Annotated in this window: 46 protein-coding genes and 1 pseudogene; 17 read left to right on the plus strand and 30 right to left on the minus strand. The window is 52.1% G+C overall.

The window, feature by feature from the left end:
• Positions 1–378 precede the first annotated feature (378 nt).
• From WNY38_RS16740 to WNY38_RS16750, 3 genes are all read right to left on the minus strand, one after another.
• Positions 379–1,464 carry a glycine betaine/L-proline ABC transporter ATP-binding protein gene (locus WNY38_RS16740; RefSeq protein ID WP_342858508.1) on the minus strand — a complete coding sequence of 362 codons (1,086 nt, stop codon included), beginning with the start codon at positions 1,462–1,464 and terminating at the stop codon, positions 379–381.
• The gene (locus WNY38_RS16745) at positions 1,457–2,344 is read right to left on the minus strand and encodes a proline/glycine betaine ABC transporter permease (RefSeq protein WP_342858509.1); all 888 of its coding nucleotides are present in this window, start codon (positions 2,342–2,344) and stop codon (positions 1,457–1,459) included. Before WNY38_RS16745 ends, WNY38_RS16740 begins: the two co-directional genes overlap by 8 nt.
• Positions 2,345–2,434: 90 nt before the next feature.
• Positions 2,435–3,442, minus strand: a complete 1,008-nt coding sequence (locus tag WNY38_RS16750; protein WP_342858510.1) for a glycine betaine ABC transporter substrate-binding protein — start codon at positions 3,440–3,442, stop codon at positions 2,435–2,437.
• A gap of 404 nt (positions 3,443–3,846) precedes the next feature.
• On the opposite strand from WNY38_RS16750, the gene WNY38_RS16755 reads away from it, so the two are divergent.
• Positions 3,847–5,631: an ABC transporter transmembrane domain-containing protein gene (locus WNY38_RS16755; RefSeq protein ID WP_342858511.1), complete on the plus strand. Its 1,785-nt coding sequence runs from the start codon at positions 3,847–3,849 to the stop codon at positions 5,629–5,631.
• 89 nt (positions 5,632–5,720) lie between these two features.
• Entirely contained in the window at positions 5,721–6,149 is a 429-nt protein-coding gene (gene lysM / locus WNY38_RS16760; protein ID WP_342858512.1) for a peptidoglycan-binding protein LysM, read from the plus strand.
• Positions 6,150–6,226: 77 nt separating this feature from the next.
• Here the strand turns inward: lysM and WNY38_RS16765 are convergent, their stop codons facing one another.
• The gene (locus tag WNY38_RS16765; protein WP_342858513.1) at positions 6,227–7,345 is read right to left on the minus strand and encodes a beta-ketoacyl-ACP synthase III; all 1,119 of its coding nucleotides are present in this window, start codon (positions 7,343–7,345) and stop codon (positions 6,227–6,229) included.
• 226 nt (positions 7,346–7,571) lie between these two features.
• On the opposite strand from WNY38_RS16765, the gene WNY38_RS16770 reads away from it, so the two are divergent.
• Both WNY38_RS16770 and WNY38_RS16775 read left to right on the plus strand, forming a co-directional pair.
• On the plus strand, positions 7,572–9,476 hold the full coding sequence (locus WNY38_RS16770; RefSeq protein ID WP_342858514.1) for an acyl-CoA synthetase: 1,905 nt from the start codon (positions 7,572–7,574) through the stop codon (positions 9,474–9,476).
• A 224-nt stretch (positions 9,477–9,700) separates the two neighbouring features.
• Entirely contained in the window at positions 9,701–9,910 is a 210-nt protein-coding gene (locus tag WNY38_RS16775; RefSeq protein ID WP_342858515.1) for a hypothetical protein, read from the plus strand.
• On the opposite strand, the gene WNY38_RS16780 is transcribed toward WNY38_RS16775, so the two are convergent.
• From WNY38_RS16780 to WNY38_RS16830, 11 genes are all read right to left on the minus strand, one after another.
• A complete protein-coding gene (locus WNY38_RS16780; RefSeq protein WP_342858516.1) occupies positions 9,907–10,167 on the minus strand; it encodes a hypothetical protein in 261 nt (86 codons plus the stop codon). The genes WNY38_RS16775 and WNY38_RS16780 overlap by 4 nt on opposite strands.
• Positions 10,168–11,082, minus strand: a complete 915-nt coding sequence (locus WNY38_RS16785) for a glyoxylate/hydroxypyruvate reductase A (protein ID WP_342858517.1) — start codon at positions 11,080–11,082, stop codon at positions 10,168–10,170.
• Between the two features lie 9 nt (positions 11,083–11,091).
• A complete protein-coding gene (locus WNY38_RS16790; RefSeq protein ID WP_342858518.1) occupies positions 11,092–12,444 on the minus strand; it encodes an FAD-binding oxidoreductase in 1,353 nt (450 codons plus the stop codon).
• Positions 12,445–12,459: 15 nt separating this feature from the next.
• On the minus strand, positions 12,460–13,782 hold the full coding sequence (locus WNY38_RS16795) for an FAD-binding oxidoreductase (protein WP_342858519.1): 1,323 nt from the start codon (positions 13,780–13,782) through the stop codon (positions 12,460–12,462).
• Between the two features lie 9 nt (positions 13,783–13,791).
• Positions 13,792–14,667 (minus strand): ABC transporter permease, encoded by an 876-nt coding sequence (locus tag WNY38_RS16800; protein WP_342858520.1) that lies wholly within the window; start codon positions 14,665–14,667, stop codon positions 13,792–13,794.
• 12 nt (positions 14,668–14,679) lie between these two features.
• A complete protein-coding gene (locus WNY38_RS16805; RefSeq protein ID WP_342858521.1) occupies positions 14,680–15,630 on the minus strand; it encodes an ABC transporter permease in 951 nt (316 codons plus the stop codon).
• A 103-nt stretch (positions 15,631–15,733) separates the two neighbouring features.
• Complete coding sequence (locus WNY38_RS16810) at positions 15,734–17,395, minus strand: peptide ABC transporter substrate-binding protein (RefSeq protein ID WP_342858522.1); 1,662 nt, start codon at positions 17,393–17,395, stop codon at positions 15,734–15,736.
• Positions 17,396–17,500: 105 nt separating this feature from the next.
• Positions 17,501–18,832 (minus strand): FAD-binding oxidoreductase, encoded by a 1,332-nt coding sequence (locus tag WNY38_RS16815; RefSeq protein ID WP_342858523.1) that lies wholly within the window; start codon positions 18,830–18,832, stop codon positions 17,501–17,503.
• The gene (locus WNY38_RS16820) at positions 18,832–19,536 is read right to left on the minus strand and encodes an SDR family NAD(P)-dependent oxidoreductase (RefSeq protein WP_342858524.1); all 705 of its coding nucleotides are present in this window, start codon (positions 19,534–19,536) and stop codon (positions 18,832–18,834) included. Before WNY38_RS16820 ends, WNY38_RS16815 begins: the two co-directional genes overlap by 1 nt.
• On the minus strand, positions 19,533–20,054 hold the full coding sequence (locus tag WNY38_RS16825; RefSeq protein ID WP_342858525.1) for a MarR family transcriptional regulator: 522 nt from the start codon (positions 20,052–20,054) through the stop codon (positions 19,533–19,535). The genes WNY38_RS16820 and WNY38_RS16825 overlap by 4 nt, the downstream gene beginning before the upstream one ends.
• 203 nt (positions 20,055–20,257) lie before the next feature.
• Positions 20,258–21,883 carry an ABC transporter ATP-binding protein gene (locus WNY38_RS16830; RefSeq protein WP_342858526.1) on the minus strand — a complete coding sequence of 542 codons (1,626 nt, stop codon included), beginning with the start codon at positions 21,881–21,883 and terminating at the stop codon, positions 20,258–20,260.
• A 495-nt stretch (positions 21,884–22,378) separates the two neighbouring features.
• Here WNY38_RS16830 and WNY38_RS16835 point away from each other — a divergent pair, with 495 nt between their 5' ends.
• The 5 genes from WNY38_RS16835 (at position 22,379) to WNY38_RS16855 (ending at position 28,391) form a co-directional block, all read left to right on the plus strand.
• Complete coding sequence (locus tag WNY38_RS16835; RefSeq protein WP_342858553.1) at positions 22,379–23,122, plus strand: FoF1 ATP synthase subunit gamma; 744 nt, start codon at positions 22,379–22,381, stop codon at positions 23,120–23,122.
• A gap of 143 nt (positions 23,123–23,265) precedes the next feature.
• The gene (locus WNY38_RS16840; protein WP_342858527.1) at positions 23,266–25,035 is read left to right on the plus strand and encodes an alpha/beta fold hydrolase; all 1,770 of its coding nucleotides are present in this window, start codon (positions 23,266–23,268) and stop codon (positions 25,033–25,035) included.
• A complete protein-coding gene (gene fabI, locus WNY38_RS16845; RefSeq protein WP_342858528.1) occupies positions 25,032–25,796 on the plus strand; it encodes an enoyl-ACP reductase FabI in 765 nt (254 codons plus the stop codon). Before WNY38_RS16840 ends, fabI begins: the two co-directional genes overlap by 4 nt.
• The gene (locus tag WNY38_RS16850; RefSeq protein WP_342858529.1) at positions 25,783–27,207 is read left to right on the plus strand and encodes a bifunctional enoyl-CoA hydratase/phosphate acetyltransferase; all 1,425 of its coding nucleotides are present in this window, start codon (positions 25,783–25,785) and stop codon (positions 27,205–27,207) included. The genes fabI and WNY38_RS16850 overlap by 14 nt, the downstream gene beginning before the upstream one ends.
• The gene (locus WNY38_RS16855) at positions 27,204–28,391 is read left to right on the plus strand and encodes an acetate/propionate family kinase (RefSeq protein ID WP_342858530.1); all 1,188 of its coding nucleotides are present in this window, start codon (positions 27,204–27,206) and stop codon (positions 28,389–28,391) included. Before WNY38_RS16850 ends, WNY38_RS16855 begins: the two co-directional genes overlap by 4 nt.
• Before the next feature lie 22 nt (positions 28,392–28,413).
• Here the strand turns inward: WNY38_RS16855 and WNY38_RS16860 are convergent, their stop codons facing one another.
• The 4 genes and pseudogenes from WNY38_RS16860 to WNY38_RS16875 form a co-directional block, all read right to left on the minus strand.
• Positions 28,414–28,632: a DUF1127 domain-containing protein gene (locus WNY38_RS16860; RefSeq protein ID WP_342858531.1), complete on the minus strand. Its 219-nt coding sequence runs from the start codon at positions 28,630–28,632 to the stop codon at positions 28,414–28,416.
• Between the two features lie 10 nt (positions 28,633–28,642).
• Positions 28,643–28,846 (minus strand): hypothetical protein, encoded by a 204-nt coding sequence (locus WNY38_RS16865; protein WP_342858532.1) that lies wholly within the window; start codon positions 28,844–28,846, stop codon positions 28,643–28,645.
• Positions 28,847–29,099: 253 nt separating this feature from the next.
• A pseudogene (locus WNY38_RS16870) lies at positions 29,100–29,294 on the minus strand (IS3 family transposase); the annotation flags it as partial.
• A 227-nt stretch (positions 29,295–29,521) separates the two neighbouring features.
• Positions 29,522–30,403 (minus strand): LysR family transcriptional regulator, encoded by an 882-nt coding sequence (locus WNY38_RS16875; RefSeq protein WP_342858533.1) that lies wholly within the window; start codon positions 30,401–30,403, stop codon positions 29,522–29,524.
• 89 nt (positions 30,404–30,492) lie between these two features.
• Between WNY38_RS16875 and WNY38_RS16880 the strand changes: the two genes are divergently transcribed.
• A complete protein-coding gene (locus tag WNY38_RS16880) occupies positions 30,493–31,749 on the plus strand; it encodes a Xaa-Pro peptidase family protein (RefSeq protein WP_342858534.1) in 1,257 nt (418 codons plus the stop codon).
• A 202-nt stretch (positions 31,750–31,951) separates the two neighbouring features.
• Here WNY38_RS16880 and WNY38_RS16885 read toward each other — a convergent pair whose 3' ends face one another.
• Positions 31,952–33,067, minus strand: a complete 1,116-nt coding sequence (locus WNY38_RS16885; RefSeq protein ID WP_342858535.1) for an ROK family protein — start codon at positions 33,065–33,067, stop codon at positions 31,952–31,954.
• Between the two features lie 152 nt (positions 33,068–33,219).
• On the opposite strand from WNY38_RS16885, the gene WNY38_RS16890 reads away from it, so the two are divergent.
• From WNY38_RS16890 to WNY38_RS16910, 5 genes are all read left to right on the plus strand, one after another.
• On the plus strand, positions 33,220–34,233 hold the full coding sequence (locus WNY38_RS16890) for an extracellular solute-binding protein (protein ID WP_342858536.1): 1,014 nt from the start codon (positions 33,220–33,222) through the stop codon (positions 34,231–34,233).
• An 81-nt stretch (positions 34,234–34,314) separates the two neighbouring features.
• Positions 34,315–35,313, plus strand: coding sequence for an ABC transporter ATP-binding protein (locus WNY38_RS16895; RefSeq protein ID WP_342858537.1), 999 nt, complete (start codon positions 34,315–34,317; stop codon positions 35,311–35,313).
• Positions 35,310–37,004, plus strand: coding sequence for an iron ABC transporter permease (locus WNY38_RS16900; protein ID WP_342858538.1), 1,695 nt, complete (start codon positions 35,310–35,312; stop codon positions 37,002–37,004). The genes WNY38_RS16895 and WNY38_RS16900 overlap by 4 nt, the downstream gene beginning before the upstream one ends.
• Before the next feature lie 10 nt (positions 37,005–37,014).
• Positions 37,015–37,968 (plus strand): glycerophosphodiester phosphodiesterase family protein, encoded by a 954-nt coding sequence (locus WNY38_RS16905; protein WP_342858539.1) that lies wholly within the window; start codon positions 37,015–37,017, stop codon positions 37,966–37,968.
• Positions 37,965–38,771, plus strand: a complete 807-nt coding sequence (locus tag WNY38_RS16910; RefSeq protein ID WP_342858540.1) for an inositol monophosphatase — start codon at positions 37,965–37,967, stop codon at positions 38,769–38,771. The genes WNY38_RS16905 and WNY38_RS16910 overlap by 4 nt, the downstream gene beginning before the upstream one ends.
• A 201-nt stretch (positions 38,772–38,972) precedes the next feature.
• On the opposite strand, the gene WNY38_RS16915 is transcribed toward WNY38_RS16910, so the two are convergent.
• From WNY38_RS16915 to WNY38_RS16950, 8 genes are read right to left on the minus strand one after another with little or no spacing between them, the layout of a single operon-like run.
• Complete coding sequence (locus tag WNY38_RS16915) at positions 38,973–39,740, minus strand: hypothetical protein (protein ID WP_342858541.1); 768 nt, start codon at positions 39,738–39,740, stop codon at positions 38,973–38,975.
• On the minus strand, positions 39,737–41,104 hold the full coding sequence (locus tag WNY38_RS16920; protein WP_342858542.1) for a DUF3131 domain-containing protein: 1,368 nt from the start codon (positions 41,102–41,104) through the stop codon (positions 39,737–39,739). Before WNY38_RS16920 ends, WNY38_RS16915 begins: the two co-directional genes overlap by 4 nt.
• On the minus strand, positions 41,101–42,933 hold the full coding sequence (locus WNY38_RS16925) for a glycosyltransferase (protein ID WP_342858543.1): 1,833 nt from the start codon (positions 42,931–42,933) through the stop codon (positions 41,101–41,103). Before WNY38_RS16925 ends, WNY38_RS16920 begins: the two co-directional genes overlap by 4 nt.
• Positions 42,930–44,078: an acyltransferase gene (locus WNY38_RS16930; RefSeq protein ID WP_342858544.1), complete on the minus strand. Its 1,149-nt coding sequence runs from the start codon at positions 44,076–44,078 to the stop codon at positions 42,930–42,932. Before WNY38_RS16930 ends, WNY38_RS16925 begins: the two co-directional genes overlap by 4 nt.
• 2 nt (positions 44,079–44,080) lie before the next feature.
• Positions 44,081–45,808: a DUF3131 domain-containing protein gene (locus tag WNY38_RS16935; protein WP_342858545.1), complete on the minus strand. Its 1,728-nt coding sequence runs from the start codon at positions 45,806–45,808 to the stop codon at positions 44,081–44,083.
• Between the two features lie 55 nt (positions 45,809–45,863).
• A complete protein-coding gene (locus tag WNY38_RS16940; protein WP_342858546.1) occupies positions 45,864–46,277 on the minus strand; it encodes an ATP-binding protein in 414 nt (137 codons plus the stop codon).
• A complete protein-coding gene (locus WNY38_RS16945) occupies positions 46,274–46,618 on the minus strand; it encodes an STAS domain-containing protein (RefSeq protein WP_342858547.1) in 345 nt (114 codons plus the stop codon). Before WNY38_RS16945 ends, WNY38_RS16940 begins: the two co-directional genes overlap by 4 nt.
• Positions 46,615–47,796, minus strand: a complete 1,182-nt coding sequence (locus WNY38_RS16950) for a SpoIIE family protein phosphatase (protein ID WP_342858548.1) — start codon at positions 47,794–47,796, stop codon at positions 46,615–46,617. Before WNY38_RS16950 ends, WNY38_RS16945 begins: the two co-directional genes overlap by 4 nt.
• Before the next feature lie 495 nt (positions 47,797–48,291).
• Here WNY38_RS16950 and WNY38_RS16955 point away from each other — a divergent pair, with 495 nt between their 5' ends.
• Positions 48,292–48,834 carry a heme NO-binding domain-containing protein gene (locus WNY38_RS16955; RefSeq protein ID WP_342858549.1) on the plus strand — a complete coding sequence of 181 codons (543 nt, stop codon included), beginning with the start codon at positions 48,292–48,294 and terminating at the stop codon, positions 48,832–48,834.
• Between the two features lie 91 nt (positions 48,835–48,925).
• The gene (locus WNY38_RS16960; protein WP_342858550.1) at positions 48,926–50,590 is read left to right on the plus strand and encodes an ATP-binding protein; all 1,665 of its coding nucleotides are present in this window, start codon (positions 48,926–48,928) and stop codon (positions 50,588–50,590) included.
• A 7-nt stretch (positions 50,591–50,597) separates the two neighbouring features.
• Here the strand turns inward: WNY38_RS16960 and WNY38_RS16965 are convergent, their stop codons facing one another.
• On the minus strand, positions 50,598–52,175 hold the full coding sequence (locus tag WNY38_RS16965) for a hypothetical protein (protein WP_342858551.1): 1,578 nt from the start codon (positions 52,173–52,175) through the stop codon (positions 50,598–50,600).
• Between the two features lie 162 nt (positions 52,176–52,337).
• The gene (locus WNY38_RS16970; protein WP_342858552.1) at positions 52,338–52,478 is read right to left on the minus strand and encodes a hypothetical protein; all 141 of its coding nucleotides are present in this window, start codon (positions 52,476–52,478) and stop codon (positions 52,338–52,340) included.
• Positions 52,479–52,729 lie beyond the last annotated feature (251 nt).

Here is a 52,729-nt window from a genome sequence, read left to right on the forward strand (position 1 = left end):
AAGGGGGGTTCTAAGGCTAACAAACAAAGCCCGCAAGCCCTTTTTAGAAAGTTTGTGAACTTTTCTTGAAAAAGAACCGCAAGATATTGAAATTAATATATATATGGTGAATATTTTTTCATCATTTTGGATGAAATGCGCCTGAACTGCTGAGCCGCTTCAGGGGCGCAAGTAAGAAATATAGGTTATCCACACCCTGCAGCGCAACAAATGCAAAAGGGGCCTACTGCCCCGTTCCAAAGTTGCGACTCGCTGCGATCCAAAAGAACGAAGCCCACATAGAATCAAAGTGGAAAGAACCTCCATCAGTCTGATTTAGGCACAAAAAAGGGCGAGGTTTCCCCCGCCCGTCTTCTCTTACATATATAATGTATAAGCTTAAGCGTAGCGTACGTCGTCATCGCCGTCTGTTTCAGGGGCTTTGAGCGCATCGATTAAACCATCAAGGGTCACTGCCCCCAACGCTTTGCCATTGCGATCCACCACAGGACAGCATCCATCGGGTGCCGCGTGCAGTTTGGGCAAGGCCTGCTCCAAGGACATAGTGCCCTTGATGGCCTCCCCTGCCCCTGACTCGCCCTTTTTGACGATAGAGCGCACACGCACGACTTTGGCGCGATTGATGTCGCGGATAAAGTCTGTGATGTAATCATCGGCTGGGTTCATCACGATGTCTTGCGGGTCGCCGGACTGGATGATCTCGCCATCGCGCAGGATTGCGATGTTATCGCCAATGTTCAAAGCTTCATCCAAATCATGAGTGATAAAGATGATGGTCTTGTGCAGCTCCTCTTGGAGTTCCAAGAGAATAGACTGCATATCGGTGCGGATGAGCGGATCAAGGGCCGAGAAGGCTTCGTCCATCAACAGGATTTCAGCATCAGTCGCCAAAGCCCGCGCCAGACCGACACGTTGTTGTTGACCACCTGAGAGCTGTGAAGGGTATTGATCTTCAAACCCAGCCAAGCCCACACGTTCCAGCCATTTGACAGCGCGTTCGCCAGCTTCCTTGTCAGAGACGCCCTGAATTTCCAAACCGTATTTGGCATTGTCTAACACCGTGCGATGCGGCAAGAGGCCAAACTTTTGGAACACCATGGACATCTTAAACCGACGCAGATCGCGCAGTTGCTTGTCGTCCATGGCCAAAACGTCTTCGCCATCAACCCAAATTTCGCCCGCTGTGGGTTCGATCAAGCGATTGAGGTGACGGATCAAAGTAGACTTACCAGAGCCTGACAAACCCATGATCACCTGAATTTTGCGCGCAGGAATATCAAGGTTGATATTGTTGAGGCCCAGCGCGTGGCCGGTTTGGTCCATCAGCTCAGGTTTCCCCATGCCGCCTCGAACAGCTTCCATTTGCGCTTCAGGGTTGTCACCAAAAATCTTGTACAAATTTTTGATGCTCACCTTTGGTTCGTCAACAGTGTCGTCTTGAGGTAGAATATCGTGCTTACCCATGTCCGTTCTCCCTGTAGGCCTGCAAACGTTTGCCGTAAGTTTGGCTGACGCGGTCGAAGATGATCGCAAGAACAACAATTGCAAGACCGTTCATGAGACCCAATGCGAGATACTGGTTCGAGATTGCGCGCAATACAGGCACGCCCAAACCGTTGACCCCGATCATTGAGGCTACAACGACCATAGACAAGGCCATCATGATGGTTTGGTTCACGCCCGCAAAGATGTTGGGCAAGGCCAGTGGGATCTGAACCCCAAAGAGTTTCTCTTTGGTTGACGCACCGAAGGCATCGGCCGCCTCCATAACATCGCGGTCCACCAGTCGAATGCCCAAATTGGTCAAACGCACAATCGGCGGCAAAGCGTAAATACACACGGCCAAAAGGCCCGGCACTTTACCAATGCCCAAAAGCATCACCACAGGGATCAAGTAAACGAACGACGGGATGGTTTGCATAACATCCAAAACCGGCGTGATGAACGTTTGCGCTCGGTTAAAGCGCGCCATCAAAATGCCCAGCGGAATACCAATAGATATACACAGGAACGTGGCAACAGAGATGATCGCCAGTGTGGCCATCGTGTCTTCCCACATGTCCAAATATCCAATGGCCAAGAACGACACAATGGACCCCAATGTGATCTTCCAAGACCGCGCCCCAAACCATGTCAGCAAGGCCACGCATAAAATGATCAACGGCCAAGGCGCGTTGGTCAACAGTTTTTCAAACCAGACCATAAACTTGAGCAGAGGATTGAAGAATGCTTCTAGGTCTTCACCATATGCACGTGAGAACGTGCGAAAGCCCTCGTCAATCCCTTGTTTAAAACCTGCCAGCTCATGTCGACCCAGCGACGGAAATTCAGTAAAAAAGCTCATTAGCTTCCCCCTATATGTGTGCAGAAAATAATAAAAGGGGTCCGCGAATTGGGTAAAACCCGTTCGCGAACCCCATACAATCAAGCAGCCTTAGAGGGCGGATTTGATCTTTTCTGCAACTTCAGCGGAAACCCAAGGCATCCAAATGTCAGATTTGGTTTCCAAGAACTCAAATGCTGCATCTTCGCCAGTGGCTTGGTTTTCGTTCATGTAAACCAACATGCTGTTCATCACTTCACCAGGCCAAATGCGTGTTGAGAGATAATCCAGCGCTTCGCCGCCTTTTTCTTTGAAATCGTCGGTGACAACAGTTTGAACTTCGGAGGCGATCCAGCTTGTTTTCTGAGGATCTGCACAGTCGTCAGGCGCAAGACCTACACAGTTTTCCCAGTTGTCATCGCCAGCCCATTCCGCTTCGAACGGCAATGGGAACAATTCGTATTTGCCGATGATCGCTGTTGGGGACCAGTAGTAGCCAAACCAGTTTTCGTCACGCTCAACCGCTTTGGCGATAGAACCGTCAAGACCAGCAGCGGAACCAGGGTTCACATTGACCCAGCCTTTGGCTTCCATGTCGAAGGCACGGAACATGTTGTCGTTAGACAACTGACAGCTCCAACCTGATGGACAGCCCATGAACGCGCCCTTGCTTTCGTCTTCCACGTAGGGGAAGAGCTCAGGGTGCTCGATGACTTTCTCAACTGTGTTCAGCTCAGGGTGCATTTCGATGAAGTGCTTGGGCACCCACCAACCTTCGCCAAGACCTGTGATAGGTCCGGACAGTGCTGTGTGCACACGGCCTTCTTCTTTGGCAGTCGTCAAAACATTTTTGATACCATTGACCCAAAGTTCAGGTGCGATATCAGGCTGGCCTTTTTCGCTCATAGACGTAAAGGTCGTTTGTGTGGCGCCTGGGATCAGGTCCACGCTGCAATCATAGCCTTCTTCAAGGATGATCGCGTCAACATTGGCCATCAACTCGGCAGAGGCCCAGTTCATTTCGGCAATTGAGATAGAACCACAATCAGATGCCATTGCAGCACCCGCAGATGCGATCAAACCAAGTGCACTAACAGTGACAAGTTTAGTAAATTTCATCGTGGGAAGCTCCCGCTTTTTCTTCGTGTGTTTGCCAGTCAGACCTCCCCCGAACGCATCGGTTCGCTGTCTCTTCAACTGGTCACCACCCCGAACTGGGCGATTTCTCCGCGGCGTCCTAGTCTCAAGACTGGGTGACCCAAAAGACAGGGCCAGCGCGGCGGAGCGTGGGTACAAAGCACCATATAAAGCCTTAAGATGCAACCCGATAGAAAACTTGTCACAATTTTCGCCCCCCCTTACGTCCTATTGTCACTATATTAGGCAGCTACACACCATTCACCATATTAGCATTCCCCGTCTCACTAAGCGCGTCACACTGCCCCAAGCAGCGGTGGTCTCAAAGGTTGCTCTTGGGTCCGCGCGTGAGTATCTGTGAGGTTCATGTCGTATAAGGACTTAAAATGGCTGACCGCACACTCCAAGACGCAGCAGAGCGCGAAAAATCGAAAAAAATCGGCGCCTTGTCGCAGCTATGGCCATTTTTGAAGCCCTACCGCACCATGATGTTCATGGCCTTCGTTGCCTTGGTCGTCACAGCGTGCATTTCTTTGATATTGCCCCTTGCGGTGCGCCGCGTTGTCGATGGATTCCAAAGTTCAAGCGCTGTGCTGTTGGATGGGTATTTTTCTGCTGCGCTGGCCATCGCTTTGCTTTTGGCTATTGGCACGGGCCTGAGGTACTATTTGGTAACAAAACTTGGCGAACGGGTTGTGGCCGACATCCGCAAAGCTGTTTTCGACCGCATGATCCGCATGTCGCCTGCCTTTTTTGAAAAAATTATGACTGGTGAGGTTTTGTCGCGCATCACCACAGACACCACTCTTTTGTTGTCGGTGATCAGCTCGTCCATCTCAGTTGCCTTGCGCAACACGATGATCCTGTTCGGCGGTTTGATATTGATGCTGTTCACCTCCGGCAAGCTCACGGGTTTGGTTCTTTTGCTCGTGCCCGTCGTGATCGTGCCTATCGTCGTTTTAGGCCGCCGCCTGCGTAAACTGTCTCGCGAAAACCAAGAATGGATCGCCTCAAGTTCCGGCAGCGCCTCAGAGGCTTTGCTCTCTGCGCAAACCATTCAGGCCTTCACCGCAGAAGCCGCGCAATCAGAGCGCTTCTCGGATGTCACTGACAAAAGCTATGCCTCCGCTCACACCCGCATCAAAACCCGCGCCATGATGACCGTGATCGTGATCACGTTGATTTTCTTTGGCGTTGTTGGCGTTTTGTGGATCGGCGCGCGCGATGTGCGCACCGGCGGCATGTCCATTGGTGAGCTGGTCCAATTCGTAATTTACGCCATTATGGTGGCCGGAGCCGCTGGTGCTTTGTCCGAAATTTGGGGCGAGTTGCAACGCGCCGCTGGCGCCACCGAGCGCCTAATCGATCTTTTGGGTGCGACAGATCCTGTCAACGATCCGGCTGAGCCTCGCCGCTTGGCAGAACCTGTCGCCGGAGAAATCACCTTTGACAATGTGCAGTTTGCCTACCCGTCTCGCCTCAACACATCAGCTTTGGATGGCGTATCGTTCACTGTGAAAGCGGGCGAAACCATCGCTTTGGTTGGACCTTCTGGCGCGGGTAAATCTACGATCATCCAATTGCTGCAACGCTTCTACGACCCGCAATCTGGACGAATCTTGATCGACGGCGTGCCGATCGACACATTGAACCGCGCTGAATTTCGGACCCACATCGCACTGGTGCCACAAGATCCTGTTATCTTTGCCGCCTCTGCCGCAGACAACATTCGTTTCGGACGCCCTGAAGCCACCGACGCGCAAGTCATTAAAGCTGCAAAAGCAGCCGCGGCACATGATTTCTTGAACAAACTGCCCGAAGGCTATGACAGCTATGTCGGCGAACGTGGGATCATGTTGTCCGGCGGACAAAAACAGCGCGTGGCCATCGCCCGTGCGATTTTACGTGACGCACCGATCTTGTTGCTGGACGAAGCGACTTCGGCCCTGGATTCTGAAAGCGAAAAGCTTGTGCAAGAAGCCGTAGAAGACATGGCCAAAACCCGCACAACCTTGATCGTGGCGCATCGGCTGGCGACAGTCAAAAAGGCAGACCGCATTTTTGTTTTTGAAGATGGGAAAATCGTCGCCACAGGTACACATGATGCGCTTGTCGCAGATGGCGGCCTGTATGCCCGTTTGGCACGTCTCCAATTCACCGAAGGGGAATAGGATGTTTCAACTCCCCTTAACTTTGCCAAGGCAAAAGCGTTTTGGTGAAAACAGTCAAACAAACGCACTCTTAAAGGTAGCAACGCACTATGGGTATCTGGAACTTCGTAAAAGGCGCGGGAAAATCCGTTTTCGGTAAAAAAGACGCCGAGCCAAACAAAGACGACCTTTTGGCTGAAATCGCAGCCCTTGGCCTTGAAGCTGAAGCGCTCGAGCTTTCCGTTGAAGGCGACAAAGTCAAAGTGGCGGGGACTGCCAGCCAAGAGATGAAAGAAAAAGTCATCTTGGCCGTCGGCAACGTCGAAGGCATCGCCTCTGTGGAAGACGACATCGCAGGCGCAGACCCTGTGTTTCACGAAGTGAAAAAGGGCGAAACGCTCTGGGGCATTTCCAAAGACGCTCTTGGCAAAGGCAACCGCTATATGGAAATCTTTGACGCCAACAAGCCAATGCTGTCACACCCTGACAAAATTTATCCAGGTCAAAACCTGCGTATCCCGCAAGATCTTGAAGCGTAAACGCTGTTTTATACAGAGTTCAAAAGGCGTCCCTTGGGGCGCCTTTTTGGTATTGTCGAGACTGACTTAAAGAACCATCAAAGGCGCTCAACTAAGACTGATCCAACCGAATACCCCGCCCCAAAAGAACAAATCAATCCCTTGTCACCCCGCTTCAATCCATCTGAGTGTTTTGAAAACGCGATGATCGAGCCTGCGGACGATGTATTGGCATAATCTTGCAAGACATTCGGCTGTTCAACGGCATCAGGCACACGGCCCAAAACCTTTTTCCCGATGTAATCGTTCATCGTCTTATTAGCCTGATGCAACCAAAGCCTTTTTAAATCAGATGCTTGAACATCACAGCCATTCAGATGATCTGCGATATGCCCACTGACCAAAGGCAGAACCTCTTTGAACACCTTGCGCCCATTTTGCATGAACAGCATATCGCGATGATCGCCAAGTTGATCTTGTGCACGACGCAAAAAGCCATTGTTATTGCGAATGTTGTTTGAAAATTGTGACGCGCAACGGGTCGACACAATGCGAAATTTTGGCGACAAGGCCACATCTTCGGCCTCAAGCACAACAGCTGTCGCAACATCACCGAAAATAAAGTGGCAATCGCGATCCCGCCATTCCAAATGTCCAGACGTGATCTCAGGCGACACAATAAGTGCGCGTTTAGCAGAACCGCATTTGATCATATCTGCAGCGGCCTGAATGCCAAAGGTCGCCGACGAACAAGCAACATTCATATCAAAGGCAAAACCGCCCGCCCCCAAAAGCGCCTGAATTTCAACAGCCACAGCTGGATAAGCCCGTTCATGATTAGAGGCAGCACAGATCACCAGATCAATATCAGAGCCTGTAAGCCCAGCTTCGCCCAGCGCAGACTGGGCCGCATCTAACGCAATTTCAGCCATCATCGATGGGTCATCATCAGCGCGCGGTGCGAACTGCGGCCCCATACGCGTAGGATCTAAGATGCCGGATTTTTCCATCACATAGCGACGTTCAATGCCAGAGGCATTGAAAATAAAGTCCGCAGATGAATCAACTTTTGCCTCAATTCGCCCGGCGGCTATGTCACCTGAATGTTGCGCGTTGTACAGAGCCACATAGGCGTTGAAGCTGTCCACCAACTCTTGATTGCTAATACTATACGCGGGCGTGAAAACACCTGTTCCGCTGACAACCACATCGACCATAATTCCCCCAAAACCCCTAGCAAGCTTACTTTTTAACCTAAGACTGCGGCCCCAGTTGGTCTAGTCGCCCATACCGACTTGACGCAGCGTTCCTTCTGCGCGATGCGATGTAACGCAGCGTAGAGCGCCTCTCGCACGGGCTTGTGCGAAGCCGTCTTTGTGCCCATCATAAGGATAGGGAGACATGGACTGTTCACACGATCCATCTACGGGAGGACCAAAACACATGGCATCAGATTTTACATCTCTAGAAGCACGTAATGTCATCGACAGCGAAATGGCGTTTGACGACCGTGACATCGGCAGCACGATCTATGAACGCTTGACCCGCACAAAAGACGCCTTTGGCACGCGGCCTGCTTTTTCGTATCAGATCACCTCAGGTCCCACCGATAAAGCCGAGACGCTGACATGGGACGACATCCATGGACAAGTCACCCAAGCCGCCAATATGTTTCGCGCTTTGGGTGTCAGCGAGACCGATGTCATCGCCTATGTGTTGCCCAACACAAATGAGACAGCAGTGACCTTTTTGGGCGGCATGGTGGCTGGCATCGTCAATCCGATCAATCCGCTTTTGGACGCCACGCAAATCGCGTCGATTTTACGCGAAAGTGGCGCTAAAGTGGTTGTCACGCTGCGCCCCTTCCCCAAGACGGACATCGCACAAAAGGTCGCCGAAGCAGTCAAAGACGCCCCCAGTGTTACAACTGTGCTTGAGATCGATTTGCTGCGGTATCTCACGCCCCCCAAAAGCTGGATCGTCCCGCTCATTCGCCCTAAAAACCCAAGCGCTACACAGCATAACGCCAAGGTGCTAAGCTTTAAGCAAGAGCTTTCCAAGTACCCACAGACCCTAACGTTCACCGACACAGCTAACGACCGCGTTGCTGCCTATTTTCACACGGGTGGCACCACTGGCACGCCCAAGGTCGCACAGCACAAGGCCTCAGGGATGCTCTACAACGGTTGGCTTGGGGCGCGACTGTTGTTTCGCGAAACCGACAACATCATGTGCCCCTTGCCTATGTTCCATGTCTTTGCCTGTCACGTGATTATCATGTCGATGATCACCTCCGGCGCGCATGGCGTGTTTCCGACCCCTGCGGGCTATCGTGGCGAGGGCGTGTTTGATAATTTTTGGAAACTCATCGAACGATGGAAAATCAGTTTTGTCATCACAGTACCCACCGCGATTTCAGCCCTGATGCAGCGGCCTATTGATGCGGATATTTCCAGCATCAAAACCGCGTTCTCTGGTTCATCGCCCTTGCCAATTGAGCTGTTCAAACGCTTTGAGAGTGCAACAAACGTTGAAATCATCGAAGGGTACGGTCTGACTGAAGCGACGTGCCTTGTGGCCTGCAATCCGATTGGGGGCATTAAAAAAATTGGCTCTGTCGGCATTCCTTTTCCGCATACGGACGTCAAAATTTTGATCCATACCGCAGACGGCCCAGTTGAATGTGCGACGGACACGGTGGGCGAAATTTGCATCGACAGCCCTGGCATTTTTGCAGGCTCGACATACACCGAGGTCGATAAAAACCGGAACTTATTCCACCATGACCGTTACCTGCGCACAGGCGATCTCGGGAGGATCGACGAAGATGGCTACCTGTGGATCACAGGGCGCGCCAAAGATCTGATTATTCGCGGCGGACATAATATTGATCCAGCTGAGATCGAAGAGGCCTTGGCAGGGCATGAAGCCGTCGCTTTTGTCGGTGCGATTGGTCAACCCTGTGCCTACTCTGGCGAATTGCCATGCGCCTATGTCGAACTTGTAGATGGCGCGACGGTCACAACGGACGAGCTCATGAGTTTTGCGCGGGCTCATATCCATGAACGTGCTGCCTTTCCAAAATACATCGAGATACTGGATGAACTGCCCAAAACCGCAGTGGGTAAGGTGTTCAAGCCAGACCTGCGCAAAAGTGCGATCACGCGTGTGTTCAATGAGGCTTTAGACAAAGCAGGGTTGCCCCAGCGCGTGTCAGCTGTGATTGACGACAAAAAGCTCGGATTGGTGGCTTACATAAGTCCACGAGACGTCGATGCTACAGATGACCTTGCTGCCTGTTTGGGTGAATTCTCAAGCCCTTGGGCGTTTGAAAAGCCTCAACCTTAACCAATTGAAACTTAATAAAACTTGATAGGGCCTCGTTTTTTCGCGGCCCTATTTTCGTTATGAGACAGGCCGAAAGTGATTAAAATTTACCAAAAAACCTGAGGTCTTAACCCGTTTTTAACCCGAAACGTGCCATGTTTGTGCCGCATTACAACACTCTATTCATCACCAGAAAATAACGCCATTGGATATCTGATGTGCAACCTTGTGGGAGGAAAACCGTTATGATTATTGCACTACTCTTTTTTGCCCTTACCTCAGCATTTGCGGCGGCGGCAATCGTCAGCTTGATGGGCTTTTCGTTCTGGATCGCACTTGCCGCGTATCCCTTGGTTGGAACGCTCGCGCTGCTCGTCGGCGCCATTCTGGTCGCAGCTCACAAAACGACTCAAATCCAACCTGTAGAAGAGTATCGTGAGCCAGCTCACGCCTAAACTCGCGCAAAGGGATCGAAAAACTGGTTAACCATCAGGACATGAGGCCCCATTCGATAAGGGCGGAAACCAAACTTTCGCTGCGTTTGTATCAATGTCCAGTTCCACCACTTCTTGTCCAGCTTTGCGTGGCGAGCCTGTTGCGACATTTGGCGCATAAAAGCACCTTGAGGCCATTCGCAACGGTACTCGGTACCGTGAGTGCTGGCACCTTTCTTGCGCCAAACGCTTTTGCCTGTGGTGCCAAGTAACATCATTCAGTACCCTTTTTGACGATCCACTTGCCATAAAAGGTCCTGGCCCTGAATGTGTCGCATGAGGTTTTCGACCACATTGCTGACGGCTGTCTTCGTATCCGTGCGACCGGCCACATGCGGTGTTACGAGGCAATTCGGATAGTCCCAGATGGCGCTCGCGTCTGGCAAAGGTTCCGTATCGAACACATCTAAAACCGCCGCGCCAATCTGACCAGAATTGAGTGCCGCACCAAGGTCCTCAGACACGCAATGCGCCCCACGCCCCGCCTGCACCAAGGCGGCACCTTGTTTCATTTGCGCGAAAAACGACGCGGACAAAAGATCGCGTGTTTCTGGTGTTAAAGGCAGCAGACAAACCACGATGTCGGCGTCTGGTAGAAGTGACAGATAGCCCTTATTGCCGCTGACACTTTTTACCCCCGTAATATCGCGCGGGTTGCGGGACCAACCGCTGACCTGAAAACCAACAGTCGCAAGCGTCAGCGCTGTTTGCGTGCCAATGTCACCCAGACCCAGAATAGCCACCTGCGTCTGCGCAAGCGGCACGTTGGGGTGTTGTTCCCAAACTTTGCGCTTTTGTTGCTCGGCGTAAATCGGAAAGCCCCGCGTGATCGCAAGGCAGGCGGTCAGCACGTAATCCACCACGCTTTGGGTGTTGTGCGGGTCGACCATTTTGATCAAGGCGATATGATCTGGAAGGCCCTTGAGTTGATCCACTCCGGCAGAGACGGAGAACACCACCTCAAGATTAGGGAACCGAGACCAATCCTCAAGTGGTTGCCATGTAAACACATAGCGAATTTCGTTCGGGTCATATGCGGCATCTATGTGCTTTAGCGCAACAGGCAGATCGGCAAAAGCAGCTTCAAAGGCTGCAATGCGATCTGGGTCTTGTTCATTGAATAAAAACGCCATGGTCACCTTTCAACGTTGTAGAATGCCCCCCATGGGGATGATTTTAGAGCCATTTGAGAAGCGGTGCAAACGGAAGGGCGTCGGATCAACACAAGGCCCCTGCCCTGTGATCAGGTCCGCGGCCAGTCGCCCTGCACCGGTGCCAAGCCCGAACCCGTGTCCCGAAAATCCCGTCGCGACATAAAGACCAGGCACGCCATTTTTGACGCCTATGGTCTCAGAAATCACAGGGACCACATCGGGCATGACATCGATGTATCCCGCCCAACGTTGCGCGACTTTGGCCTCCTTGAAGGGTTTAAATGATGCCTTGACCGCGGAAAGTGCTTTGTCCAACCCTTTTGTGTCGGGTTCTGGGTCTAAAATACGGTTTTTTTCAAAGGGCGTGATGTCCGTCGCCTTCCAGTGGCGCGGGCTGCGTAAAGCATCGAAAAACGCAGGGCCGATGCCCAAGCTCACGTTGCGCCATTCTTTCATAAGAGTCGGTAGGAATTTGGTGAAAAGTCGGAAACTGTCAGGCGTTAATTGATACCGACTGGGTCTGGCGGACGCGATGGTATAGCCCCCATCCGCGCGTTTGCGCATGGTAAATTCAGGGTGTTTCAACGTGCCTTCGGGCCCGCCAACCACAGGCGCTATGCGCTGTACATTGCCTTTTGTACGCAAGAGCGGCAACTCGATCCCAAGGTTGCCCAAAAACAACCGTGACCATACGCCACCTGCAACCAGCACTGCGCCACAGTCGATACGCCCGTGTTCCGTGACAACCGCCGACACTTTGCCATCCGTGGTCTCGACCGTGCGCACGGCACAGTTTTGATGCAGGCTGCCGCCTTTGTCTTTTACGGCGCGCGCGATCGCAGGCGCTGCCATTTGGGGTTCAGCCCTGCCGTCCTGTGGATTATGAAGCGCGCCTTTGACGCCCAGTGAGGGGTCAGGAAAATGCTCTAAAGCCTCGTCTTGACTTAAAATACGGGCTGGAACTTGATAGGATTGTAAGACTTGTGCCGACCGTTCCTCTGCTTCAAGCGCCGCATCTGATGTGGCCGCATAGGTCACGCCGCATTGGTCATAACCGGTCTTATGTCCTGTGCGCTGATCCAGCTCTTTCCACAGGCGTACGGATTCGATCATCAAGGGCATTTCGCGCGGATCACGGTGGCTTAGGCGCACCCACCCCCAATTGCGGCTGGATTGTTCGGCGCCGATTTGGCCTTTTTCGCAGATCGCGACACTCTTGCCGCGCTCAACAAGTTCAAGCGCGGCCGAGACACCAACAATGCCACCACCGATGATGACAACATCCACATGGGACGGCAACTCAGCGCTATTTTCAACCAGTTCCAATGTGGGACCAGGCATGGGTATTCTCCTGTTTCATGCAAATGGGGGCAAAGGGGCTTTTTGGATTTTCGCACGCAAATTGTCGCGCAGGCGGTAACTGCGCAACGCGGCTTGCGGCGCGAGGCTCATGTAAAGGGGCTGACAGCTGAGCGGTTCAAGTTTGAGATCAAGATCTTGCTCTGCCACGCCCATCGCCCAATCCGACAGAATGCCGCCAATCATCGACCCCGTGGGCACACCGCGCCCTGACAGGCCTGTCATCGCCACAACACCTGGGGCCAGCCCGTAAAGACGTGGCACAGTGCGGCGTTGCATGTCCAAATCGCCATACCAGAAATAGTCCCACCGCAACTCTTCGCGCAGTTCCGGATGCAGCCATTTCAGCCGCGCAGACAGGATTTTCCGCGTCAGATTTGGATCGCGCCCGCGTGCGCCCATAGGAAACATAGAAGCGACGATCCGGTTTTCGCGATTGTATTTATAGACATAGATGTCGCCGCGCCCGTCTTGAATGGTGGTGCGTTTGGGCAAGACCACTGCTTGCGAAGCGGCAGATAGGGGCTGGGTCGCGGCCACAAAGACCCGCATGATACGGTAAGTTTGATCCAGCTTCGGCCAGCCTGCGACCGTGTAGGCGCCAGTGGTGTAGATCACCTTTTCGGCGCGCACAGAGCCGCGCGCAGATTTCACCACCCAAGCGCGCCCCTCGCGGTCGCATCCTGTCACGGATGTGCCAGTGTAAATTACGCCGCCCTCTTGTTGCACCGCACGCCCAAGGCCGCGCGCATAGGCCAGCGCGTTCAGCCCGCCGGCTTCTTCGTGCAGCCAACCACCGTAGAACCGCGACGATCCTGTCACCGCGTGGACTTCGTCGCGATCCAGCATCCGCGTGCGCGCGCCGACCGCATTGTAACTGTCCATCTGGCCGCGTAGGGTTTTAAGATGCGAGGGAAATAACGCGCCTTGGACATAGCCGTTTTGTTCCCATTCACAATCGATCCCATAGCGGCTGATCATCTCGGTCACTTTGTCATTGGCGCGAGTTTGGCGCGGGATCAATCGATCCGCCCAAGGCGCGCCCATGTGTTTGCGCAGTTCGGGCAGGCTGAAATGGGTGAAGGTCGGCGTGCAGTGGCCAGCATTGCGACCAGAGCCGCCAAATCCGATCTCTTCGCGATCAAGCACCACCACAGACACGCCCTTGCGCGCCAATTCCAGAGCTGTGGTCAGGCCAGAATAGCCCGCGCCGACGATGCAGACATCGGCCTTAACCACGCCCTCAAGAGGTACGGTTTTGGGCGCATCGGGTGCTGTCGCATACCAAAGCGTGTCTTCGAACTTAGAGAACTTGCGCATGGTTTCGCCTTACTGATGGTCGCTGCGGCTGTCGAAAGCATCGCGCAGCCCGTCACCGATAAAATTGAAGCCAGACACAGCGATGGTGATCGCCACACCCGGCACAATCGCAAGCCAAGGCGCAGAGGTCAGATATTGTTGCGCACCGTTGAGCATATTGCCCCAGCTTGGCAAAGGCGGCTGAATGCCGTAGCCTAAAAATGAAATGTAGGCCTCTAACAAAATCGCGCGGGCCACGGTGAGTGTTGCCGCCACGATGATTGGACCGATGGCGTTGGGCAGAAGTTCGCGGAACATGATCCAGCGATTCGACAGGCCCAACATATGTGCGGCTTGGACAAAGTCTTGGTTGCGCAGAGACTTCACCTCAGCCTCAACAATCCGTGCCACTTCCATCCAACTGGTGGCCGAAATGATCAGCGCGATCATCACAGGGCCGGGCTGGATAAAGGCGGCCAAAGCCAAGAGCAAAAAGACCGACGGGAAAGACAAAAACGCATCAACAATCCGCATCAAAACGGCTGATACAGTGCCGCCATAATAGCCAGAAACCACCCCCACGACAGAGCCGATACAGGTGGCAATGATCATCACGGCAAAGCCCACAGCCATGGAAATTTGCCCCGCATGAAACAGGCGCGCGGCGATATCACGCCCCAAAGGATCGGTGCCAAAGATATGCCCCCCTGTGCCAGGTGGCGCGAAACGAGACATCAGGTCGATATGCAATTCATCATAAGCCAACAGGTATGGCCCGATGAAACAGGCGGCTGTCAGGCTAAGCACCATGATCAAGCCAATAAGCGCCAATTTATGACTGAGAAACCGGCGCAGCGCGCGGGATTTGATCAGGGGTTTCGAGACATACGTCGAAAGCGTGGTCATAACCAAAACTCCTTAATCTAAGCGAATGCGCGGATCGATCAGCGCAACTGTGAGATCGGCGATCAGATTGCCGATCAGAACCAACATGGCAGAGGCCATCAGCAGTCCCATCACCACGGGGTAGTCGGAGTATCCAAGACTGTCCAAAAACAGCCGTCCCATGCCGGGCCAAGTGAACACGGTTTCCGTGACCAAAGCCCCGCCCAGAACCATCGGCAATTGCAAACCGGCCAGTGTGATCATCGGCACCAATGAGTTGCCCACGACATGTTTGAACAAAACACGGCGGCGGGTGAGACCTTTAGCCTTGGCTGTGCGCACAAAATCTTGATTGACCACATTCAGGGTCGAGGTGCGCATATAGCGACTCCAGATTGCCACATCGACCAATGCCAAAACCGTAGCGGGCAAGATCAAATGGCGGATATAATCAAGAACAGAGGCGTCCCCGACCGTGTACATATTGCCCGCAGGTAGCCAGCCTAAGTTCAGAGAAAAGATGTAAATGGCGATCAAGCCAAACCAAAAGGTTGGGATAGACAAGGCGACCATGGCCAGAACGGTCATGGTGTAATCGAAGGTGCCGCCGCGTCTAAGAGCACTGTAAATACCGATACTGCTGCCCAGAGTGATGGAAATCGACGTGGCCGTACCCATCAAAAGCAGCGTGGCAAACAGATGGCTTCCGATCACGTGCAACACAGATTGCCCGTCACGATAAGACGTGCCCCAATCCCCGATCACCAGATGGGTCAGCCAATCGAAATATTGCACAACAATAGGACGGTCCAACCCCATTTGCGCAGATATTTTGTCGATTTGCTCTTGGGTCATGCCTGGACTGAGTGCGAATTGCGACAGGGGGCCACCTGGGGCAAGTGTCAGAACGGCAAAGCCAATAAAGGACACGATCAACAATAGGATAAAGCTTTGACCGAGCCGTGACAAAAGATAGCGGAGCATGGATGCGTCCTCTCATGTGCGTGAGGTCTTGAAAACGGTCAGCCGCCCGTGTGAGACGGCTGACCCAGATCAGCGATGTGAAACGCCAATCCAACGAGGTCTTTTAGCTGTGCGACCAATCGCGGACGTTCCAGCTATCGATCCGGTTGTTGACGTTCGGCGCAGGGCCAGACACTTCTTCAGTCCAGCCTTTGACCACCGCGTATTGGAACAACGGCAAGAAGGGCAGATCATCGCGCATGACCGCCTGCATTTCCTGATAGATCTCTTTGCGGTCTTCAGGGACAAAGCTTTGCGCGCCTTTCACCAACAGCTCGTCCACTTTGGTGTTTTGGTAGGCAAAGGTGTTTTGACCTGAACCGCCCAAAGTTGGAGACATGCTGGACATGAAATAATCCGATGTATCTGGGTCCGCGCCTGCGAGTGTGTTGAGCCCCACGACCACAGTGTCAAACTCAGAATTCATCCAGTAATCGCCCCACATGACAGCTGGCGGCAGGTTCTTGATCGTCATTTCAACGCCGATCATAGAAAAGGTCTGCTGAATGAACTGTTGTGCCTGTTCGCGCAGGTGGTTGCCTGCCGTGGTAGAGTTGGAAAACGCCAACCGCACGCCGTCTTTGGCGCGAATGCCGTCGCTGCCTTTTGCCCATCCTGCGTCATCCAAAAGCGCGTTGGCTTTTTCGATATTGAATTCATGGATCGGCAGGCTGTCGTTATAGTAGTAAGACTGGCGCGGCATAAAGGTTTCGGTCGATGACGGCACACCATAGTAAAGCGCGTCGATGATCGAGGTTTTATCGATCGCCATGTACAGCGCTTGGCGCACGGCTTTGTCCTGAAACTGCGGACGCGTCATGTTCAAACCGATGGATTCGAACGTTGCAGAGCCCGCCACGTTGACAACCTTGCCCTCGAGTGTCTGTGCTTCTGCAAGATGGTCAGGCGTGATCCATTGCAGACCCACAACATCGATGTCGCCCGATTTAAATTGCGTGTACATCACGTTGAGATCAGGCACGTATTTGATGATCAATGTCTTCACGAACGGACCATCCAAGTGGTAGCCCGTGTTGGCTTCCAATTCGATGTGATCGCCGGCCATACGGTTTTTGAACTTAAACGGTCCCGTGCCGATTGGCGCTGTGTTTAGGATCGTGGCGTTTTTGTCTTCGACGCCGTCAAACACATGCATGGGCACGATAAAGGTCGAGGCCAAAATCGCAGCCATCGGCGCGAAGGGCTCGCTCATGGTCCATGTCAGTTCAGTGTCGGACACAACTGTGATGTCATTCATGAATTTGTAGCCGGTTGAGCGGAAAGAGCGGAAATCCGGATCAACAGTCAATTCAAGCGAGAACTTAACATCGGCGGCTGTGAAAGGTGTACCATCGTGCCATGTGACACCGTCTTTGAGCTTCAGAACCCATGACAGACCATCCGCAGAAATCCCGCCATTGGCCACGGTGGGCACTTCGGCTGCGAGGTTGGCAAAAAATTCACCATCAGGATTGAAATCAAACAGCGTGTCGTAAACCGCGTAGTAAACGCCTTCATCCACTTCGATATGTGGCATCAACGGGTTGAACACAGTCGGTTCTTGTGAAAAGCCCAAAACAAGTTGGCCAGCCGCATCTGCATTGGCCGCAAAAGCACGGTCACGACCAAATGCCATTGGCGCCATAACGCTGGCACCCGCGGCGCCCATCATCATCAAAGCCTGTCGGCGGTTGAGATGTGCGGAAATTTTTTTCTCGTCAGTCATCTTAGTTTCCCTGTTGTGCGCTTTTGGGAGGAAAAAGACCCCAGCCAGCGCTTTGCGCAGGGTCCCTAAAGCACGACACCTAAGCGCCGCACAAAATATCAAAACTTAGAATCCGCTGATGATCTCGATTTTCGATCCATCGGAAAAACGTGAGAACCTGAACGGCGTGGGATCAACCACAGGCGTCACGCCCCGCACCAGATCACTCGCCAACCGCCCTGCCGCAGGCCCGATCCCGAACCCATGCCCCGAAAACCCAGTGGCGATGTAGAAACCAGTGATCTCATCGATGCCAGAGATCACTGGGATCGCATCCGGCGTAACGTCAATTGCGCCCGCCCAACGTTGAGCGACTTCGGCTTTTTCAAACACTGGAAAGGCTTTGCGCAGATTGGCCAAGTATTTGTCTTGCAAGTGAAAAGACGGTTTTGGGTCCAACACACGGTTGTATTCAAACGGGCTGGCCTCATCCAAAGACCACGAATTTGGCAAACGGGCTTCATCGAAAAACCGCCCCCCTGCCCGCAGCATCAAGGCTTTCCACTGCGACCCAAGGGCAGGCATGAAATCACGCATATAACGGAAACTGTCAGGCACGATATCCACGACATTGCGGAACCCATCCGCGATGGTGTAGCCGCCGTCTTGGCGTTTGCGGATCGAGAAATTATCCGACCAAATCGCATGTTCAGGCCCGCCTTCAAGCGGCTTTGTGCGAATGACAGAATTTTTGACCTTCAACTGCGGCAAGCGCAGACCTGTGTTGCGCGCAAAAAGACTGGACCACGCGCCACCGGCAAGCACCACCTGTTCGCAGGCAATTTCACCGCGCTCGGTGACAACACCGCAGACCGCGCCAGCCTTGGTTTCGATCCCGCGCACAGCGCATTCGGTCAAAATATATGCGCCACGGTCGCGTGCGGCTTCAGCAATTGCAGGGGCGGCTTTTTGCGGCTCAGCCCGTCCATCCGCTGATGTGTAAAGCGCGCCTTCGATGGGCATTTTCGTGCCTGGCGTCATGGCGTCAAATTCGCTCGCAGACAGCATTTTGCTATCGATTTGCAGATCTTTAAGATGCTCCAACCAGCGCTCATGTTCGGCAAATTCTTTTGGCGTGGCGCACATAAAGGCAATCCCTGAGCGTTTGTAACCCAAGTCACGACCCGTGCGTTCCGCCAGTGTCGGCCAGATACGCAAGGCCTCGGCCATCAAAGCGACTTCGCGCGGATCACGACGGGTGATGCGCACCCAACCCCAGTTGCGGCTGGACTGTTCATGCGCGATCCCACCTTTTTCGCACAGCGCGACTTTTAGGCCTTTATCAGCAAGCTCCATCGCCGTTGAGGCCCCGATAATGCCGCCTCCGATGACCACAACATCGACTTTTTTAGGAAGTTCCAAATCGCCATGCACAGGCGTTACAAAGGGACCAGGCATTAAAAGCTCTCCTCTAATTGACAATTCACTGTAAATTCCGCGACGCTGGCCTCATTGGGCAACTCGATAAGCATCTGTATGACACGGGCCAAATCTTCGGGCTGTGTCATCATCTGCGCATCGCGATCTGTGATCGACATCGCCATATCTGTGGCCACAAAACCGGGGCAGACCGCGGTGCAACGGATGCCTTGGTCAAACCCTGCATGGCGCAGGGCGTGGGCCAAGCCAATGGCGGCGAATTTGGACACGGCGTAAGATCCAGCGCGGGCTGACTTGACCCGTTTGCCAGACAAAGACCCCAACAGAATGATCCGCCCGTGACCTGATGCGCCAAGCGCGGCCCAACAGGCGGCGGCAAGGCGACGCGGGGCTTGGACATTGATGTCCAGCATTTTGGCCATATCGTCATTGCTGATATCAACAGGGGTTTGGGGGATCATGATGCCTGCACTGGCGATCACCGCGTCGATCGCACCAAACCGCGCCATGACGGTGCGCGCCCAAAGACAAGGGGCCTCAACGTCAGCCGCATCATAAACAAAAAGATGCACGCGTTCCGGATAGGTCTGCGCCCAATCCGGCATCACAGGCGCGCGCATTCCCAAAGAGACCGCCCAGCCTGCCTCGAACAAGGTTTGCGCGGTGGCCGCTCCGATGCCACGGCTGGCGCCGGAAATCAGGGCAATCTTACCTAAGGTCATTTGAGCTTCTTCCTCACATTGAGATAGGCGCTTTTGAGCATGCGCATAAAGTCTTGCCGGTCTTCTGGCGCGATAAAATCAAAGAATTCTTCTTCTTGGTCGCGAATGATTTGGCGCACTTCTTGGGCCAGTTCGTGACCTTTTTGCGTGATAAAAAGCCCGTGTGCCCTTTGGTCTTCGGCACTTATTTCGCGGCGAATGTGTCCCGCTTTAACAAGGGGGTCGATGATGCGTCCGGTTGCAGGGCGATCGCGCATAAGCACTTCGGCGATCTGCGACGGGCGGATGCCCGGATAGTCATCGACCAGCAGCATGGTTGTGATTTTACCCTTGCCCTTGGCCACATCTAAATGCGCGATCCGGCGCTCCAAATCTTGCGACACAACAGAGTCCAAGGATCGGATATACCAACTGAAAGCTCCTTCGAGCACATCGATATGCAAGCCCGCAATCGTGATTTGGGCGTCCTCGTCTGGTTTATGCATTTTAAGAACTTGGGGCACGCGATCTTGGTCCATTCTGAATTTCCTTATTGTCTTGCGAGAATTCGTTTTATCGCAATGTTTTAATTGTGAGTCACAACTATATAGTTGCGCAAAGCAACTACTGGTGATTTTTGAGGCATTTCTCACGGGAACCTATAGGAAAAGCCCATCTTACAGGCAAACTTAAGGGCGGCCAAAAGCCGCCCTATCGTCAGTTTTCATGATATAGCGTCGCGTCAGGCTGAGGCAAATCCGGGAATCGCTGCAATCAAAGAGCGTGTGTACTCATGTTCTGGAGCATGGAAAATCTGGCTTGGCGGGCCATATTCCACCATTTTGCCACGATGCATAACAATAATCTCGTCACTGATCTGACTGGCGACGCGTAAATCATGAGTGATAAAAACCATCGCAAGCCGCCGCTCGCGTCGAATGTGGTCCAACAGTTCTAGCACCTGCGCTTGAATGGACACATCCAATGCGGACACCGCTTCATCTGCAACGATCACTTCTGGATCAAACATCAGCGCGCGCGCGATCCCGACCCGTTGGCGTTGGCCGCCTGAAAACTCATGTGGGTAACGATCAAACGCAGCGCCGCCTAGGCCCACCAATTCCAACAGGCCCTCGGCTTTTTTGCGGGCGTCTTCGCGGGTCAAAAGATTATGGGCAATCGGCCCAACAGTCAGCGCCTGTCCGATGGTAAAACGCGGGTTCAGTGACGCATAAGGGTCTTGGAAAATCATCTGGATGCGCGGACGGAGATGGCGAAAATTTTCCTCATCCATGGCCAACATGTTTGCGCCCTGAAAGCGGATTTCGCCACTGTCCGCAGGGATCAGCTTCATCAAGACCTTGCCCATGGACGATTTGCCCGACCCAGATTCCCCCACGATGCCAATCGTCTCACCGCGGTGCAGGGTAAAGCTGATGTCATCGACGGCTTTAACCTCACGCATCCGACCCAGAAAGCCGCTGCGGGTGCGGTAGGTCTTGTGAAGGTTGCGCACTTCCAACGCCACAGGCGGTTTTTCATCCCGCGTACGATCTGATTCACGCATTTTCGGCACCGCCGCCAAAAGCTTTTTCGTGTAAGGATGTTGCGGCTTGCTTAGCACATCTTTCGCAACGCCCTGTTCAACCAGATCGCCCTTTTCCATCACGATCACCCGATCCGCGATCTCGGCGACCACGCCAAAATCATGGGTAATGAACATCACGCTCATGCCTTTGCGTTTTTGGATACGCGCGATCAAATCCAGAATTTGCGCCTGAGTTGTCACATCAAGGGCTGTCGTCGGCTCATCCGCGATCAAAACATCAGGATTGAGAGCCAGCGCCATCGCGATCATCACGCGTTGGCGTTGCCCGCCCGACAGGCGAAACGGATATTGATGCTGGATCAGCACAGGATCGGGCAGGCCGACTTCTGTGAGCATCTCGACCACCTTTTGGGCACGGCTGTCTTTGGTGCCAATGCTGTGCGCGTCCAAGACTTCACGGATTTGATCGCCCACAGTCATCAACGGGTTCAAGGCAGACAAGGGATCTTGGAAGATGATCGACACAGCGCGTCCGCGCAGTTTGCGCAACTCATGTTCCGGCATTTCCAATAAAGCGCGACCTTTGAAATCGATAGACCCGCTCTCGATAGTCATCACGTCGGGCAAGAGTCCCATGATTGTGTTGGCCGTGACGGATTTACCCGAACCAGACTCGCCGATGATACAGAGGATTTCCCCCGCCATCAGGTCGAAATTCATATCTTTCACCGCATAGGCGCGATCATGTTTTCCAGGCAAAGCGACCGAAAGATCGCGCACCGAAAGGACGGGGCTGGACCCCGATTGTGTTTTTGTCATCTGTTTTCTCATCGTTTGTTATTATTATGCCCGTTCAGAAAAAACCAATTGGCCAATGCGTCAAAGACATCGCCTCGCGAATACCATCAGATTGGTGCCTCACGGCTCAGTTGCCTAATTTCTGAACGGTTGCGATGCGTTTGCGGGCTTTATGTGCAACCGCATCTCAAAGGTTTTGTCCGATGATTGAGAGTGCTATGAGGTGATCCATGCTGCGCTGATGCGCTTGGGTGACCAGAAAGATCCACGACAAAGTCGTGCCAAAACACTTAGCGATCAATTTGGTTCATGCTGTACAAATAAGCAATCGTTGCTGCACAGGTGGACACTATGCGTCGTCAGAGTTTCAGGCACCAATGGCAACTCAAATTTGTCTGACGTCATCGCCTCCAATGCTCAAGCCGCTCTGATTGTCCCTCTTTATGTCTGAGCTCAGCGCTTGTGGGTCCAAATGGCTGCGAGACAAAGGGATGAAGCACTCTCGCGGTGCGCCGTATCATCCTCAGACACAGGGCAAGATCGAGCGTCGACAGCTATGCGCACATCATTGCCACAGCGATGGTGCGCGTCGTTGAACCCAATAAGACCCCCACCGCAGATAAGGATCATGGCAAATTGGGGCTTTTGGTGTTTTGCGCCGAGCAAGGTTTTGCAGGCGCTTTCAGCGAACGTGTGCTCGACAGTTTTAGCGCGATTGATGCCCCCGAAACCCTGTTTTTGATCGGAACGCGCGGGTTGTCCATCGCCACTGCGCGCGGTATCACGCCGCATTGGGCGGAACCTTTACCCTCCCACACCCCCAACATTCCCAAGCTTGCAGATAAGATCACAACCTCGATTTTTCGCGCTTTGGGGCAAGGTCATTTCGCGCGCCTTGATGTGATTTTTACAGGATGGAAATCGGGTCGACCCAGTCTTGTTAGGCAGCGCTTATTCCCCGTTGATCTGCCAGATCTTGAGCTGAAATCGCAAGAGCGCCCCTTGGTGCAACTGCCTGCCGCGCCTCTACTCACAACGCTGGGCCAAGACTATTTTAACGCTCAGGTGTGCAAGGCCGCGCTGCATGCCTTTGCCGCTGAGAACGAGGCGCGGATGGAAGCGATGACCTCAGCAGGTAATCAAATTGCACGCGAGATGGACGAATTTCAAGCCAAATTGCGCCGCGTTAGACAAGACGCAATAACGGCTGAGATCATCGAACTCAACACCGGCGCGGCCTCAACCGGCAAAGCCAGATGATAATCTCTACACCTCGCTATCACTCGAAATCACATGCTTCAGAATTGACGCCAGACTGACCTACATCAATGCAGCGTCGCAGCGGAGGGATTAGTTTCTCCTTAAAGGCAGGCATACTTGTGCCTGCCAGCGAAGGAGACATCATGTTGGACGATAAAAAGACATCGAAATCTGATCCGCAAAGCGCGCCGAATTCCACGACACAGACGTCTGCACCACAAACGCTTTATGAAAAGCTCGACCACTTGGCCCATGAGCATGTCGCCAAGGCGACGTCTGGACTGTCGCCGTCAGTACTCGTTGAGGCATGGATGGACTGGGCAACTCACTTGGCAGTTTCGCCGGGCAAACAATTGCATTTGATGGAACAAGCGTTTCGCAACGCGTCAGCATTAGGGACGGCAAGCTTTAACGAGAACAAGCCTGATCTGACAGCGGATCGTCGGTTTGCGAGTGAACATTGGCAAAAATACCCGTTCAACGTTTGGGCACAAGCCCATCAACAATCTTGGCAGTGGTGGCAACATGCAACGACGGACGTCCACGGCGTAACGCCCCCTCATGAGAACCTGATGGCCTTTGTCACGGGAATGATGGTTGATGCTGCTTCGCCCTCAAATTTCGCGACGACCAACGCCGATGTGATTTCTGCGACTGTTGCCCAAAAGGGGCAAAATTTAGTGCGCGGCGTCAAACATTTATCCGAAGATATCGCGCGCAAGACCGGAAACCCTCAGCCAAGTGGTCCACAACCTTTTGAGGTAGGTATCAATCTTGCGACTGCCTCTGGCAAGGTCGTGTACCGCAACGATTTGATCGAACTGATCCAGTACAGCCCCGAAACCGGAACGGTGCGGCCTGAACCTATCTTGATCGTGCCAGCATGGATCATGAAGTACTACATCCTTGACCTATCCTCACACAATTCTCTTGTCCGTTTTCTGGTGTCACAAGGCTTTACCGTCTTCATGGTCTCGTGGAAAAATCCGAGCGCAGAGGATCGTAATCTAAGCATGGAAGATTACCGCAAACTTGGCGTGATGGATGCCATAGACGCAGCACTTGCGATCACGCATGCACCAAAGCTGCACGCTGTCGGCTATTGTCTGGGTGGCACGCTGCTTTCACTCGCGGCGGCAACTATGGGGCGCGATGGGGACGACCGACTGGCCACGACCTCATTCCTTGCGGCACAGGTTGATTTTACTGAGGCAGGGCAATTGCGGCTGTTCATCAACGACAGCGAAGTCACGTTGATCGAAGATATGATGGCCGAAAAAGGATATTTATCGTCTGATCAGATGGCAGGTGCCTTCGCCATGCTACGTGCCCGTGATTTGATCTGGGGGCCTGCGATCCGTGACTATCTTATGGGGGACCGCGGCGAAGGCTTTGACCTGATGGCATGGAACGCCGACGGCACGCGCATGCCAGAACGGATGCACTCGGAATATTTACGCAAGTTGATCTTAAAGAACGATTTGGCTGAGGGACGATACCGTGTCGGCGACAAGGCTATCGCTGTGTCTGATATCCGCGCGCCAATCTTTGCGGTTGGCACCGAAGACGACCATGTCGCGCCTTGGACGTCAGTCTACAAGTTGCATCTGTTTTCAGATACTGATGTGACGTTTGTTCTGACCAGTGGCGGGCACAACGCAGGGATCGTGTCTGAACCCGGTCACAAGGGTCGCCATTTCCGGATAGCTGAGACAAAAGCGACGGCACCTTACCGTGATCCAGATGAATGGCGTGCTGCGATTGCACCTGAGGACGGCACATGGTGGAAAGATTTTGTCAGCTGGCTGTCCGTGCGATCCAGCGAACCTGTGGTGCCACCGACAATGGGCAAGCATTCCGGTATTTACAAAGCCCGATGCGATGCCCCCGGTACGTATGTGATGCAGAAATGAGACCGCTAGACGGAAAGATCGCGTTGGTCGTTGGAGTTGCGAATGCCCATTCGATCGCTGCAGGATGCGCGCAGGCCTTCGCTGATGCAGGGGCACAAGTTGTGATGACCTATGTGAATGAAACCGCCAAGCCTTTTGTCCAACCCGTTGCCGATGCTGTGGGGGCAAAGATGCTGCTGCCCCTTGATGTTGAAATCGACGGCCAGATGGACGCGGTCTTTGGGGCGATCAAAGACAGGTTTGGACATCTCGACGTTGTGGTTCATTCCATCGCTTTTTGCCCAAAAGGTGACCTTCACGGCCGGGTTGTTGATTGCAGCCGCGCGGGGTTCGCGCAAGCCATGGACATATCGGTCCACTCGTTGATCCGTATGGTACGGCTGGCGGAACCATTGATGGCAACGGGCGGGGCGATTCTGACGATGACCTATTATGGCGGGGAAAAAGTTGTTGATCATTACAACATAATGGGCCCAGTCAAAGCCGCCCTTGAGGGCACCATGCGCGCGCTTGCGGTTGAACTTGGCCCGAAAAAGATCCGTGTGAATGCGATATCTCCGGGGCCGCTTGAAACACGCGCTGGTTCTGGCATCGCGCATTTTGATGAACTGATCGATGCCGCGCGACGTCGCTCACCTGATCAAACCCTTGTGACAATCGAGGACGTGGGAAATGTCGCGGTCATGCTGGCAAGTGATTGCATGAGCAGCGTTTCTGGTGATGTAACTTATGTTGACGGAGGCCTCCATGTCCGCGCCTAAAACGCCCCCTACCACAACACTGCAATACATTGAAAACAAGACCTATGACGAAATCGCAGTCGGCGACAGCGCCGAACTGACCCGAACATTGAAGCCGCAGGATATAGAACTGTTCGCCGTCATGTCTGGCGATGTGAATCCCGCGCATGTCGATGCTGAATATGCTAAATCAGACATGTTCCACGGCGTGATTGCCCACGGCATGTGGGGCGGCGCGCTGATATCGGCCGTATTGGGCACTGAGTTGCCCGGCCCTGGTACGATTTTTCTGGATCAAAGTCTCAAATTCGAGGCACCGGTGGGCTTGGGCGATACCGTAACTGTGCGCATCGAGGTCACTGAAAAACTTGAAAAGGGTCGCTTGCTGCTTGCCTGCACCTGCCTGAACCAACATGGGAAGATGGTCATCGAAGGTGTCGCACGGGTCATTGCGCCGCGCGAAAAAGTGCGTCGTCCGCGTGTTATCTTGCCCGAGGTCCACTTACATGTCCAAGGCGCTCAATATGCGCGGCTGATCGCAACGACCACAGGCCTAGAGCCTGTTCGGACCGCCGTTGTGCATCCCTGTGATGCGTTATCTTTGAGCGGTGCGCTGGACGCGGCACGCCAAGGTATCATCATACCGGTTCTCGTAGGGCCGCGGATAAAAATTGAAGCGGCAGCAAAAGAAGCTGGGTGCGACTTTGATGCGTTTGAGGTGATCGACGCCCCTCATAGTCACGCCGCAGCCGAGGCCGCAGTTGCGCTTGTGCGGGCTGGAAAAGTCGATGCCCTGATGAAAGGGGCGTTGCACACCGACGAGTTGATGCAAGCCGTTGTCGATTCCGCCCTTGGCCTGCGGACTGAGCGACGGATGAGCCATGTCTACGTGTTGGATGTGCCGACCTACCCTAAGCCCCTGATGATCACAGATGCAGCGATCAACATATCGCCTGATCTTGCGACCAAGCGGGACATTGTTCAAAATGCGATCGACCTCGCGCGCGCCCTTAAAATCGACCAACCGAAGGTGGCAATCCTGTCCGCCGTTGAGACGGTGAATCCTCGGATGGCTTCAACGCTTGATGCTGCAGCTTTGTGCAAGATGGCTGATCGAGGTCAAATCACTGGCGGGCTGCTGGACGGGCCTCTGGCCTTTGACAATGCCATCTCACCGGCAGCTGTTGCCGCAAAGGGCATCGTCTCGGACGTCGCTGGCATTGCCGATATTCTTGTTGCGCCCGATCTTGAGGCCGCAAACATGATGGCCAAACAGTTGATTTATTTGGCTGGTGCCGATGCGGCAGGCATTGTTTTAGGGGCGCGCGTACCGATCATCCTGACCAGCCGAGCCGACAGCGCGACATCAAGACTGGCCTCTTGCGCATTGGCGCAACTTTTCATCAACCTTGAGGTTTTAACACTGTCATGACCGATGCAATCCTTGTGATAAACGCTGGGTCTTCCAGTCTTAAATTCGCTATTTATCCAGACGCGGTAGGCCCACCCGTTGCCATATTACGCGGCAAAATCGCAGGCATTGGGTCAGCCCCCGTCTTCACTGTCAAAAATGGTGCAGGCCGAGCGCTGCCACAAGATGACTTCCCGCAGCTCGAAAAATCGATAGGGTTGAATGACCTTGTCCCAATTCTGTTGGATTGGATAAAGGCCCACAGTGAGGGTATCACCATCACAGCCGCTGGACATCGGGTCGTGCATGGGGGGCCTCATCGTGACGGACCTGCGCGGGTAACACAAGCGCTGCTGGCGGATCTTGAAGCCCTTGTCCCGCTCGCGCCCATGCACCAACCGCATAACCTTGCGGCAATCAGATGTGTCGCAGCCACGGCCCCTGACCTTGCGCAAGTCGCTTGCTTTGACACCAGTTTTCACCGCACACAAAACAGGCTTGGGCAGATTTTCGCCCTGCCCCGCAAGCTGACCGACGAGGGTATCCTGCGCTATGGCTTCCACGGACTTTCCTATGAATATATCGCCAGCATCCTTCCCCAATATCTTGGCCATATGGCAACGGGCCGCGTCATTGTGGCCCACTTAGGCAATGGTGCGAGCATGTGCGCCATGAAAAACCTGCGCAGTGTCGCGACCAGCATGGGGTTCACGGCACTTGACGGGCTGATGATGGGGCGCCGTTGCGGCACACTTGATCCTGGTGTTGTACTGTTCTTGATGCAACACAAAGGCCTGACCGCACAGGAAATAGAAACATTGCTCTACGAACAGTCGGGTTTGTTTGGGGTGTCTGGCGTCAGCAATGACATGGTTGTTTTGGAGGCCAGTGATGATGCCTGTGCGAAAGAGGCAATAGAGCTGTTTTGCTATCGTGCCGCGCGCGAACTCGCCGCCCTTGCAACGGATATGGGCGGCGTCGACGCGATCGTATTTACAGCTGGAATTGGCGAAAATTCTGCACGGGTGCGGCGTATGATTTGCGAACGCCTTGAGTGGCTGGGCGTTGATCTTGATCTGGCGGCAAATGAGCTGGGCGCAAGCCGCATTGCTTCTGAGGCGTCCAGCGTAGACATATTGGTCATTGCGACCAATGAAGAGGCCGTCATCGCCAGCGCAACAAGGTCGCTGACACAGAAGTTATGACGATATCCGGCTTGATCTAGTATTACGTCATTGAGGCTGCTTCGGCTGCGATTTTTGGGATATCAGCCCGATCGATGCCAATATCAGTCAAGTCGCGTGTCGACATCGCAGATAATTCACTATGGGTTTTAGCATAGACCGCTCTGGTTTGCCGTTTCACTGCCATATGTGACCTTATGTGATCAATCGCACCCACAAAATCGTGCAGCGGATGCCTGTGTAAGATATTTTGCATAGTCATATTTTCTCTCCTACGAATTCACGGGGTAAGATTTGACAGCCATTTTTGCAGTCGCAGACTTGTTGGAAAACAAACTGCGCAACAAAGACGCGCCAGATGCCAAGGCTTTTGCAATGTAGTCAGCGCGCATTTTGTGCGCCTGCGCGATGTAGCTATCTATTTCAGCTTGGGTTGGAACCTGCTTTGTCGACAGGGATAATGTAAGCGTATTCATGGTCTCCACTTTCTTTTGCGCGGCATCATTGCCACTCTCGATACATGTGGTCCCAATGCGGAAGTTCCTAACCATAGACGCTATGCGCCTTGCTCATGGCTCGATTTCAAACACCATCATCCTCCTGATTGACACACGTACTGCCGCGCGACCATGTCCTGCAGTTTGCCGCGCCATTCGATGATTTAGTTCAGACTGCGCAGCGAGACCTTGTCCGCTACCGGTCCGAGGACAATGGTCGAGCGCGTTCGACGGGCAGTGAAAAATCGACATCAATACACAAACCTTCCCGATTGAAGTCATCGAGCACGTTCAGTGTTCAGATCGACCGACCATCCGCGAGTTGATCCGCCATGAAGTCCATCGACCACGTCTCATTCGGCCTCGCTGGCACCACCAACGGTTCAGGTTTGTCCCGCTTCAACCGCTTTTTGGGTTTGATTGTCACCCCGCAGGGCATTGCAAAGCAATGTCCCGAGAACCGTGCCTGAAATCGGACCAACGGTATTTGCGTTTGATCGATCTAGTGGAACGGAGTTGAAACGATAGCCGTACCGCGGCATTTAGACAGACATCGGACGTCCGCTAATGGGATAAATCCGTTCTGGAAGAGGTGCGGCTCCCATTCTTAATGAGGTCGCGGTGTAGAATTTAAATTGCAATTGAGGCTTGAAATTAGTCTGCGCCCAAAAGGAAGCCAGCCAATTCTTCCACATCGTTTCGCTCAATGCAGCTTGAATTTTGGACCAAGAAATATCCTTTACGGGTTTGGAATGCCCCCTCATCAAGCCGTTGCAGAGCGTTGGACGCCAATTCATTGCGCAGTAAGGTACAGCTCACCAGAGCAATCCCCTCTCCCGCAATCGCGCGGCCAATAGATTGACCATAGGTTTGGCAAACCACCTTTGGAAGCTCCAGCAGCGCCGATGTACTATGCCGTTTTGCCCAAACATCCCAATTGATCCAATCAGGTGCATATCGTTCATATTCAAGCAGTGGCATCGACTGCGGGTCTTGACGATATTTTTGCACGCCACGGGGCGAAGACATTGGGGCAAGTTCTTCGTCCATCAACTTTTGCCCCACCCAACCGGTCGGGGGCGCGTCAGCGTAAACAATCGCAAGATCATTATCAGGCGACAGCAAGTCAGTGGGATCATTCGTGACAATCGTCTCAACTGGGCATGACCCTTGGCTGAGAGTGAAAGCTTTCAATCTAGGAAACAGCCAAAACATCGACACCGCGTTGTTGGCCGCGATCCGCACCGAGGCGCGCGGGGGCGATTTGATGCCTTCAAGTGAGGTGCGCAAGTAATCCAGCGCCATAGCCACAGGTTCTGCCAATGCCTTCCCTGCTGGTGTGGGCGTCAAGCTGCGAGTGCCGCGCTCAAACAGGTCGGTCGCCAACCAGTCTTCAAGTTGACGGATTCGTTTGCTCACGGCTGCTTGCGAGACATAAAGCTCAGCCGAGGCCGCCGTGAATCCGCCATTGCGTATCACAGCTTCGAAAAAGATCAATGTGTCCAGTGGCGGCAGTTGGGTTCTAAGGTTTTTCATTCCTTATGGTTATGGCAAAGGCCGAAAATTTCAACCCTTTACACAAATACCTCATGCCATCAGTTATCCATAAAACAGGAGACGACCCCATGGCAAATTTCGATTGGCACGCAGAACGCAGTGATTTAACAGGCATCGCCCTTTTGGACCGCGCGCCGGAAAGTGAAGGCATCGATCTAAAGGCAGTGCGTCTTTACCGGTTGAACCGTGTCCGCCAAGAAATGGTCAGGTACGGTGTGGATGCGGTGATCTTGTCAGATCCGATCAACATTCGATACGCAACAGGCGCGCGCAACATGCAGGTGTTTTGCCAGCGCAACGCGCCGTCCCGCTATTTGCTGCTGACGGCGAATAAGTCGATCCTGTTCGAATTCACGGGGTGCCTGCACCTTGGCGAAGGCTACGAGACCATTGACGAAGTACGCCCATCCAAAACCGCAAGTTTTGTGGCAGCGGGGCCTGACATCGCCAACCGCGAAAAAACTTGGGCCGTTGAGATGACGGACCTGATCACAGAGCTGGTTGGCACTGGCGCCACTGTCGGTCTTGAGCGATTGAACGCGGGCACGGCCATCGCGTTGAAAGACTGCGGATTGAACATCGTTGACGCGCAGCAACCGGTCGAAATGGCTCGCGCCGTCAAATCAAGCGAAGAAATGAAATGTATCAACGCCTCATTGCGTGCCACTGAAAACGGCGTTGAAAAATTGCGCGCCTCAATCCGCCCCGGCATGACCGAAAATGAACTATGGTCGGTGTTGCATCAATCGGTGATCGCGCAGAATGCTGATTATTGCGAAACACGGTTGTTGAATGCAGGGCAGCGCTCGAATCCTTGGTTCCAAGAAACATCCAGCAGTGTGATTGGTGAAAGCGAACTCATCGCGCTGGATACAGATGTTGTTGGCTGTCACGGGTACTATTCTGACTTTTCACGTACATTCCATTCGGGTCCAAACAAGCCAAGCGAGGCGCAGCGTGATCTATATAAAGTCGCCCACGAGCAAGTTCTCAGCAATATGGGCATTTTGCATGCGGGCATGAGCTTTCGCGATTACGCAGATCGCGCTTGGGATATTCCTGAGAAATATTATGACAACCGTTATTACCTTTCCGCGCATGGATGCGGCATGACGGGTGAATACCCTTACCTATACCACAAAGGCGACTTTCCGGACGCAGGGTACGACGGAGAGATTGTAGCAGGTATGACGCTCTGCGTTGAAAGCTACATCGGCCTCAAAGGTGGCGCTGAGGGTGTGAAGTTAGAGCAGCAGGTTCTTGTGACAGACACAGGCATTGAGCTGCTATCGCGTTTCCCCTTCGAGGACGATCTGCTGATCTAAGGTCTGCGACCTCAGTTGAAATATGAGAAGTTTCGGACATATACAAAATTGGAACGCGACCTCCAACCGGCCATACGCGGCAAGATGGTTCAAGGTCCGGTTTGGGCGGTGGGCTCAATAGGTGGGCTCAACACTTTAGTCTTTAGGCAAAGATGAAGTGTTCAAAATGAAGTTTCGTCCTGTTGTTTGCCAAGGACGAAACTTACGAAGCCCCGGGGAAAAATGCTCTAAAAAACGGTATGCTCGCCGCACCGATTGGACCATTCAACTCACCCAAGCGCGTTGCCACCACGTGTGCGGATTCAAGGCCGCGGGACGGTGGCAGCAAAGGGGTGCAATTGATTTTGGCCACAAGCTCGGCCGTGATTACAGCCGGCAATGCGCCGCCCAATACAATAATCTTAGGGTCAAACATGCCACTAATCACCTGAACCGCGAAACGCATTTGGTCGGATGCTCGTGCGATCCAAGCCACAACAGGATCTTTTTGACGGAGGTCTTGTGTCGAGAGCTCTTTGATATCGCCCAGTGTAATTCCGACCTTATTCATTTCGTCCTGAAAATCTTGGAGCGTTGGTCTGGGCCCGCCATAGGGGAAAAGGGCCCCAGGCAAGCAGGCGTTGCCGTTGTGTCCCCGGTAGGGGCGCCCGTCCAACACTGCACCACCTCCCAATCCGTATCCGATATGCACGAGGAAAAGTGGGTCACGAAGCTCGCGGCTACCGAACAAATATTCACCCAAAGCAGCAGCGGTTCCGTCATTTTCGATATGGATTTGCGCGCCCTCATATTCCGAAATGCCGTTTTGAGACGGATAGCCCTCTAATTCTTTGAATGTCTCATGGGCCTTCAATGACTGACCGTGAGTGCCAAAATTGCCGGGAAGCGAAAGTCCAATACCAATAAAATTCGCCGCTTCAGTTTTGGTTGATGCGATCAGCTCGTTCGCCATATCGACAGCAAGGCGCATTGCCTCCTGTGCAGTTTTGTCTTCGGTCAGGCGAGACGTTTCAGCCAAGACCTGTCCGGAAAAATCGATGATCACGGCAACCATCCGATCAAGATATAGATAGACACCCACCGACCGAAAAGCATTGCGTCGGATGGAAAGCATTTTTTTAGGCTGACCGCGCGCACCCGATTTTTTGACCGCCTCTTCAAACAGGCCAAAATCCTCAAGATCCGCCGTCAGCCGCGTGACGCTTGCTCCTGTCATCTGTGTAGAGCGCACCAGATCGATTCTGGCCATTCCTTCGTTGCGGAACACCAACTCGACCAGTCTGCGTTGATTTAAGGACAAAATATTATCTTTTAGCATCAATCTCTTACAGCTCTGTCTTCTGTTTCGTCAAATATGTCATAATTGCATTACATTACACGGTGTAATTTAATAAGCGTAACAAGAAAACGATGCCATGCAAGCGATCGACGCTTTGTCACGCTGGATAAACAAATCGGAGGAAACCATCAATGATGAATACCAAATTCAGGGTACTCGCGTTCACCGCTCTGGCGGCGTTGAGTGCAACAACAGCTGCATTCGCTGAACCAATCACTGTTTACACGCCACAAGGCGAAGAACGGGGGATATGGATCACAGAGCAAGCCGCCGCCGCGGGCCATGAGATCGAAATTCTATCCGCAGGCGGGGGAGAATTGTTTGACCGCATTTTAGCGGAAAAAGCCAACCCGCAAGCCGATGTCGTTTTTGGTCTGATTGATGCCGCCATGGCGTCGCTTAAGACTGAAAGTATGTTCCAGGCCTATGAACCCGCGTGGGCAAAGGGCCTGCCCGCAGTCTACCGCGATGATGCGGATAAGATGGTCTACAAGTTTTGGCAGACACCGATTGTCATCGCCTACAACGCAGACGCGATGGACGCAGCAGACGCCCCCACAAGTTGGCTCGATCTGACCAAACCTGAATATTCTGGAAAATACGTCATCGGGTCTTCTGCGTGGCAGACGACGAAATCCTATCTGGTCGGAATCCTCGTCCGCTTTGCCGATGAGAACGGCGATATCTCTGACGAGGGCTGGACGTTCATGCAGGATCTGTATGACAACGCGATTGTTGTAGAAAGCGGTGACGCCAAAACGGCTGCTTTCGTCAATGGCGACGCTGTGATTGACCTCAATTGGTTTGGTGGCGTTGGCCGTCAAGCGGCAGATGTCGGCTACACTGCGACGATCGTGGATACAGAAGGCGGCACGCCCTTTATCTCGGAAGGGATTGCGATCATGGATGGCACAGACCAACTGGACGCGGCCAAGGCCTTTGTTGACTGGTTCGGCTCACCGGAATTCATGATCGCCTACGCTCAAGAATTCGGGCAGGTTCCGGTTCATCCAGAGGCCGTTGCAGGCTCACCCATGGAAGTACAAGCGAACGCAACTCTTGTCTCACCCCAAGATATCGATTGGGATGACGTCGCACCAAAAATCGACGGTTGGATGCAACGCATTGAACTTGATATAAAGTAGCAACACTGCTCGCTGTCTTTGGCCGATCGCATCATTTTTCCGGTGCGGTCGGCCTTTTTCTCACATGAAACGGGGTGTCTCATGATTTCCATCCGAAACCTAAATATCTGTTACGGACAAACCGAGGTCGTGCCCGATCTGAATGTCGATATCGCACGCGGGGAATTCTTTACCCTGCTCGGTCCATCGGGCTGTGGTAAGACGACCGTTCTACGCGCAATCGCAGGGTTTGTGCCTGTCACATCGGGACAGATTTTACTGGATGGCGCGGACGTCACCCGCCAACCCGCAGAGCAACGCAACGTGGGCATCGTGTTTCAGAATTACGCCCTGTTTGCGCACATGAGCGTGCGGGAAAATGTGTCATTCGGCTTGAAGGTCGCCAAGAAGAAAGGTGCCGAGATTAAGACCAGTGTTGATCGCATGCTTGAGGCAACCGATATTTTAGAGCACGCTGACAAAAAGCCAGAAGCGCTTTCGGGCGGGCAACAGCAACGTGTCGCCATCGCACGGTCTTTGGTCATGGGCCCTCAAGTGCTTTTGTTTGACGAACCGCTGTCAAACCTCGACGCGCGTGTGCGCGACGATATGCGCAAAGAGATAAAACGTCTGCAAAGAGAACTGGGTTTTACGGCCGTCTTCGTCACCCACGATCAAGAAGAAGCCCTATCCATGTCCGACCGTTTGTTGGTGTTCAACAAAGGCGTTGCCGATCAGATTGGGACATCCAGAGACCTCTATTCAAAACCGGCCACGCCATTTGTCTGTGAGTTCATCGGCGCGTCGAACAAATTGGAAATCAAAACGAAAGCGGCCCTAGGGATTGATGCTGCAACACTCGCTTATATCCGCCCCGAAGAGATCGCTCTGGCCAAAGATGGAGAGCACGCCGCCACGATCACAGACATCGATTTCCTTGGGCCGATCAGCGCCATCGAAGTTCGGTTTCAAGATGAACTGCTGCACTTCTCGGCCGTTGGCTCTGATGCCCTCCATGGCCTCGCGCTCGGTCAAGAGGTGAGGCTGAATATCGACCGTAAAAAAATCCTCTGCTTTGAAAAAGGAGTGCTTGTACAATGACAGGTCTGCGGTTTCAAAAGGGTCTTTATTACATCGGGATCGCCCTGATCCTCTGGGTCGCGGTGAGCTTTATCGTCGCGCCGATCTATTCGGTCCTGACACAAGCCTTTGTCGATGGCAGCAGGCTTGATTTCAGCGCGGCGCAGGAATTGGCCGCCTCTGGCAGGGTCCGTAGTGCCATTCGCAATACGTTGATCGTCAGCGCTCTGAGCGTTGTAACCGTCAACATTATTGGGATTTTTGAAGTCGCCGCATTGGAATACTTGGACATAAAAGGGCGGAGGTTCCTCAAATTTGCCTATGCGATGCCGCTCATTTTTGGCTCTGTCGTGGCTGCGGCGGGATATAATTTCACCTATGGTCAAACTGGTGTCGTGACCCGCGCAATTCAGGCCATCTTTCCCGCGCTGCCCAATGATTGGTTCAGTGGCATCTTTGCAATTGTTGTCGCCCACACGTTTCTATTGACCAGCTTTCACTACCTTTTCTTGCGCGCAGCGATCCGGCGCGTGGATTATTCGGTGATCGAGGCTGCACGAAGCCTTGGAGCCAGCAACCTGCGGGCTTTCAGAAGTGTTGTCCTGCCATTGTTGTTGCCCACGATCTTCGCGGCATCGCTTCTCGTAACTTATGAATCGTTGGGGTCTTTTGCAATTCCCGCAGTCGTGGGCGGCCAACGGTTTGACATGATTGCCGAGCTTATCCTGACGTTGAATAGTCTGCGCCGGCCGGACATGGCAGCGATGCTGTCTGTCCTTTTGGGCGTTGCGGTTATTTTGTGTGTCCTTTTACTGCAACGCATTGAAAAACGCGGCAGCTATAGTGGAGGGGCAAAAACACCTGTCGCGATCCAGCGGATCAAACTGAGCAATCCTGTCACGAACATACTCGCCCATGGCTTTGCCTATCTGATCGCGGTGTTGCAACTTTTGCCCGTCGCTCTCGTACTCTTGTTCTCTTTCGCGCCAGCAAAATCGATCATGTCTGAAGTGATCCCCACTAGCCTGTCATTGAGAAATTATGCAGCAGTCTTGTCCGGGGGCGAAGCGTTCACGCCTTTGAAAAACAGTTTGTTCATGGGGGTAACCGCGGTTGCTATGGCATTGCTCGTTAGCCTGTTTGTTGTCATCCTCGCCAACCGCCACCGCAACAAATTGACAACGGTGCTGGATCTGACGTTCATGCTGCCTTGGACATTGCCGGCGCCCTTTATCGCAATCGGGCTGATCGTCACCTTTGCGACGCCAAACCTTCTTGTCGGCAACCAAACCCTTTTGGGCAGCTATTGGATATTGCCCATCGGCTACGCGATCGTCGTAATTCCATTGATGATCCGCTTTTTGCGTGCGGCGTTTTATGCGTTGGATCCGTTTCAGCTGGAGGCCGCACAAGCACTTGGCGCACCGCCGCTCTATCGGTTTATGCGGGTCACATTGCCCGCAATCGCCCCTGTCATCGTTTTGATTGCAGGTCTGAACATCAATACGATCCTCAGCGAATATACGATGTCCGCCTTTCTGTTCAATGTGAACAATAAGCCGCTATCTATCGCCCTGTTCGAGGGCGCGCGCTCAGCAAACCCAGAGCAGGCCGCCATCAATCTCGTCTACATGACACTGATTATGGTCTTTTCATATTTCATCATTTCGATTGCCGACCGTTATGGTCTTGGCAAATCCTCAAGCCGTTAAGGGTTAAACAATGGTATCTACGTCTACTCGGTTTCGCGATCTCGCAGGATTTCGTGGCGAAATTTTTGTCACGGCCCATCGAGGCGCCTTCATCAAAGACAATCATGTCATCGAAGCGGAGAATTCCCTGCCTGCGATCGAACGCGCACGCCGCTTGGGCTGCGACATGGTCGAGGTCGATGTCCACTTCACAGCGGACGGAACGGCTGTGGTCATACATGATGACACGCTGAACAGAACGACAACTGGGCGCGGTGCGGTCGCGAATCACACCTATGCCGATCTGCGGACACTTAGCTTGATCCATCCCGGCACAGGTGAGCCGTTCGAAACTCACGTACCCACCTTGGAGGAGGCATTTTTGACCCTTGGGCCCCAGATGATGATCAACGTTGAATGCAAAACGGGTATCGAAGCCATTCCCGATATCGCCAAGATTGCGCATAACGCGGGCGTAATCGAGCAAGTCACCGTCAAAACCAATGCGCGGGGCGCTGCACAGATTGGTAAAGTGGGCGATATTCTCGCGGGTTTGACACATCCAGTAGATTTCATCCCCATCCTGATAGATCAGATCGACGGAATTGAGACGCTGCAAACGGTCTGCGAAGATCTGCCGATTTCTTGCGTCGAATGTGTGGTTGAACTGCCCCGTGGGCCCAAAGGCTTTGTCGCCTTGGATCGGTTAGGCATCACGCCGGACGGTGGCCCTCTGTTTTCAATCGAGGCCCGCCGCATTGCCGAGGCGCACAATGTAAGACAGTTCATCAACACACTCTATGTCGACCCCGCGATACCGGGAACGCAATGGAATGGTGGACGAAATTGCCAACTTGCGCGGATTGCCCCCGACAGTGTCTATGCGTTCTGGATCGCCCATGGTGCCAGCATCATCCAAACGGATGAACCTGAATTCCTTTTGGCATGGCTGCGTCAAAACGGCTTTCGATTGGACCATACATGATGCTGCTTGCGGATCTTTCGACGCCACTGCAAGAACACCAGAAGCGCTTTGATACCTTGGTCGAAATCGCCGCACAGGCAGAGATCGTCGCGCGCGACTTCTTTGCGCGCCGGGACGTATTGATCCTCGAACAGAAATCACCGACTGATTTTGTCACCGACGCAGACCGTGCCGTTGAACGCTGCATAAGATTGGAAATTGCCAAGAGTTTCCCCAATGATTTTGTTGTCGGTGAAGAATTGGGTGGCCAAGAAGGGCAGTCCTATTGGCTTGTTGATCCGATTGATGGAACCAGCAACTTCTTGTCAGGCCTGCCACTTTGGGCAATCTCCATTGCCTATATTGAAAACGGTCACCCAATCTTTGGGTTGGTCTCGATCCCTATGTTGAACCGTTGTCTTCTTGGTGGTCAGGCGTTTGGTTTACAAGATTTAGGGCGACGTCGGGGCGCTGCTTGCGGTGCATCGAAAGTCTTTGGAATTGGCTACAATGAACACTGGCCTCCAAACCGAAGAGAGTTGATTGAGGCGCAACTGCGCTCACATGGCTTAAGCAGTCTAACGCTTGGTTCTTGTGCGACGTCCCTTGCTCTCGTGGCCTCTGGTGAATTGGCAGGCTATGCCGAAGGAAACGTAGGATATTGGGATGTCGCGGGCGGCATCGCGCTTTGCGAAGCCGCCAATGTGTCAGTGTCGTATGCAGCCACCTCTGGAAAAAAGAGCACCTTCATCGCCGCCGGCTCCGCATCCATCCAGCCCCTGATCTATGACATCACCAAGTCCAACCCTGTATCCCCGACATAAACAGAATGGCGCGTGTTCGCTCGCGAAGTTCTTGGGTTTGCCTAAGGTTTTCGCAACGATGGAAAAATAGCGGCGACAAAATGGTCGATGCATTGCCGTTTCGCGAATGGTTCAAGCTCGGCTAGGTCAAATCTTAGCTCCGTCCAGTTTGCCAGACCACTTCATGATGCGCTTATTATAGGGCAAATGACACGATGGCGCTCATCTGCACAAAAGAGCATCTAATTCAAAAACCACTTTGGGCAAATCTAAGTCGCCTTGGACTTCATTTAAGACCTCACTGATGGCAGTGCGAGTCATGCGCCCGGGAACTCCATCAATTGGACCTGGGTCTGCTCCGGCAAGAACCAATAGTCGTTGCACCGTAAAGCCAGGTGTTCCCTCAGGGATTGCAGCAAGACCACATGCAGCGGCAGCCACATTTTCTGTTTCCTCAACTTGGGCTATCGCTGAATCATTTTCCCGCGCTTTCTGCTCAATGGCCTCGGAATTAACATCTGCACCTGAGGCCAAAATGGGCTGTGTCAACGCATGGGTTTGCCCCTCGTTGCTTTTTGCCTGTTCAGAGAGGGATAGTTTTTGTTCAACGGCTTCCGTCGACAAATTTGGGTCGCGCAAACATGATGCAAGGAGGTCCACGATGTTGGCCGTGCCTTGATCTGGACGCCCTACAACACCCCGATGACATGCCTCATCCATACATTTGATAGAGATAGACCAATCTGGTTTAGACTTTGCTTCTGCCAATACCGCCTCATTGTTGGCAAATATTTGATAGAAATACCCAAGGATGAAGCCTTCCTGCCAAAGGCCAGGAAAATTGGGGGATGGCACATCAACGTGCCGAGTTTCAACCGCGACGGCGCCTGGAAAAGCCCGATCCAATGCGGGTCCCACGCATGTTTCTGCGACTAAGGGTTGGATCTGTGAAAATAGGGCGAACAGAGAGAGTGTTACTATCTGTTTCACGGTTCACTCCGCATCAACGGCCCATACGCACGGAAAGCCAACGCCGCAAGGACGACAGCATTTGTATTTGTCGTCACAGATTCATTGGTCGATCCATCGACTTCATAGAGACCTTCTGGCCAGCCTTGTTCAGGGTCTCCCAATGGCGCAAGCGCCGTCACCAATTCTTTCGCATACTCTGTTCCGAACAGCGCATACCATGCAAAAGCTGTCTTTGTTGTTACGGTGCGTTTGCTATCCAATCGCTCACCTTGAAAGGTCATCACGGCCCAAGGCGCACCACCACCCCAGACAGAAGAATAGACAAAATAGGGAGCCTCATCGAGATGAGATTCACTGACAGCCGTCAAAACCCCAGTCTCCGTATAACGCGCCTCTTGTGCTTTATAGATCGCAGTCGCAAAACGGTGCGAACGTGCGTCAAACCCAAATTCCAACCCATCAAACACGTAGGGTTCGCTCACGACAAAAGCGGGCGTCACGTTACGATGAAGTCGATCATCTACGGGGATCGGCTGCCCCAAGACATCTTTGATCATTAAGTGTTCTTCCGCATCATAGGCGCGATACATATCATATCCGAAAAGCATCATCGCCTTGGCCGCATACTGTCCGTAGCCCACGCGGCCTTCTTGATCGCGACGCAATACGCCATCTGACAGGTTACCGCCAATCAGCTGGCCGTCTTCAACCATCTGAGACAGATCCCAATAATCTAAGACCGCATTCACCTGTGAGGCAAGCTCTGGATAATGCTGCATGATCTGCGCCAACGTTCCGACCAGTCGCGCAATATCCAAAGCGGACCAGCCGAGCCCGCGCTCCACAGGTTTATTGGCATAATTCACCAGTTCCGCTGTTTGCACATTGTAAGCTTTGTTGGGCAAAATATCGTCAAACAGTCGCATGCCAGTCAATGTATTCAACGCCAGCGAGAGACGTGACTTAGCATCTTCCCCTTCGATCAAGCCCAAAAGATCAGCTGAGATTACGGCCACGAAATACGAGCCCGTTTCCCACATCGTGGTGGATGGGTATTTATCCGCTGAATTCACCAGCCCCGTTGCGGGATCCGTATTATTTTCAAAATAACGCCACGCAATCTGAGCATAAGCCAGATCAACCGCTGACGTTTCCCCTACAATGGCGAGTGGCAAGGGGGTTATGTCATCAAAGACTGCCATAGGGGACACCTGTTTCAATTCCACGTCAGGGTCTAAGTCAGATTTCAATTTCGAGGCCTGAGCATCTGCGTTTTTCTCGATCACATTCTCAAGTCCTATGACCATGACAAGACCAACGGCCAAGGCCACCAGAAAGATAATATGGCTTCTTGCCTTCACCAAGTTTTCACGAAAGCTCATGTCAATTGCCCTTCTTCATTATCGTGAGGTTGCCACATGGCCGCAGAGATTATGCCGACCATAGCAATACAATTGTTTAGACCCCAGAGCGTATTGGCCAAAACCCCGCTCACTGAATGTGAAGTACCGCCCAAAACCAAAGCCCCTATAGCCCAAAGCACACCTAAGATCGTGAGAACGACAACCGCAATTTGAGGACGCACAAGTGCTAGAAATGTGCCTGCTTGGCGCGCTTTTGGTGTGACCTTGAAAGAAACCTTTTCGCCCCTCGCGATGGTCCAAATGGCTCTCAAGCCTAAGGGAAAGAACGATAGATAGCTGGCCTTAGCAGGATAGCCATCTATCCCCCAAGTTCCGACCATGATCGCAAGTTCAAGCGTGACCAGAAATGGGATAAGGTGCAAAAAGAAATCTGTCGAATACGCCGACACGGGGGAAAGCCCTGTCAAAAGGTACAAGACGGGCGCGAAGAGGAAGATGACGTTCCAAAGAGGCGCAAGGTAAGAATAAAAGGTCGTCGCATACATCAGCCGCTGTGGAAAACTTAGCCCCTTGCGAAACAACGGGTTGTCATTGACCAAGATATCAAGGCTGCCGCCTGCGTATTTAAATCGCTGAACAGTCCAGGTCACAAGATCCTGAGGCGATAACATTTTACTTTCCACAATAGGGTGCATTTTGGATTTCCAGCCACGTTCATGATCAGAATGCAATACAATAGAGGTGTAAATATCTTCTGAAACATGGAATTTATAAGGGGTGAGCACCTCTGTCGCAGCAGCCTCAGTCTTGATTGCTTGCATCAATTCAGGCGCAACTTCGCGCTCTTTGCTGGACACTGTGATGGTTTCCTCAACCGCCCAAGTGCGCTCCTCGACTTTTTTACCAAAACTGCGGAGCGCAGCCTCCATTACGGCCTCGCGGCGGTGGATCGACCCCGCGCCACAGCAAAAAGATGCGTTCACCCAATTCCGGCGACGCTGGATAATGTCGTAAAACATCTTTGGGTCGTTCACGAACGGATCATCACCAACAATCACCGGGCCAATCACTTTCTCAACCACACGCCCGAATGCGCCACCACGCGTGCCAAAGTTTTGTGCAAGTTTTTTGGGCAAGCGCTCGCCTTCAGGCAAGTCATAGAACCATTGCGGTGTTTGAACCCATGCCATTTTAGGATCACGAAAATAGCCCAGCGTGTGTTCCAAAAGCGTCGGAAAAGGTCGCGTATCAGCGTCGCAAATCACAAGAAAATCCCCATGGGTTTCTTCCATCGCGTTACGCAAATTCCCAGCCTTAAATCCTTCGTTTGTCGTGCGCGAAATGTAATTCGCGCCCTCTTCTTCCGTCACACGCCGCATGTCGGGGCGACGTCCATCATCTAGAATGTGAATGCGAACATCAATGGGATGAGGATAGGTCATCCGTTTCGCGTCTTGAATACCAAGGCGCACCAATTCGGGGTCTTCATCATAGGTGGCAAACATAACGTCGACCGCAATCAGGCGATCATGTTCGGGATGGTTTGGTGCGACATCGCCCAAGACTACAGGCGGTATTTCGATTTTTATCGGCTCGTCTTTCCAAAGATTAAAGACGAAAAGTAACATCCCAAAATAGGCGCAGGTTTCAGCCAGAGCCAAAGGTACGGCAAACCACATAGCATCAGAGTTCAACGATCCCGTCCACCGCCACCAGATGTACCAGCCCCCTACGACCAAGGCCACCGTGGCTAGGAACTGCCAAAGACTTTCACGCCCCACCGAATAAGGCAAAGGTGGTGGTGGCACGCGATCTTCGAATTTAAGGAAGTAGTCATCCGTCATCATGTCCCAGAAACCTTTGTTTGACGCATTTCCCAAGGCGTTGGCCCAAGGCCAATTGTCCACGCCAATAGTTTGACTTTAGAGAGCCCTAAAGACACCAAAAAGGATGCAGGAAGCGCTACGGCAAACCGCAACAGAACCAATGCTGTGGGAGACAACATGTCTGATGTGCCCGATTTGAACAGCGCTATATCAAACAGATCAATCACCGCCGGATGAACAAGGTAAACGCCGAAAGAATATTTGGCATATTTAGACCACAGCGGCGACCAGTCCCGATATTGCCCGCCAAGAAAGATCAAGAAGATGCAGATCGGCATTAGGAAATGGCCATAAAAATCCCAACCGCTGCGCACGCCCCATGCTCCATTTTGCACAGCATAAGCAAAGAACGGGATTGTGGCGACATAGGCGAGGGCAGCAAAATAAAATCCACCACGGCGCAACAGACGTGCTTCGCCACGCGGAATGCCATCTTTCCAGAGCCCGTAAAGCGCGAAGGCCGCCAGACCATAGCCGACATAGCCCAAAATTTTGATCGCTCGAATGATGTAGTCACGCACCTCGGCCTCAAGCCCGAGCCCCCAGATAAATCCTTGCGTGTTGTTCATGATGCCCAGCGTCACGAACAAGCTCAGCCCAAGTATCGGGTAACGTGTCGCGCCGCGCATGAGCGGGTAAAATAGAAAGAGCACAAAGAGTGTTGGCAGGAAATGCATGTGATATTGAACTTTGCCAAGAAGCAGGTAACCAAACCAATTTCTGATGTCAGAAATCTGATCCCACATGTAGGGCGCATAGTTAAAGGCATCGGCTTTGAGCAGCCTAAAGAAAGCGTAAAATACCACCCAAAAGACGAACGGAATCAACAAACGCTTGGCCTGCATCCCGATGGCGCTAGAATAGCTCGGCATTTTTTTATCAACCCGCATCGCCATTAGGAACAGCGAAAACAGGAAGAACATCTCAGAACCAGAAAATTCACCGAGCGAACGCAACACCACGGGAATTAAACGCTCAGAGGCGTCCACTTTGGCGAAAGGTTGGCCTGCAAAATCTGTTGAAGAGTGGATCAAAACCACGCCCATCGCGGCAAACACTCGGTTCGCATCGAACCAAACCAACCTTGGCTTGCCAGCAGCACTCATAATCAGTTCTCCACTGGAATTGTACAGGAGTTGGCCTGAACTTTACGGGGCGTCGGCGGGGCAAGGTTATGTTTTTCAGGCTGACACTCTGTTGCTGCCGTCTCGCCAGATGTCGGCACTGCGCGGCAATACAAAAACTCTTCCAGCGGAATGACTGGATCAAGTTTGACAGGGTTTTCGCAGGCGCAGCACGGCACGACCTCCTCCATCAAACGCGGATGACACTTGTTGTCACGCAAGCCCGTTCCGGCATAGGCCGTCTCCCAATATTGCGCAGATGTGTTGATCTGCTGCAAAATCGGGCCTTGTACCTTATAAAGTAACGCCGCGAGGATGATACCGTTGTTGTTAGCCGTTTGAAGCGGAATATACCCGTTTCCGTTCTCGTAAAGACCTTCGTAAAACCCTGCTTCAGGGTCATAAAGATCCGCGACGCTTTCGAACAAAAGATCCGTATAATCCGTATCCCACAGCGCCCATAGGCCCACCGCAGCCTTTGCGGCAATCGCAGCAAGGTCAGGCTGATATTCTCCGGTCGGGTCGAGTGTGTTCCACGCATAGCCATCAGCAAAAATCGAGTCATACACGAAGTAAGGCTTTCCGTTGACCTGATGTTCCGAACGCGCCGTGATAATACCCGTTTGTTCATACCGGCGCTGTTGGACAAGATAAATACGGTTGGCGAACTCCGCCCGCCACCCATGACTTGCGGTCATCCCATCATAAGATTTATCAGATGGCAAATCCCATCCCATCTCCAGCCCGTCAAGGATATATCCTTCGGTTAAAACATAGTTTTGGTTTTTAAAAACTCGTGGATCACGACCATCGTAGGGCACTTTCACATCGTAAATTGTGGTGTAAGCAAGTGGTTCGGGTGACATAGCTTTATCAACATCAAACCCCCAAAGAGCGAATCCTTTGGCTGCGTATTCTTCATACCCCAACCGACCTTCTTGGACATATTGCGCTGATCCATCTCCACGCTTGAAGGCCCCAAACATGCTGCCATCATCGTTGACCAAATTGCAAAAATTCCAACGCATTGGAACGTTGTCCACACTGTTTGCAAGGTAAGGATTACGCTCTTTGAGGATGCGAAGCCAAACCAACAACCGCCCGATATCCAGCGCGGACATACCGACCTCGCCGGCTTCATTTGCATAGTTAACCTTTGCCCCAGTTTCAGTGTTATACACTTTATTGGGGGCTTCTTTGTTGTACAAATCGAGGTTACGCAGCGTGTTTAAAAGCTTTGTAGCACGCGTGTCGAATTCGCGCTTATCAATAATACATAGCTCGCGTGCTGCGACCAACGCACTGATATAAGAAGCCGTGTCCCACATCGTCGTTGACGGATAAGAGCCAACAGCATTCACAAGCCCTGTTTTTGACTGAAACCGTTTCTCGAAATAAGACCATGCAATTTTTGCCATCTTAAATTCACGGTCTGTCAAAAGGCCCGAACGTCCAAAATGCGGTCTGGAGATGTCCCCTTCTTCGTGCGCACACTGACCAGTACCCATCCCATCGAAGTCAAGAATTAGCGGCGTTTCTGAGCGGATAGTGACACTGTTGTATTCAGTCCCATTGATAGAAACGTTGTCAATTGTCATGGAGCGCGGCTGCATAGAAGTTTCGGATTGAGCGCCCAGTGACATAGGAAATGTTAAAGCAAAGGCAGAACAAGCGCCGATCCACGCTGCTTTCAGAAGGGTTTCACTTTTCATTCGCATGCTCCGTTCTAGATGAAAATTTATATTCGGGTGCATTCGACCCGATTTTTTAATTTCGCGCCTGAAATTTCAAACTCAGACATCTACGATTTTGCACAGGACCATACTCAACCCCGTCAGCACATTCTAAAATAAGCCCAAGCCCCCGACCACTTTCAGCCATGACATCCACATCAGACAGCGCGCGCGCTTGCTTTCGAATATCAAATGCTTTGGCCCCCTCAGGATCAAAAATATCAACGGTCAATACGTCACCGTCGAAATTGAACGTCAGGTCGATTGGTGCATCTTTTTGCTCGGTTTCGGCATGCAACACCAAATTGGCCAAGGCCTCACTCATACAGATATCAAACCGCATAAGTGTTTCATATGTCAATTGATCTTCCAAATGACCTTTCAAAGTCAAAACCATAGGGTCGACTGCTTGCAGCTGGTTTTGCATATGAAAAGTCGATGTGCTCACAGACTTTCTCTCATTGCTCGCACTGCAGAATCAATATCGAGGTAACTTTTAAATACGCGGTCCATACGGCAAATTTTAAACATCTGAGACACATCAGAGTTCAACCCACACACCACAAGATCCCCACGGTGACCAATTCTTTTAAGAACGCCTGTCATCGCGCCCAATCCAGAAGAATCAAGGAAAGAGACACCATGGAAATCGATGACAAGATGGGATGCGCCACTTTCAATCAAAGCCACGATCTCTTCTTTAAAGGCTTTTGAATTGATCGCCGTCAGACGATCAACTCCAGGCCTCACAGCTACGATATAGGGGTCATACTTTGTTGTATGAATCATGTTTTTATCCTTTTTAAAGCCACCACGGTTAGGTCATCCTCTAACGCACGGTTTCCGCGCCATTTTCTCAATTCCTGAACAATTATGTTCGGCAGCTCATCCGTTACAGTAAGGCGGTTTTTGGCAATAAGGGCGCACAAAAGCTCACTCCCGAACGGGACTCCTTGCTCATTTTCAGCCTCGCCTGCGGCATCAGAGCATAAAACCAACGAGGCGCCTTCTTCGAAGGAAAACACATCATTTTCATAGGAAAAGTGAGAAAACATTCCGACGGGAAATCCTCCATCGCCCACAAATGTCGTTTTTCCGTTCGCGTCCACATAGGTCGGCGACGGATATCCCGCTTGGCAAAAGTCCATCCGGCCCGTGACCGTATTTATGATGGCGCAGAACATTGTGAAATAATCATCATTATCAGCCGCACTAAACCGTTGATTGAGGTTGGCAACCAAACCTGCTGGATCGGGCTTGCCATCCTTACCGCAGGCCGCGTTGCAGAAAAACTCAGGTGTGATCATGTGACCGATTGCAACAGATAATAGCGACGCATGGATGCCGTGGCCAGACACATCCACAGCGTAAACGCCTAACATTTTTTGTGGCAAGGCAAAGCAGCCAAACATGTCACCAGATACCATCGCCGACGGCACAAAGGCTGATGCAATATGGACGCCGCCAATGTCACGATGGATTTCAGGCAAAAGCTGCCGTTGTGCATCAGCCGCTGCTTTCAAATCTTTTTGAATGCGGTCGTTGATTTCTTTTAAAATGCGGTGCTGTTTTGCTTGATCTTCGATATGCTGAATAAGGCGAGACGCAACATGAATACGCGCCTTCAATCGCGCAGGATCATTGCCTTTTGTTAAGAAATCATCGACCCCAGCATCCAATGCTTCGATGCTGGTAGCACTTTGACCGCTGCCCGTGAGCATAATGATGTGAACATAATGGTCCAAGTCCAAACCGCGCACAGCACGTGTTAGCTCGATACCATTCATATGCGGCATATCAAAATCACTGATTAAAATTTGAGCGCCTGTGGACTGAACCAATTCCAACGCCTCTACGCCGTCTTCAGCGACGAGAGCTTTGTGACCCAAATGCTCGATCATGCGAGCTAAATAGGTACGCTGCACCAAATTGTCTTCGGCCACAATGATATCTAGTGACGCTTCCATATCAAATAAGCCTCCAGTCCCGCAGGCCGCAAAAGTTCAAAAACATGTGTTAAATCACAAATTTTTGCGCTCAGCTCATATATTAAAATGATCCCGCAAAAGTTGATTCATACAAAGAATCGCATCGTATTTCATAATAGTCTACTTTCATTATTGATGGTCGAAACAACCACTGAAAACAACCTATAGTATAATGTAATTTGTCCCCACCCCTTCACACTGTGAAGCATGGTTAATGAGTGAAGCGACTATAATTCTTTAATTTCACGATAAACGAGTAACCCCAAAATACACTAGAAAATCTTTGGATCGTGAAATTTCCGCCACCTTGACGTAGAATTACATCAAAATTTTCCGCGTATTACATATTTTGTTCTTGTCTTAATCAAAGGACTGAGCCTGACTGAAGCGATAGTAAAAGAAACCGAGTGTAAATCATTCCGCTTTCTGATTGCGTAGATTTGGTAATGATAAATGAGATGAAAGGGCCGATCAATGAAAGGCACAATATTTGTTGAATTGATTAAGATGGCAGAAGACGCTTTTGGCGAGAACACGGTCGATAATATTCTGGATAAGGCCGAACTCGAAAACGGTGGGGCGTTTACCTCTGTCGGAAATTACCCCTGCTCAGAATTGGTCAAAATAGTGATCGCCTTTAGTGATCACTCTGGAATTGACCCCGACACATTGCAAAGAATGTTTGGCCATTGGATGTTGAGTCATTTCGTCGAAAACTACCCCCAATTTTTCAATGACAAGAAGGACGCCTTTTCCCTGCTGGAATCCATTGAAGGCGAGATTCACGTTGAGGTTCGTAAACTCTACCCTGAAGCGGAACTTCCCACCTTTGTCACCGAGCGAAATGCTCCGAACCAAATGATGATGGAGTACGAGTCTCCACGACCATTAGCGGCCTTCTGTCACGGCATGATTGAAGCGGCACTTGAGCATTTCAAGGAAGAAGGCAGTATCACCAGTAAAATCAACCCAGCCCAACCCAACATCACAAACTTTGAGATCACATTGCAATCATAAGGCATTATCTTCAATGAGTTCTTCCGATGAAAACCGTGTCTCTCGCAGCAGATATAACCGTGAATGCGCAGCACGCGCCGAGGCGGAAAAATTGCTTGAACAAAAAAGCCGTGAACTGTTCGAAGCAAACACGGCTTTGAATGCGCATTCAGCGCAATTGAAAGAGGCCGTCGATATACGGACAGCAGAATTACAGACGGCTCTAGAACGCGCAGAGGCTGCATCCGTCGCACGGAGTAGATTCATCGCAACTATGAGCCATGAAATAAGAACGCCGCTCGGCGGGTTGTTGGGGATGATTGATCTTCTAGCTATGGATGAAATAGATGCCGGAAAGTTGGAACTTTTAAACTACGCTAAAGCCGCAGGCACAGGGCTTAGCCGGATCGTCAACGATGTGCTCGATTTTTCAAAAATGGAAGCTGGGGTTTTCGTTTTTGAAGCAGAAAACGTCGATATCCGTGCCTTGGTCAAAAGCGTATCCATGCTTTACACATCGCATGGGAAAGGCATCACGCGCTCCATTACGATCCAAATCGACGACAGCGTACCTCATTTGTTTTTGAGTGATGCCACGCGCATTCGGCAAGTCATCTCCAATTTAATTAGCAACGCTCTCCGGTACTCGACTAACGGTCCAATCATCGTACGTGCCAAGGCCACCCCGCATCATAAAGGGGCCCTGCTACGTTGTGAGGTCGAGGATTGCGGCGTCGGAATCCCTCCCGAAAAGTTCGGCGATCTGTTCAAAGACTTTTCGCAAGTGGCCAATCCATTAACCGTTGCAGCACAGGGCACGGGATTGGGCCTCGCGATCTGCAAGCGCATCATGGATGGGTTGGGCGGTCGCGTCGGCTTAGAGAGTAAACAAGGGGCTGGATCGACATTTTGGATTGAATTGGCCGTCGCTATCGTCAGCCCACATCAAAACCGCCCCGGTCACAATCTAGCAGCAGAGACAGCACTGCCCCCCCCCAGCATCAAAGGAAAACATATTTTGATCGCTGAGGACAACATCATCAATCAGAAAATGCTTCTCGCTTACGCGCAACGCATGGAGGTGACCGCCGATTTAGCAGAAAACGGCCAGATCGCAGTGGAAAAATTCACACCGGGTAAATACGATCTCATCTTGATGGATATTGCCATGCCGGAAGTGGATGGTATTGAAGCCACTCGTCAAATTTTTGCCAAGTGGCCGAACGATTGCGTACCTCCAATCCTTGCGCTGACAGCTCACGTTGCGGACGCGATTGAATCAGAAGCCAAACAGGTGGGCATCACACGTATCTTGTCGAAACCAATTCCCTTCAACGAACTAAAATCGGCACTGGAATCCACCCTTTACCTCACAGCAATGACAGCCGCAGCATCTAAGGATACAAGCACCTCAGAAAATCCAACAGCTTCTGTTGAAGATCAACTGATGGCTATGATGGACACAAATGTCGGAGAAAACCTGTTAAACATCTTCTCCGCTGAGGGGCTGATCGATTTAGCGGACAAGTTTGTGACTGATTGCAACCAAAGGGTCGTACTTCTGATTGCCGCAGCACAATCCGGCGATACAGATGCCGCAGCGAAACAAGGGCACTCGATCAAAGGCGCATGCCTTGCTATGGGATTTAACGGCATGGCTGAACTATCAAAACGCATTGAGCATCATTCAACACAAACGACTAAAGCAACAATCATAGAAATTGCTCAAGAGCTTTTAGAGGAAGTTGGTAAACTCAACGCAATTCTAAAGCCATGAAATAAGACTAAAATTTGAACCTATAGGTGACGGATAGGTTGCCGCCAAGAATGCCCGGGCCCGGCGCATCGCCGCGGTTCCATGCCCACCTGTTGTTGCTATAGTTACTATACGATAGCGACCAATCATCAGCGATTTTGTAGCTGGCAGTATAACTGTAATCAGGTTGATAGGTGGTTTGCGCGTCTGGAGCATAGAGGTAAACTGTTCCACCGACTCGAAGCCGATCATTCACAGCATACCCACAGGAAAAATTTAAACTTTTGATAGCAGGATTGGGCAATCCTACACTGGTAGAGCAAGGTAGTTTTTTATCAAACGGCAGTTTGATCACCGGAAGTTTGTAACTTGCGCGCAGATTTCCATCTTTCAATCCATCGAATAAATTTCCATACATCCCGTCAAACTGAGCTGAATAATTGCTGTAACCTACGTTGATCTTATCGCTGACCTGATAATTAAAAGCATAGGTGAAATCTGGATCATATGCCGCCTTGTCGCTTGAATTAGCATAGCCGACCAAAGCAAAGCGAAAGGACAATCGAGGCGTCAGCTTGGTACTACATCCCAAGCTCGCGCGCGGTTTTGAAAACTGCAAAGTCCCCGCCCCAGAAACACCTTGCAGGCTCGTGGTTCCCGTTATCGCACAGGCCAAATCAAGCCGATCCAAAAGAGTTTGTTGGCTCGCCTCTTGAACCGGCTCAGGTGATGTTTGGGGATCTGCGTCAGTCTGCTGTCGTATCGCCGTCTCGCGCTTAGGTGCGACTCCAAGAGGCGAGGACGATACAATAAGCTCTACTGACTGATGGCAGTCATCCGGAACAAAGGCCGCAAGATCAGGGCAAGATGCATTTAACTCATCCGAAGACTGCACAATGCGTTCATCACCTTCCGCCTGATCCTCAAGAGCCAAATTTTTAAGAGTTTGGGCATCCTCATCTTCCTCAACAGAAGATACCTCAACAGAATTCTCCGGCACAAACTCTCCAACGGCCGTTTCCGACGCCAATGTGACCCGCTCGGCATCCGATAGCCCCTGCCCCTCATCGGATGAGAGGATATCAACCTGTTTGGGAGCACTAGATCCTGTCCCCGCCAACATCCATCGCGCGATATAGTGCGCCACGTCTTGCGCCGTGGCAGCTTGCGGTGGAGATGGCCGTTTCTCGCCCGTTGCATATACTGTAAAACCCGCACCATCTGCGCCCACAATCAGGCATGACAAACCTTCAGTGCATGTGACATCAAACAGGGTGCGACGTCGCCCTTCATTGCTCGTCACATGAGCGGCCCCATCCGGATAAATTACATAAATCCATTCGCCCAAGCTTCCTCGTTGATACCGTGTCGGGTGCAACGGACTTGGAATATCAACAATAACCTCTTCAGCACCTTCAACCAAAGGGATGGCGGTGTTGCCAAAGGGTTGTGTTATGATCTCAAAGACCGGATCAGCCGTTTGCGAATGCGCGCCAAAGGCTATGAAAAGGCTGGCTGTCGTCGCCTTGAACAAAAATTTTAATTTTTGGTATAAACACTCGTCCCACAAAGGACTTGGTGTTGTATTTGATATAATATTCAACACTGAATTGTCCGTCGTCAGGGTTTTGGAACCAAAGGCGGCTTAAAATACGAGTGAGTATGGCTCATAGTTGTTTGCATTATGCGGCGCGTTGCCTGTGATGCAAGCCCTGCATGAATTGAAGATCAAATTCGTCTGTTCAGCCTTCATGCCTAAGCCGGACTTTTAAGTAGACGGGTCGCGCTTTCGTGCTGCCCCAAGCTCGTTTAAGCCACTTTCCGTTCGAATGCGACGTGGCTTTTCCAGCCCAGTGCTAAGTGGCCCGCCTGGAGTGTAGAACCCATTGATGTATTCGAAGATGACCATCTCAGCCTGCCGCCATGTTATCGATGGCGATGAGGGGGAGCGCTCGATCGCGCCCCCCCCCCCAAAAAAAAACTACACGCTTTGACATGTCTGCCTCCGTTATTTGCGGATACAGTTATACAATAGGCTGGCAAAGATAGGTTAGAGGGTAATTGGGGGCTAGATGCAACACTTAGTAGGATTTGAACCTACGACCTTCAGGTTATGAGCCTGACGAGCTACCGGGCTGCTCCATCCCGCGACACTGTGCT

The sequence above is a fragment of the Pacificibacter sp. AS14 genome (assembly GCF_038899935.1).
In the GTDB taxonomy this organism is placed as follows: Bacteria; Pseudomonadota; Alphaproteobacteria; order Rhodobacterales; family Rhodobacteraceae; genus Celeribacter.

What these genes read in the sequence shown, in the direction of transcription:
- WNY38_RS16740 (WP_342858508.1), bottom strand. Translation starts at nt 1,464, where the DNA reads ATGGGTAAGCACGATATTCTACCTCAAGACGACACTGTTGACGAACCA.
- WNY38_RS16745 (WP_342858509.1), bottom strand. Translation starts at nt 2,344, where the DNA reads ATGAGCTTTTTTACTGAATTTCCGTCGCTGGGTCGACATGAGCTGGCA.
- WNY38_RS16750 (WP_342858510.1), bottom strand. Translation starts at nt 3,442, where the DNA reads ATGAAATTTACTAAACTTGTCACTGTTAGTGCACTTGGTTTGATCGCA.
- WNY38_RS16755 (WP_342858511.1), top strand. Translation starts at nt 3,847, where the DNA reads ATGGCTGACCGCACACTCCAAGACGCAGCAGAGCGCGAAAAATCGAAA.
- lysM (WP_342858512.1), top strand. Translation starts at nt 5,721, where the DNA reads ATGGGTATCTGGAACTTCGTAAAAGGCGCGGGAAAATCCGTTTTCGGT.
- WNY38_RS16765 (WP_342858513.1), bottom strand. Translation starts at nt 7,345, where the DNA reads ATGGTCGATGTGGTTGTCAGCGGAACAGGTGTTTTCACGCCCGCGTAT.
- WNY38_RS16770 (WP_342858514.1), top strand. Translation starts at nt 7,572, where the DNA reads ATGGCATCAGATTTTACATCTCTAGAAGCACGTAATGTCATCGACAGC.
- WNY38_RS16775 (WP_342858515.1), top strand. Translation starts at nt 9,701, where the DNA reads ATGATTATTGCACTACTCTTTTTTGCCCTTACCTCAGCATTTGCGGCG.
- WNY38_RS16780 (WP_342858516.1), bottom strand. Translation starts at nt 10,167, where the DNA reads ATGATGTTACTTGGCACCACAGGCAAAAGCGTTTGGCGCAAGAAAGGT.
- WNY38_RS16785 (WP_342858517.1), bottom strand. Translation starts at nt 11,082, where the DNA reads ATGGCGTTTTTATTCAATGAACAAGACCCAGATCGCATTGCAGCCTTT.
- WNY38_RS16790 (WP_342858518.1), bottom strand. Translation starts at nt 12,444, where the DNA reads ATGCCTGGTCCCACATTGGAACTGGTTGAAAATAGCGCTGAGTTGCCG.
- WNY38_RS16795 (WP_342858519.1), bottom strand. Translation starts at nt 13,782, where the DNA reads ATGCGCAAGTTCTCTAAGTTCGAAGACACGCTTTGGTATGCGACAGCA.
- WNY38_RS16800 (WP_342858520.1), bottom strand. Translation starts at nt 14,667, where the DNA reads ATGACCACGCTTTCGACGTATGTCTCGAAACCCCTGATCAAATCCCGC.
- WNY38_RS16805 (WP_342858521.1), bottom strand. Translation starts at nt 15,630, where the DNA reads ATGCTCCGCTATCTTTTGTCACGGCTCGGTCAAAGCTTTATCCTATTG.
- WNY38_RS16810 (WP_342858522.1), bottom strand. Translation starts at nt 17,395, where the DNA reads ATGACTGACGAGAAAAAAATTTCCGCACATCTCAACCGCCGACAGGCT.
- WNY38_RS16815 (WP_342858523.1), bottom strand. Translation starts at nt 18,832, where the DNA reads ATGCCTGGTCCCTTTGTAACGCCTGTGCATGGCGATTTGGAACTTCCT.
- WNY38_RS16820 (WP_342858524.1), bottom strand. Translation starts at nt 19,536, where the DNA reads ATGACCTTAGGTAAGATTGCCCTGATTTCCGGCGCCAGCCGTGGCATC.
- WNY38_RS16825 (WP_342858525.1), bottom strand. Translation starts at nt 20,054, where the DNA reads ATGGACCAAGATCGCGTGCCCCAAGTTCTTAAAATGCATAAACCAGAC.
- WNY38_RS16830 (WP_342858526.1), bottom strand. Translation starts at nt 21,883, where the DNA reads ATGACAAAAACACAATCGGGGTCCAGCCCCGTCCTTTCGGTGCGCGAT.
- WNY38_RS16840 (WP_342858527.1), top strand. Translation starts at nt 23,266, where the DNA reads ATGTTGGACGATAAAAAGACATCGAAATCTGATCCGCAAAGCGCGCCG.
- fabI (WP_342858528.1), top strand. Translation starts at nt 25,032, where the DNA reads ATGAGACCGCTAGACGGAAAGATCGCGTTGGTCGTTGGAGTTGCGAAT.
- WNY38_RS16850 (WP_342858529.1), top strand. Translation starts at nt 25,783, where the DNA reads ATGTCCGCGCCTAAAACGCCCCCTACCACAACACTGCAATACATTGAA.
- WNY38_RS16855 (WP_342858530.1), top strand. Translation starts at nt 27,204, where the DNA reads ATGACCGATGCAATCCTTGTGATAAACGCTGGGTCTTCCAGTCTTAAA.
- WNY38_RS16860 (WP_342858531.1), bottom strand. Translation starts at nt 28,632, where the DNA reads ATGACTATGCAAAATATCTTACACAGGCATCCGCTGCACGATTTTGTG.
- WNY38_RS16865 (WP_342858532.1), bottom strand. Translation starts at nt 28,846, where the DNA reads ATGAATACGCTTACATTATCCCTGTCGACAAAGCAGGTTCCAACCCAA.
- WNY38_RS16875 (WP_342858533.1), bottom strand. Translation starts at nt 30,403, where the DNA reads ATGAAAAACCTTAGAACCCAACTGCCGCCACTGGACACATTGATCTTT.
- WNY38_RS16880 (WP_342858534.1), top strand. Translation starts at nt 30,493, where the DNA reads ATGGCAAATTTCGATTGGCACGCAGAACGCAGTGATTTAACAGGCATC.
- WNY38_RS16885 (WP_342858535.1), bottom strand. Translation starts at nt 33,067, where the DNA reads ATGCTAAAAGATAATATTTTGTCCTTAAATCAACGCAGACTGGTCGAG.
- WNY38_RS16890 (WP_342858536.1), top strand. Translation starts at nt 33,220, where the DNA reads ATGATGAATACCAAATTCAGGGTACTCGCGTTCACCGCTCTGGCGGCG.
- WNY38_RS16895 (WP_342858537.1), top strand. Translation starts at nt 34,315, where the DNA reads ATGATTTCCATCCGAAACCTAAATATCTGTTACGGACAAACCGAGGTC.
- WNY38_RS16900 (WP_342858538.1), top strand. Translation starts at nt 35,310, where the DNA reads ATGACAGGTCTGCGGTTTCAAAAGGGTCTTTATTACATCGGGATCGCC.
- WNY38_RS16905 (WP_342858539.1), top strand. Translation starts at nt 37,015, where the DNA reads ATGGTATCTACGTCTACTCGGTTTCGCGATCTCGCAGGATTTCGTGGC.
- WNY38_RS16910 (WP_342858540.1), top strand. Translation starts at nt 37,965, where the DNA reads ATGATGCTGCTTGCGGATCTTTCGACGCCACTGCAAGAACACCAGAAG.
- WNY38_RS16920 (WP_342858542.1), bottom strand. Translation starts at nt 41,104, where the DNA reads ATGAGCTTTCGTGAAAACTTGGTGAAGGCAAGAAGCCATATTATCTTT.
- WNY38_RS16925 (WP_342858543.1), bottom strand. Translation starts at nt 42,933, where the DNA reads ATGATGACGGATGACTACTTCCTTAAATTCGAAGATCGCGTGCCACCA.
- WNY38_RS16930 (WP_342858544.1), bottom strand. Translation starts at nt 44,078, where the DNA reads ATGAGTGCTGCTGGCAAGCCAAGGTTGGTTTGGTTCGATGCGAACCGA.
- WNY38_RS16935 (WP_342858545.1), bottom strand. Translation starts at nt 45,808, where the DNA reads ATGAAAAGTGAAACCCTTCTGAAAGCAGCGTGGATCGGCGCTTGTTCT.
- WNY38_RS16945 (WP_342858547.1), bottom strand. Translation starts at nt 46,618, where the DNA reads ATGATTCATACAACAAAGTATGACCCCTATATCGTAGCTGTGAGGCCT.
- WNY38_RS16950 (WP_342858548.1), bottom strand. Translation starts at nt 47,796, where the DNA reads ATGGAAGCGTCACTAGATATCATTGTGGCCGAAGACAATTTGGTGCAG.
- WNY38_RS16955 (WP_342858549.1), top strand. Translation starts at nt 48,292, where the DNA reads ATGAAAGGCACAATATTTGTTGAATTGATTAAGATGGCAGAAGACGCT.
- WNY38_RS16970 (WP_342858552.1), bottom strand. Translation starts at nt 52,478, where the DNA reads ATGGTCATCTTCGAATACATCAATGGGTTCTACACTCCAGGCGGGCCA.